Origin of the sequence: Neorhizobium sp. BT27B (genome assembly GCF_050455485.1) — a bacterium.
GTDB lineage: Bacteria > Pseudomonadota > Alphaproteobacteria > Rhizobiales > Rhizobiaceae > Neorhizobium.
The window spans coordinates 394,624-451,660 of record NZ_JBCIYT010000003.1 but is presented as its reverse complement, the minus strand read 5'-3'; the positions used below and the strand labels follow the sequence as shown (position 1 = coordinate 451,660).

The following is a 57,037-nucleotide window of genomic DNA, read 5'->3' as shown; positions in this document are numbered from 1 at the left end:
GGCGTCGCGACGACCACTGTAGACACGCTTGATCTTGGCGACCTGCTCGGCGAAACCGCGCGAGGCGACATGTTCGACGGCGATCTGGTTGATCGTCGAGGAATGCAGGTCGGCCGCCTGTTTCATCAGAACCAGCTTGCGGATGACCGGCATGGCAGCGACGACGAAACCGACGCGCAGACCCGGCGCCAGCGTTTTCGAAAAACTGCCGCTATAGATGGTGCGGGTGTTTTCAATGCCGCCGCTGCGCGCAATGTCGAGCGCCAGGATCGGCGCGATGGCTTCACCGTCGAAACGCAGGTTCTGATAGGCCGCGTCTTCGAGGATGGCGATATCCAGTTCGTCGGCCAGCGCCAGCAGCTTTTCACGGCCGGCAAGGTCGATCGTCTCACCTGTGGGGTTTGAGAAGTCGGCCGAGAGATAGGCGAACTTCACCGCGCCGCCAGCCTTGGATGCCGTCTCGCGATAAGCTGCCGGCGTGCGGTTGCCGTTGAGAGACAGCTGATCGTAATGCGGTTCATAGGCATTAAAGGCCGAAAGCGCGCCAAGATAGGTCGGCCATGTGACCAGCGCCGTATCGTTCGGCGACAGAAACAGCTTGCCGAAATAGTCGAGCGCCTGCTGCGAGCCGGAGGTGATGAACACGTTGTCGGCCGAACAGTCGATGCCGATCTTGGCCATGTCCGCAACAATCCAGTCGCGCAGCGGCTTGTAGCCTTCGCTCACCGAATATTGCAGCGCCGAATTCACCTGCGCACCGGAAAAGATATCGGCATAGGCCGCCTTGAATTCTTCCGCCGGAAACAGCGCCGGATCCGGAATGCCGCCGGCAAACGAGATGATGTCCGGCTGTTCCAGCAATTTCAAAAGCTCGCGGATTTCCGAAGCCTTCATGCGGCCGGAACGCGTGGCGAAGATATGTTCCCAATCAAGCACGGGATGTTTCCTCTTATTTCAATTTTGTTGGCTTTAGCTTTACAGAAGTTCCGACAGGTCAGCAATGCTGACCTATCGATGTTTTGCGATTTTTTTGATTTTTTCAAATCGCCTTGGATACCCGTAGCTTCTCAGTCGGCGGCAAGTATGTCACCACGGTTCTCCTTATGATCAAGGAGGAAGATCATGCTGAAAAACCTGGACCCCGCGCTCAATGCCGACGTCCTTCATGCTCTCAGATCCATGGGCCATGGCGACGCACTCGTACTGGCCGATACCAATTTTCCATCCGATTCGATCGCACGGCAAACGACGCTGGGGCGCCTGCTGCGGATCGACAATGTTTCGGCCGAACGCGCCATGCAGGCCATCCTGTCGGTCCTGCCGCTCGACACTCCGTTGCAGCCATCGGTCGGGCGCATGGAGGTGATCGGCGAACCCGACACCATCCCGGAGATCCAGCGCGAAGTTCAGTCGCAAATCGATGCGGCGGAAGGTCACTCAGCACCGATGTACGGCATCGAGCGCTTCGCATTCTACGAAAAGGCCAAACAGGCCTATTGCGTCATCGCGACCGGGGAAACCCGTTTTTACGGCTGCTTTATTCTCACCAAGGGTGTTGTTCCACCCAAGGCCTGAAACGCAAGACGCCGCGCAAAGGTTTCCCTGCGCGGCATTTTCTGTCAGTCGATCACAACGGTCGACCAGGCATTAGCCGTTTAGTTGACGGCCTTGTCGACCAGCTTGTTCTTGCCGATCCAGGGCATCATGGCGCGCAGCTTGGTGCCGACTTCCTCGATCTGGTGGCTGTCGTTGAGGCGACGGATACCCTTGAAGCGGGCGCCGCCGGCACGGTATTCCTGCATCCAGTCCGAGGTGAACTTGCCGGTCTGGATATCGGTCAGAACGCGCTTCATTTCAGCCTTGGTTTCGGCAGTGATGATGCGCGGGCCGGTGACGTATTCGCCCCACTCGGCTGTGTTCGAGATCGAGTAGTTCATGTTGGCGATGCCGCCTTCATAGATCAGGTCGACGATCAGCTTCACTTCGTGCAGGCACTCGAAATAGGCCATTTCCGGGGCGTAACCGCCTTCGACCAGCGTTTCGAAGCCGGCGCGGATCAGCTCGACCAGACCGCCGCACAGAACGACCTGCTCGCCGAAAAGATCGGTTTCGCACTCTTCCTTGAACGTCGTCTCGATGATGCCCGAACGGCCGCCACCAACGCCGCAGGCGTAGGACAGAGCCAGTTCAAGCGCATTGCCCGAAGCGTTCTGGTGGATGGCAACGAGGCAAGGAACGCCGCCGCCCTTCTGGTATTCGCCGCGAACCGTGTGGCCCGGGCCCTTCGGTGCGATCATGACGACATCGATCGAAGCCTTCGGCTCGATCAGGCCGAAATGCACGTTGAGGCCGTGCGCGAATGCGATGGTGGCACCGTCGCGGATATTGGCGGCAATTTCGTCGCGGTAGATGTCGGCCTGCAGTTCGTCAGGCGTTGCCATCATCATAAGGTCGGCCCAACCGGCCGCTTCAGCAACCGTCATGACCTTGAAGCCATCGGCTTCAGCCTTCTTGGCGGTTGCCGAACCGGCCTTCAGAGCGATCGCCATGTTCTGGGCGCCGGAATCCTTCAGGTTCAGCGCGTGCGCGCGACCCTGGGAACCGTAGCCGATGATGGCGACCTTCTTGGACTTGATGAGGTTGATGTCGGCATCACGATCGTAATAAACGCGCATCCTAAAATTCCTTCCCTATGCGAGCGGTTTGTTCTGCCGGTCCATCAGGCATCCGGCGTGTGACTAAGGTTGTTATCGCGCCGAGGAGGCACGAACGGCCTCCACGGTATCCTTGTTGGTTCCGTGCAGGAGGAGAAAGGCCTCGACAGCCTTTTGCGCCTGCCGGCCATTGTCCTTGAGGCCTGACTCGCCGAGCAGCATGCGCACATGCAGGTCGGAAACGACCAGACCGTAAAATGTATGGTAAGCCTCGTCGGCATCGTGAAAACGCAGCAGGCCGGAGCGCTTTCCGGTGTCGATCAGCGCCCTCGCCCGACGGTCGATTTCACGACGACCATGCTCGAGCAACATCTTTCCAAGCTTGGAGCCATCGCGGCTCGACTGCCCGATCGCCAGCCGGTTCAGCGCCAGCGAAACATCGCCGGCCAGAACTTCCAGCAGATCACGCGCAAAAATCTCGAGATGTTCGCGCAGAGCGTCCGTGCTCAGGCGCTCGCCGCTGCGATCCGCCGTGCGCACCTTGCTCTGCTGGAACGAAATCATTGCTGCCAGCAGACCGTCGCGGTCACCGAACCATTTGTACAGGCTTTCCTTGGAACAGTTGGCAGCCCGCGCCAGACCGGAGGTCGTCAGCGCCTTGTCTCCACCTTCGACGAGAAGACGCAGTGCCTCGGCCAGAACGGCGCTCTGGCGCGGCGTAAACTTTGCCGATGTGGCGGTGTCAGCGGGCACGATGTTTTCCTCAAAACGGCGACGTACGGAATAGGTACCGTACGGTACGGTTCTTCGTACTTGCGGCTTATTGCGTCGTCAAGAGGATGTGCGCAACAAATTCCCTGAAAATTGACTGTAGCCAGTTCGGCAGCATTCAAATGCCGGCGACCTATAGCTCGGAATCGAACTTCACCCGTGCCGCCTTCACTGCCGTATGATTGGCCTGCGCCCAATCGAGCACCAGCGACAGCGGCCGAAATAGCGACATGCCGAGCTCCGTCATCCGGTATTCGACACTTGGCGGCTTGGTGGGAAAGACCTCGCGGTCGATATAGCCGTCCCGCTGCAATTCACGCAGCGTCTGGGTCAGCATGCGCTGCGAAATATCCGGCACCAGCCGCCGCAACTCGCCAAACCGATAGGGCCGCTCCGCCAGGGCCTGCAGCAGAAGCGTCGACCACTTTCCGGAAATCTGGTTGATGACATCACGCACCGGGCAATTGCCGGCATCCCAGTTGGACATGTCGCATTCCTTGCCGGCAAATTGTGGAACGCGGACATTGGTATTCATGAGGTGGTTCCCTTTAGGTAACGATCTCCCCAAAAACTGCCTTCTTTACAGAAGCACGTCAATTCCTATTCTATCCCTGGTCTCTTTTTGAGAGCGACATATCTTCCATTCAGGAAGACATCAGGGATAAGGAAACATTCATGGCAAAGCTTCTCGTCACCGGCGCCAATGGCCAACTCGGCCGCGCCGTCATCCGCCACCTTCTGGAGACTGTGCAAGTTCCGGCAGCAGACATTGTCGCAGCCAGCCGCGACACCTCCAAGCTGGCCGATCTGGCCGCACTCGGCATCGAGGCCCGCAAGGCGGATTTCACCGATGAAGCGGGGCTGGAAGCCGCCTTTACCGGCGTTGAGCGCGTGCTGATCATTTCCACCGACGAACTGGCCGTTCCCGGGGCGCGTCTGCAACAGCACAGCAATGCCGTCAACGCGGCCAAAAAGGCAGGCGTGAGCCATGTGCTTTACACGTCGATGCCGAACCCGGACAAATCGCTGGTGAGCTTCGCGCCCGACCATCTCGGCACCGAAGAAGCCATCAAGGCAAGCGGCCTCAGCTACACCATCCTGCGCAATGCCTGGTATCACGACAATTACCTGATGAGCATGCCGCACAATCTTGAGGGCGGAAAATGGTTCACCGCGACCGGCGAAGGCAAGGTTGCCAATATCTCCCGTGACGACTGCGCCCGCGCCGCCGCCGCCGCACTCGCCAACCCGCCTGCCGGTAACCAGACGCTCACCCTTACCGGCTCGCAATCACTCAACGCCGATCAGATCGCAGCCATCGTTTCCAAGGCTGCAGGAAAACCTCTGGACGTGGTACAGGTGAATGGCGAGCAGCTCGCCGCCGGCATGGCAGCCGCAGGCCTGCCGGATTTTGTGGTGCGCATGCTGGCCTCGGCAGACGCCAACGTCGCCGCCGGCAATTTCGACCTCGTCACCGGCGATTTCAAGGCGCTGACCGGCCGCGACCCGCAATCGCTGCAGGCATTCTTTGAGGAAAGCCGCGCCGCGCTGGTTGGCTAAGCCGCGATTGCCAGAATGTGGAAGTGAGACTAGAGCGTGTCGCAGCTAATCTCACTTTTCACGGAGACATGAATGCGCACCATCGGCCTGATCGGCGGCATGAGCTTTGAAAGCACGGAAGTCTATTACCGGCTGATCAATGAGATGGTGCGCGACCGCATGGGCGGCTTTGCTTCGGCAGACCTGATGATGCATTCGGTAAATTTCGCAGACATCGTCGATATGCAGAAAAGCGGCCGCTGGGATCTGGCCGCCGATGCGCTATCGACAAGCGCCAGACGACTTCAGGCGGCGGGTGCCGCCTGCGTGCTGATCTGTACCAACACCACGCATCTCGTCGCCCCGCAGGTGGCTGCGGCCGTCGATATCCCGCTCATTCATATCATCGATGAAACTGCCGAAGCGCTTGCCGCACAAGGCCTGCGCCGTCCGCTTCTGCTCGCCACCCGTTACACGATGGAGCATGGCTTTTATACTGATCGCATGACGTCCCTCGGCATCGACGTCATGACACCTGAACCGGACGACCGCACCGCAATCCACGACATCATCTTCAACGAACTGTGTGCCGGCACGGTCAGGGAAAGCTCACGCGAAACAGCCCTCGGCATGATCGACAAGGCAAAGGCGTCCGGAGCCGACAGCGTCATACTCGGCTGCACGGAGATCTGCCTTCTGCTCGACCCCAAGCAACTGCCGCTTCCCGGAATAGATTCGGCCGCCGTGCATGCACAGGCGGCCGTGGATTTTTCGCTCACGTAAACGCGTAAACCGCCTCAGGATTCATCTTTCAGCGTTTCCTTCTGGGTGATCAGCCGGGCGCTGTGCAGGCCCGACATATGCGTCCACATCCAGCTCCATGCGACCGCAAGGCGAGAGCGATTGCCGATCAGGAAGTAGATGTGGGCAAGCCCCCAGATCCACCAGGCAAGCCCACCCTTCAGCTTGAACTTGCCGAAATCGATCACGGCGGCACGGCGGCCGATGGTCGCCAGACTTCCCTGATGGCGATAGCGGAACGGTCCCGGCACCGGCTTGCCGGCAAGACGCGCGTGAAGAAGTTTGGCGACATAAGCGCCCTGCTGCTTTGCCGCCGGCGCAATGCCCGGCACCGGCTTGCCGTCCTGCAGGACAAGCGCTGTGTCGCCGAGAACAAAAATGTTCGCATCGTCGGCAATGGCGAGATCGGGACCAACGACTGCACGCCCTGCCCGGTCGGCCTCGATATCCAGCCATTTTGCCGCCGGAGACGCCTGAACGCCGGCCGCCCACATCACGGTGCGGGCCGGAACGAACGTGTCGCCGATCGTCACGCCATCCTCGGTGATCGCCGTCACCGGCTTGCCGGTCAGCACTTCGACGCCGAGCTTTTCCAGCGCCGACTTAGCATAGGCCGAAAGATCCTCGGAAAACGCCGGAAGCACACGCGGGCCGGCCTCGACCAGAAGCACGCGGGTACGCTTGGTATCGATCTTGCGGAATTCCGACGGCAGGACCTGATGCGCCAGTTCGGCGATCATGCCGGCCATTTCAACTCCGGTCGGGCCGGCGCCGATAATGGCGAAGGTCAGTTGCGCATCCAGTTCGGCGGTGCGGTTGGTCAGTTCGGCACGCTCGAACGCCAGAAGCACGCGGCGACGCAGTGTGGTCGCATCCTCCAGCGTCTTCAGACCGGGCGCCACGCTTTCCCAGTCGTCGCGACCGAAATAGGCGTGGCGGGCACCGGTGGCCAGAACCAGCGTATCGTATTCCAGCACTTCGCCGGATTTCAGCTGCACCGTCCGGCTGGCGCGGTCGACACCAAGCACTTCGTCCAGCAGTGTCGTCACATCCGGGCGATCGCGATAAAGGCGGCGGATTGGCCATGCGATTTCAGAAGTCGCTAGAACCGTCGTCGCGACCTGATAGAGCAGCGGCTGGAAAAGGTGATGATTGCGTCGGTCGACGAGGGTGATCTTGACCGGAGCACCTTTGAGAGAATGCACAAGCTGCAGGCCTGCAAAGCCACCGCCGACGACGACAACACGATGTTCAGTCACAACCATTCCTTCCGGGAAACGCATCGACAATATGGATGCTGCGACGCAATATGGTTATTTACTGATAATCGTCAATTTGAAAACTGCGTCAGATTGTCTGCCCGCAGGCGCGCCGGAAGCGCCGCACGGTTTCCGCCATGCCGAACTCCAGCGCATCCGACGTCAGGCCATGGCCGATCGAGACTTCCGCCAGTTTCGGAATGCGCTTCACCAGTGCCGGAAGGTTCGCCACGGTCAGGTCATGCCCTGCATTGACGGAAAGCCCCTCGGCGATTGCGGCATCCGCCGTCTGCCCAAGCTTTTCCAGAATGGCAGCGCCGGCAGCCGCGTCTTCGTAACAGCCGCCATAAGGACCGGTGTAAAGCTCGATACGGTCAGCGCCTGTCGATTTGGCCAGCCGCACCGCCTCGACATCGCCGTCACCATCCGCGAACAACGATACCCGCATGCCCTTGCTCTTTAGCCGGCCAACCACCCGCTTCAACATCTCCTGATCGGCACGAAAGTCGAAACCGTGATCCGAAGTGGCCTGTGCCGGGTCGTCAGGCACCAACGTCACCTGCTCCGGCTCGGTACGCTCGCACAGCGCCAGAAAATCCTCGCTGGGATAACCTTCGATATTGAATTCCGCCTGCGGAAACTCGTCATCGATCAAGGCGCGGAGAACCGGCAGGTCGGAAAAGCGGATATGCCGCTGGTCGGGACGCGGATGCACGGTCAGTCCGCTCGCACCCGCCTGCAACGCGATCCGACCGAGATGTTCCAGGCTCGGCCACGGCAGATCGCGGCGATTGCGTAGCATGGCAATGGCATTGACGTTCACGGAAAGCGTAGTCGGCATGAGCAGGCGTCCCCACGGGATGGTCACAAAGGCATTTAACGTTTGCGAGCTTTAAGCCATCCGTCGTCACACACAACGTTTTTTGACAAAAACGCGCGTGCAGCACGATTGATGCCTGCGCGAAGAATACAGAAAATACAACTTATTATGGATGGAGAGTGAGGATTCACTACGGATGGTGAAAATGTCACCATCTGCTCATAAAAGCTGCGCCTCGGTGATTCGAGGGAAGCAGGGAGGGATTGAATGGTGACCGTGCAAAGCCGGCACCAGTCTCGCGCGACAAAGGAGCATCATGCGAGAAAGTCTCGATCTTTTTGGCACCCTGCAGGTGCCAGCCCATCTGTCGGCCTTCCCGGCCGGTTTCCTGCCGCATCTGGCGGGTATCGATGCCCTGCCGGCTCAACCGCTACCGATTGCCGAAATGGCGGATCTGTTCGGCGTCACCCATCGCACGCTGCATTTCTACGAGGAAAAGAACCTTCTTATCCCCGAACGCACAGGCACGATGCGGATCTATGACACCGGCTGCGTGATGCGCATGATGGTCATCAATACGTGTCGCGAAATCGGCATGACGCTCGCCGATATTCAAGACCTGATGGAACGGTTGAGCCTGACGCAATCGCAGTTGGAGGCCGATGAACTGTTTCGGGATTGCCTATCCACCCATCGCAGACGGCTGGTCACCGAAATATCGCTGATCACTCGAAAAATTACCCGGATTCGCACGATCATGAGCAGCGAGGAGGAGCCTATGCCTGCGCTATCGACAGCAGAGCCGCCGGCTCGGCTCTCCGACATGGAAAAACGCTGCCTTGGCCTGATGACCGAAGGCTACAAGGGCGGCAGCCTCGCATTGGCGCTCGGCATCTGCAGCGGTGAACTGCAGAGGCTGGAAGACACGATCATGACCAAGCTTGATGCGGCAAACCGCTATCAGGCGGCGGCAAAGGCAATCCTGTCCGGCATGTTGCCGAACTGAGTTTATCGCACGATGGTCAGCGTTTCGGCTGCACGCGTCACGGCCGTGTAGAGCCAGCGCTCACGGGTATCGCGAAAAGCCCAGCTTTCGTCGAACAAAACGACATTGTTCCACTGCGAACCCTGCGCCTTATGTACCGTCAGGGCATAACCGTAATCGAACTCGTCGTAACGCTTGCGCGTCGACCACGGGATTTCCTCTTCGGTCTCGAAAGACTGCTTGAGCAGTTTGATCTTGGCTGCGCCGCGGTCCATATCGTCGTCTTCCGGCCGGATCATCAGATTGATGCCGGGCTTGACGGTTTCGCGGGACGAACTCATGACCTGCCACAACGAGCCGTTGAGCAGGCCCTTGACCTGATCGTTGCGCAGGCAGACCAGCTTGTCACCCGATTGCGGATAGTCGGCGGTAAAACCCTTCAACTCCCGAAGGCGCTGATTATAGCGCTTGCGGGTCTTGTTGGTGCCGACCAGAACCTGATCCGCCTCCAGCACCAGTTCCTGATTGACCTCGTTTCGGGAAATCACCTTGGCGGTACCGTAATCGCCATGCATGATTTCCTTGCCCTCGCGGATCTGCATGGCAAGCTGGATGACCGGGTTGTCGCGTGCCTGACGGTGAATGTCGGTCAGCAGGTAATCGGGGTCCTGTTCGGTAAAATAACCGCCGCCCGAGACCGGCGGCAGCTGGCCAGGATCGCCAAGCACGAGAATGGGCGTGCCAAAACTCATCAGGTCACGGCCAAGCGCCTCGTCCACCATCGAGCATTCGTCGATGACGATCAGTGCCGCCTTGGCAACCGGGCTCTGACGATTGATGGAGAACATCGGCGCGATCGAGGTCTTGCCGGTATCTTCATCCTCGACCGCTTCCTCGCCGCGCGGGCGATAGATCAGCGAATGGATCGTCTTGGCATTGCTGGCACCGCGCGAGCGCAGAACCTGCGCCGCCTTGCCGGTGAAAGCCGCAAACAGCACATCGCCATCGACATGCTCGGCAAAGTGTTTTGCAAGCGTGGTCTTGCCGGTGCCGGCATAACCAAACAACCGGAAAACCGGCGTGCGACCGGCTTTCAGCCAGTCGGAAACGGCCTTCAGGGCCTCGTCCTGTTGCGGAGCAAATTGCATGCCGCGACTTGGCAGGATTCGGACAGCCAAAGCAACAGAAAAGAACGAAAGAGGATCAAATGGGCGGGGCTAAAAACCTTGGGACAGCCCCTGACCGATGTTTGAAGCGCCTGATCAGGCCGGCAGTTCGACCGTGAAGGCGAACCTCGCTTTTGCTCCGGGCGCCAGAGTGGTGGTCGACGGGCGGGCCGAGAGTTCCAGACCGGCACCGGCCTTGGCGGCCATGCCATGCCATGGCTCGATGCAGAGGAAGGGCGCGCCGACCTTCTGCCACAAAGCCAGATTGGGCAAGTTCTCGAATGTAAAATGCAATTGCGGACCGCCTTCAACGCCGTAGGTCAGGCCGTTGCCTGCGCCTTGCGGAAAGATCATCGCATCGGCCTCGAACATCGAGTGCTGAACCGTCAGGCGCCCTGCCTTGAACGGCGAATCGAGCAGCGTGCGAGGAACAAGGCCACCCTCAAGCCGTGACAGCGCCGGTTCACCACCATTGTCCAGCACGAGCTCGTGAGGCTTGCCTTCAGCCCCCGGCAGCGGCCAGAGAAACGCCGGATGGAAGCCGAGGCCGAAGGGCATATCGGCTTCGCCGCGGTTCTCCACCTCCGCGGCCACGGTCAGCTTTCGGCCTTCGACCGAATGCTCGATCGCCAGCAGAAAATCGAACGGATAGACGGCATGCGTAACATCCGATGCCACCAGTTCGAAACGACACATCGAAGGCGTCGAAGCGGTCAGATCGAAAGTGGTGCGGCGCGCAAAGCCATGCTGCGCCATCGGATAGACATGGCCGTCGATCTCGACATGATCATCCGGCGCCTTGCCGACAATCGGAAACAGAATTGGCGAGCGGCCGGTCCAATACTCGGAATCACCATCCCAGAGCCAGTCGCGACCGTCCTTCGTTTTCATGCTCTGCATCTCGGCGCCAAGCGGCGAAACCTCGACGGTAAGATATTCATTCCCGATCCGCACCGGCTGGGTCATCGCGCTTCCTTCAAGATCTGCTCTCTCGATTCGTTCCTGTGGAACTTAGTCGCCCCACGCGCTGTTGCCAGCCGCATCTCGTCTTAAAATATTTTCTTTGACGGGAATAAACGCGCCCCTACCGGTGTCTTGTCTATCGGACGGCAGAGGAAACCGCCCTTAACCCGAGGAGAGAACCGATGAAGACACCGACATTCCTGTCCAGCCTGACGATCGCTACCATCTTCGCCACCGCGGCATTCGCCGCCAGCCCGGTCAAAACCGTCAAGACGGCCAAAGGCGAAGTGCTTGCCGGCGAGAAGGGCATGACGCTCTATACATTCAAGAACGACAAGTCCGGTACCTCCAACTGCTACGACAAATGCGCCACCAACTGGCCGCCGCTTCTGGCCGCTTCCGATGCCAAGGCCGAAGGTGCATACTCGCTCGTCACCCGCAAGGACGGGCAGAAACAATGGGCCAAGGACGGCATGCCGCTTTACTACTGGGTCAAGGACACCAAGGAAGGCGACACCACCGGTGATGGCGTGAATGGCGTGTGGGATGTCGCGAAACCCTGACGACACCAAAGGCGATTGCGGATCGGCGGCGGGGAAAGCCTTCTCCGCCGTCGATCAGGCATCGACATCCGTGGAGACCGACATGCTGGCCCTTCTGCCGGCATTGCGTCGTTATTCCCGCAGCCTTACACGCTCGGACATCGAGGGCGAAGATCTTCTGCAGGACTGCGTCGAAAAGGTGCTTGTCCATGGCAACCAGTGGCGTGGCGGCAGTTTCAAATCCTGGACATACCGGATCATGACCAATCTTCACCTCAACCGCCGCCGCACGCAGCAACGTCATCCGACGGTGCCGATCGACGAGGCGGCGGCAACCGCCGAACCCGAAATGGCCACAGACCCCCTCGAAAATCGCAGACTGATGGCAGCACTGGAAACGCTCGCGCCGGAATTCCGGGCGGTGCTGATGCTCGTCGTGGTCGAGGGGCACAGCTATCAGGAGGTTGCCGACATGCTGGACATCCCACTCGGTACGGTGATGTCACGCCTGTCGCGGGCGCGCCATGCGCTGCGTGAAAAACTGCGGCAGGAAAACGTCATTCAAATGCGGAGACCGCAATGAGCGCCACCAAGCCTGTTACCGATGCGGATCTCAATGCTTATGTCGACGGCTTTCTCGATGCCGAGGACAGACTGCGTGTCGAACAGTTCCTGGCGGACAACCCCGATGCCGCCACCATGCTCGCCGACTGGCAGAGCGATAATGAAGCCTTGCGTGCAGCCTTTGCCAGCAAAGCCGTTTCCCGACCGGGAGATCAGGCGCTCGTGACCTACGCCGGCAGACCGGTATTCAGTACCCGCCGCCGATTGCCGGCGATGGTTGCCGCCGTCCTGTTGATATTTGCCGCTGGCGCAGCCGTCGGCCATCTGGGTCCGCGTCTGCTGAATACCCACGAGATCGAACTGACCGATAGCGAGATCCTGCCACAGGAGTCCAAGAACGCTTTTCTCGTTTACGCCAGCGAAGTCCGGCATCCTGTCGAGGTTTTTGCAGACGAGGAAACACATCTGGCGACATGGCTGGGCAAACGACTGGCGATCGACAAACTGAAGGTCCCGGATCTGAAACCGCTCGGTTTCAAGCTGGTCGGCGGCCGGCTTTTGCCTGTGGATGGCCGCGCGGGTGCAATGTTCATGTACGAGGACGGCTTCGGTCAGCGCATAACGGTGCTTGTTGGTCGCAACGCGGACAACCGCAATACGAGTTTCCGCTTCGCTTCTGCCGACAGGCTCGAAACGTTTTACTGGATCGATAACGCGTTAGGGTATGCCGTGACCGGCGAGATTTCGCGGGATCTGCTGCGCCGGGTCGCCGAGGAATGTTACCGGCAATTTCCCTCGTGAGCGCAATTCCGGCAATAACGATGGCGTTGTTTTGATCTGTATCGCCGCGCAGCATTCGCTGGCTCTGTAACATCCGGCTACCCGCCGTAGACATACGTTATTGTGCAGCCCAAAAGTTCTGGAAATCTCGGCGACAGGCCTTATGTTGATGAAATAACAGCAGCGGAAGCCCCATGTCTGACGCCCCGAAAATCCTCAACCCAACCGTTTCACTTCCCGATGGCACCGGTGTACCGACGCTCGGCGCGGGCACCTGGAACATGGGCGAAAACGCCCGACACAAGGCGGCAGAGATCGACGCCCTTCGCCATGCCATGGACCTCGGCATGACGCTCATCGACACGGCGGAAATGTACGGCGAAGGCGGTGCGGAAGAGATTGTCGGCGAAGCGATCAAGGGGCGTCGCCACGAGGTCTTCCTTGTGTCGAAAGTCTACCCCCAGAATGCCAGCCGCGACGGCGTGATCGCCGCCTGCGAGCGCAGCCTGCGACGCATGCGCACCGACCGCATCGACCTTTACCTGCTGCACTGGCGCGGCAGCCACCCGCTGGCGGAAACGGTGGAAGGTTTCAAGACACTCGTCAAACAGGGAAAGATCGGCAACTGGGGCGTTTCGAATTTCGACACCGCCGACATGAAGGAACTGTTTTCAGTGCCGCATGGCGATCGCTGCGCCGTCAATCAGGTTCTTTACAATATCGGCCGTCGCGGCATCGAATATGATCTGATGCCATGGTGCGTCGGCAATGGCATTCCGATCATGGCCTATTCGCCGATCGAGCAGGGCCGCCTCGCCCACCATCCCGACCTGATCGATATTGCCCGCGCTCACAACGCCACGCCGGCACAGGTGGCGCTTGCCTTCGTGCTTCAGCATTTTGGCGTGATCGCCATTCCAAAGGCGTCGAACAAGGCGCATGTCGAGGAAAATGTCAGGGCGCTTGCACTGCGGCTGCTGGACGACGAATGGCAGAAGCTCAACGCTATCTTCCCAGCCCCGACCAAGGCACGACCGCTGGAAATGCTGTAACCCAAAAGAAAGTGGGGCGATCCAAGGACCGCCCCAAAAAAGATTACATGCCCTGCGGCCCGCGGTTCATCGCTGCGATGCCGGTGCGGCAGACTTCGATGAGGCCGAGCGGTTTCACCACCGCCACGAACTGGTCGATCTTCGACGATTTTCCGGTGATCTCGAAGATGAAGTGTTCGACCGTTGCATCCACCACCTTGGCCTGGAAGGCATCTGCCAGCCGCAATGCCTCGGCGCGGCTTTCACCCGAACCGGCCACCTTGATCAGCGCCACTTCGCGCTCGATCGGGCGTTCCTGGCCAAGCTGGCCGGCGCGCACCGTCAGGTCGACGACGCGGTGAACCGGCACGATGCGCTCCAGCTGCGCCTTGATCTGCTCCAGCACCAGCGGCGTACCGTTGGTGACGATGGTGATGCGCGACAGATGCGACTCGTGTTCTGTCTCCGAAACGGTGAGACTTTCGATATTGTAGCCACGGCCGGAAAAAAGGCCGATGACGCGGGCGAGAACGCCCGGTTCGTTGGTGACGAGAACCGATAGCGTGTGGCTCTCGACTTTGGCGGTCTCCGGGCTGATGAAATAGGCCGAGCCGGTCGGTTGCTGATGTGCGTTCATGATCTGGGTTCGCTCCCTCAAAACTTCGTCTGGAATGCCGGCTCGTATCAAACGAGCTGGCGATCCTTCGCATCGATCGCCTGAGCAACCGCTTCGTCCGTGGCTTCGTCTGGCAGCAGCATCTCGTTGTGCGCCTTGCCCGACGGGATCATCGGGAAGCAGTTGGCGAGATTGGCAACCCGGCAATCGAAGATGACCGGAGCCTTCACGGCAATCATCTCGGCAATCTTCTCGTCCAGTTCCTTCGGATCGTCGCAATACATGCCGACCGCGCCATAGGCTTCCGCCAGCTTGACGAAATCAGGCATGGCTTCCGTGTAGGAATTCGACAGACGGTTGCCATGCAGCAGCTGCTGCCACTGGCGCACCATGCCCATGTACTGGTTGTTCAGGATGAAGATCTTGACCGGCAGGTTATGCTGGATGGCGCAAGACATTTCCTGGATGCACATCTGGATAGAGGCATCGCCGGCGATGTCGATGACCAGAGCATCGGGATGTGCCACCTGCACGCCAAGTGCTGCCGGCAGACCGTAACCCATCGTGCCGAGACCACCCGAGGTCATCCAGCGGTTCGGCTCCTCGAAGCCAAAGAACTGGGCGGCCCACATCTGGTGCTGACCAACTTCCGTGGTGATGAAGGTGGAATGCCCCTTGGTCGCCTCGTAAAGACGCTCCAGCGCATATTGCGGCATGATGACGTCGTTCGAGTTCTTGTAGGAGAACGACTTTCTGGCGCGCCAGGTTTCTATCGAAGACCACCATTCGGCCGTCTGCGCCTTTTCCGGCTTTTTGGGCAGCGCCCGCCACAGGCGAACCATGTCTTCGAGAACATGGCCGACATCGCCGATGATCGGAATGTCGACACGGACGTTCTTGTTGATCGACGAAGGGTCGATATCGATGTGGATCTTGCGCGAGTTCGGCGAGAATGCATTCAGGCGACCGGTAATCCGGTCGTCGAAACGCGCACCGACGCAAACCATGACATCGCAGTCATGCATGGTCAGATTGGCCTCGTAGGAACCGTGCATGCCGAGCATGCCGAGCCAGTTCTTGCCGGATGCCGGATAGGCACCCAGGCCCATCAGCGTCGAAGTGATCGGGAAATTGGTGAGTTCGACCAGTTCGCGCAGCAGTTTCGAAGCTTCCGGGCCGGCATTGATGACACCACCGCCGGTATAGAGAACCGGACGACGCGCCGTCGCCATCAGTTCGACAGCAGCCTGAATGGCATTGAGATCGCCATTGACCTTGGGCTGGTAGCTTTTCGAAGACGCCATTTCGGATGGCGACGTATAGGTGCCGGTCGCAAACTGGATATCCTTCGGGATATCGACCACGACCGGACCCGGACGGCCACTCTGGGCGATACGGAAGGCTTCATGGATGATGCCGGCCAGTTCGTCGACATTCTTCACCAGCCAGTTGTGCTTGGTGCAGGGCCGAGTAATGCCGACGGTATCGGCTTCCTGAAACGCATCGGAACCGATCAGCGTGGTCGGCACCTGGCCGGTCAGGCAGACGAGCGGGATCGAATCCATCAGCGCATCCTGCAGCGGCGTCACCGCATTGGTGGCGCCGGGACCGGACGTGACGAGCATGACGCCGACCTTGCCGGTGGAGCGGGCATAACCTTCGGCCGCGTGGCCGGCACCCTGTTCATGACGGACGAGAATGTGCTGGATGTCTTCCTGCTGAAAGATCTCGTCATAGATCGGAAGCACGGCGCCACCGGGATAGCCGAAAATATGCTCGACGCCATTGTCCTTCAAAGCGCGAAGCACGATTTCGGCGCCTGTCATTCGGTTGCCGTTATCCGCCGTATCCGTCATGTCATATCCTCCTGGGGTCTGGCCTTTTATATCTGCAATGGCCGGGATTGCTGCTGGAGTTTTTTTGCTTCCGATCCGTTGTGCATTGTGTTTGCCGACCGGGAACAAGGCATAAAAAAAGGCCCCTTGAGGAGCCTGTCTTTCCGCGCATGGGTGGCTAACGCCGGATGGTTACACCATCCTGCCCATGCGCGTTCCCACCACAATAAGAGCGATCGAATTTTTCATGGGCCGAGTGTTAGCGGCAAACATATTGCCCGTCAACGCGAAAGCGCTGAAAAATTGCCGTCGGCCCCTGCCCGGCAAGATGAAACAGACTTGTCGCATGCGACAACTTATTGAAACCCCTTATTAAGCTGCCTGCGCTAATGTCCCCCAAGATTAAAGGGGCAGGCCCCATAAGTAATTGCTAGTTCGTTTCAGCCCGACCCAGAGAATAGGGGCCATTTAGTGCGTAACAGTGACTTTCAGAAAGCAATGACGGCCGGCGAACAGGAACGGCGCGATGGCGACAGGCCCGGCAACCGGCTGCTTGGACGAGTCGTTGCCTGTAATGGCGCCCACGCAACCATTGCTGCAGTCGCTGAAGACGGCGAAACAGGACTGACGGAACTGTGGTCGGTCGGGCGTCTGATTTCGATCAGCGTTGGCACCAACCGCGTCGTCGCCATTTCCTATTCCATGTCGACCGAGAAGAACGAATGGATCGACGGTGGCGACAACGAATTCCGCATCGAGGTCGAACTGCTGGGCGAAGTCCGCGTCAGCCCGGACGGCCGTGAGGAATTTTCACGCGGAATTTCCCGCTATCCCTATCTCGGCGCTATCGCCCACCGCATCCGCGCGGCAGACCTCGTGCGCATTTACGATACCGGACAGAGCGAAAGCTGCGTTGTCGGCAAGCTGACGCAGGACGAAGCGATCGACGCGACAATTCATATTCCGTCGATGCTGTCGAAACACTTCGCTGTCGTCGGCTCCACCGGCGTCGGCAAGTCGACGGCGGTGTCGTTGCTGCTGAACAAGGCTATCGAAGCCGATCCTAAGCTTCGCGTACTCATCCTCGATCCGCACAACGAATTCGCGGCAGCCTTCCCGGAAAAAGCGGTCGTCATTGATACCGACACGCTCGACCTGCCGTTCTGGCTGATGCGGCTGGAAGAGTTTGCCGAGGTGGTTTTCCGTGGGCGCCCGCCGGTCGCCGACGAACTCGACATTCTGCGAGACGTCATTCCGGAGGCAAAACGCGCTTTCCGCGGCAGCGACTCCTCGCTGATGCGCCGCACCACCGAAAAAAGCTCGGTCACCGCCGACACGCCCGTCCCTTATCGCATGGCCGACCTTCTCGCCCTGATCGACGAGCGTATCGGCCGCCTTGAGGGCCGCAGCGAAAAGCCGGTGCTGCGCTCGCTGAAAATGCGCGTCACCTCTGCGATCAACGATCCGCGCTACCACTTCATGTTCTCCAACAACACGATCCAAGACACGATCATGGAGACCATTGCGCACATTTTCCGCATTCCCGGCGACGATCGGCCGATCTCAACGTTCCAGCTGGCCGGCATTCCGTCGGAAGTCGTCAATTCTGTCGTCTCCATCCTCTGCCGCATGTCGTTCGAACTGGCGCTATGGAGCAATGGCGCCATTCACATGCTGGTCGTCTGCGAGGAAGCCCACCGTTACGTGCCGGCCGACCGCGAACTCGGCTTCGTGCCGACCCGGCAGGCCATCGCCCGCATCGCCAAGGAAGGTCGTAAATACGGCGTTTCCCTCGGTGTTATCACCCAGCGTCCGGGCGAGCTCGACCAGACCATCCTGTCACAGTGCTCGACGGTTTTTGCGATGCGACTGGCCAATGACAAGGACCAGGACATCATCCGCTCGGCCATTCCCAACTCGTCGATCTCGACGACAAGTTTTCTATCGTCGATCGGCAACGGCGAAGCCATTGCCTTCGGCGAGGCCATCTCGGTGCCTATGCGCATGCGCTTCACCCGTGTCGACCAGAGCCATCTGCCGAAAGCCAATGGCGCAAGCGCTGCCCATTACGGGGATGACGAAACACCCGACACCGTGGATCTGCGTTCCGTCGTCTCGCGCATGCGCTCCGTCGCCGGCCCCGACATCAGCAATTTTCAGCGCAGCGTCAGCAGCCAGAGTTTTTCGCTCTCGCAGACGGATAACTACATCGATGATGCAGACGACGATGGCGCAAGCGATGCCGAACTGGCACGCTGGAACAACGAAATGCGCACCGAAGACATTCCACCGCTTGCACCCGGCCAGACCGCCCAGCCGCAATCGACGGAAGGTCTGGAGCCGTACCGCCCGGATATGCTGCCACGCCTTTCCCGCGATGCCGAGCCATCCCGGCCGACACGCTTTACGGAAGTCCGCCGCGACGCCGCATCCGATTTCACCGGACTTGGCCGCACAGACGCCTCGCGCCCCGCTTTCGGTCGTTCCGAAGGCAGCGGATCGCTGCGCGACAGCCTGCTGAAAAAGCCGCTCAGCAGCCTTTACGACAAGGACTGACCCGAAAAAGTTCAGTGGGCGTTGGCTGGTCCGTCAGGTCCCGGCCAGCGCTCCCAGCTGTCATCCATCTGATTGCGAAACCAGGTCATCTGGCGCTTGGCATATTGCCGGGTGAGCGCTGAGCCACGCTCAATCACCATCTCGCGACGCATCCGCCCGGCATCCATCTCGGCAATCTCGTTGACACCGATCGCCTTCATCACCGGCATGTCCGGCGCCGGCTGCAAGGCCATCAGCGCGCCAACCTCTTCGATGGCTCCGGTCTGGAGCATGATCTCGAAACGACGGTTTATCCGGTCATGCAATATCGGTCGTTCCGGCAGGACGACGATCTTTTTCGCCCGCGACGGATCGATGATCATCGGCCCCCGCGTTTCCTGAAAAGATGAAATGGAACGGCCGGTATGGATATGGGTTTCCAGCGCCCGCAAAATACGCTGCCCATCCTTCACCTGAAGTCGCGCCGCCGTCTCTGCATCGCGTGAAGCCAGTTCCGCGTGCAGAACTTCCGGCCCTTCCAGCGCCATCCGCTGGCGCAGCGATTCGCGCAGATCATCCGGTATCGCCGGCATATCCGACAGGCCGCCGGTCAGCGCCTTGAAATAAAGGCCGGTGCCGCCGACCAGAACCGGCAGACGCCCTTCGCGTTTCAGATCGGCCAGCAGCCGCTGTACATCACGCAGCCACTCACCTGTAGAATAGGCCGTTGTGGCCGGCACATGCCCGTAAAGCAGGTGCGGCACGCCTTCCATGTCTTCTTCCGCCGGACGAGCCGTCAGCACGCGCAAAGTGTCGTAAACCTGCATGCTGTCGGCATTGATCACCACGCCGTCATGGCGTTTGGCAAAATCAACCGCCAGCGCCGACTTGCCGCTGGCAGTCGGCCCGGTTATCAGGATCGCGTCGAAATCGTCCACAAGGTCGCTCATCATGGCTTTCGTTGCCACGCTCATTGCCCATCCGTCAAATCCCGTTCTGACCGCAGGGCTGGGAGAACAGGCAGCCGAAGCCGCAAACGCCTCCGGTCTTTACTGGCTGGCCGATGGTATCGCCTGCGATATCGCCCTGCGCGACGGTGCCGATCTCGTAGCGATCGAAGCCGCCATCCGGGCTGTCATTGCCGACAAGCCGATCGACCTTGTCATCCAGAACACCGAAACACGTCGCAAGAAACTCCTGCTCGCCGACATGGATTCGACCATGATCGGTCAGGAATGCATCGACGAACTGGCCGCCGAAGTCGACCTCAAGGACAAGGTCGCAAACATCACCGCCCGCGCCATGAACGGCGAGATCGAATTCGAGCCGGCTTTGCGCGAACGCGTGGCGCTGCTGAAAGGCCTGCCGATCACCGTCGTTGACGAGGTCATCGCCAAGCGCATCACGCTGACCTCGGGCGGCCCCGAATTGATTGCCACGATGAAGGCCAAGGGATTTTACACTGCACTCGTTTCCGGCGGTTTCACGGTTTTCACCAGCCGCATCGCGGCAACGCTTGGCTTTGACGAGGACCGCGCCAACATTCTTATCGAAAAGGACGGCGTGCTGACCGGTGAGGTTGCCGAACCGATCCTCGGCAAGCAGGCCAAGATCGACGCTCTGATGGACCTTGCGGAAAAGCTCGGGATTTCGCCGGAAGACGCCATGGCCGTCGGTGATGGCGCCAATGATCTCGGCATGCTTGGCGTAGCAGGTTCGGGCGTGGCGCTGCACGCCAAGCCCACCGTGGCGGCACAGGCCAGGATGCGCATCGACCATGGCGACCTGACAGCCCTTCTCTACATCCAGGGTTATCGCAAGACCGACTTCGCTCCCCTCGCCTGAAACACCGGATACAAGCCAGGGAGGCGAATGTGATCATTCTCGAGACCGAACGCCTCATTCTCCGCAACTGGCGGCCATCCGACCGCGACCTCTTTCGCGAGATCAATGCCGATCCGAAAGTGATGGAATTTTTTCCCTTCCGTCGCAGCTACGAGGAATCGGATTCTGTTCTGGAGAAGCTGAACGGCATGATCACCGAGACCGGCCTCGGTTTCTACGCGATGGCCCTCAAGGAAACCGATGAACCAATGGGCTTCTGCGGTCTGTCACCGACCAACCTGCCCGGCATTTTCCCTGAAGGCATGGTCGAGATCGGCTGGCGGCTCGCCACGCGTTTCTGGGGCAATGGATATGTGACGGAATCAGCGCTGGCCTTGCTGGACGACGCCTTGGTGAAACGCGGCATGAAGGCGGTCCTCTCCTTCGCCGTTGCCGAAAACCAGCGGTCCACGGCGGTCATGCAGCGCATCGGCATGCAGCGCCAACCATGGCTCGATTTCGAGCATCCGCGCGTGCCCGACACACACCCGCATTTGAAACATCATTTGGTGTATGCGGCGGCGACAGAATTGTGGCCCTCCAGACACGAAAAAGCCCGCTGACGAGATCACCAGCGGGCCAATATCTTTATCGGAAATCAGACTACTCCAGCGGCACCGCGACAATGCGCAATTCGCCATTGGCACCTGATACCATCATGTGCGCGAACCGGCGGCCTTCGCTTTTCAGCACCTGCACGCGCTTGGTCACATCCTCCGGGCTTTTCACCGCGTCCTGACCGACTTCAACGATCACATCGCCGGCCTTCAGGCCTTTTTCGGCAGCCGCGGTGTTGGGCTCGACGGCAGTGATCACGACACCGTTGACGGCAGCACCGATACCAAAACTCTTGCGCTGGTCTTCACCGAGAGACGACAGCGCCAGACCGAGGCTGCTGGGCGCAACCTTGTCCGCATCTGCCGGCGGCTTTACGTCCGGTGCCTGTTTTTCGGCCATATCGTTGTCCGGCTCCATGTCCTCGCCCTCGCCTTCCGGCAGGACCGGCTGGCCAGCGTTCTCCTCGGGCTCGGCACTGTCTTCCAGCTGACCGAGCGTCACCTTAACCGTCTGCTCCTTGCCATCGCGCATGACGACGACATCGACTTCCTTGCCGACCGGGCTTTCGGCCACCGCCAGCGGCAGATCACGCATTTCTTTCACCGGCTTGCCGTCGAAAGAGAGAATGACGTCGCCGGCACGGATCGTGCCGTTATCGACCGGGCCGCCCTTGATGACACCGGACACGAGTGCGCCCTGCGCCGCCTTCAGGCCAAGGCTTGCCGACACATCATCCGTTACCGGCTGAATGCGCACGCCGAGCCAGCCGCGACGGGTCTCGCCGAATTCGATCAGCTGCTTGACGATGTTTTCCGCAAGTTCGGTCGGCACCGCGAAACCGATACCAATGGAGCCACCGCTTGGCGAAATGATCGCCGTGTTGATGCCGATGACCTCACCCTTGGTGTTGAACAGCGGCCCGCCGGAATTGCCCTTGTTGATCGAGGCATCCGTCTGGATGAAATTGTCGTAAGGGCCGGCATTGATGTTACGGCCGCGCGCCGAAATGATGCCGAGCGTCACCGAGCCGCCAAGGCCGAACGGGTTACCGATCGCCATCACCCAGTCGCCGATCCGCATTTTGCGCGAATCACCGAACCGCACCGATTTCAGCGGCGCTTTCGGCTCCACTTTCAGAACCGAGAGGTCGGTCTTGGTGTCGGTACCGATCAGTTTTGCCTTCAGCTTGTCGCCGTTCGGAAAAACTACCTCGATATCATCGGCGCCTTCGATGACGTGGTTGTTGGTCACCACGAAACCGGCAGGATCGATGACAAAGCCGGAGCCGAGCGAATTGACCTTGCGGTTGCCCTCACCCTTGCCGTCACCATCGAAGAAGTCGTTGAAGAATTCCTGGAAGGGCGAGCCTTCCGGCACGACAGGCTTTTGCGGCCCCTCGCCCTCGTTCTTGACGCTTTGCGAGGTGGAGATGTTGACCACGGCATCCAGCAGGCCTTCTGCGAGATCGGCAACCGAGGCGGGGCCACCGCCGGGCGGCGGTGCGAGAGGCGAATTTGCCTGTGCCGCCTGGGCTTGCGCCCATGCCGCTGATGGCGTGACGAGAGCGCCCGAAAGCATGACGAATGCGGCACCTGCCGCAGCGGACCGTTTCAAGGACGACCGAAAGGAACGAGCCATCTATATCCTCGCTGAGAACCCGACTTATCTGGAACAGAAGCATAAGGCGGAATGAAGACCTGGGAAATTACCTTTTCGTGAGATAGCGCCGACAATCCCCACGAACAGTAGCGAATACGAAAGGGGCGGCCCGAAAGCCGCCCCTTCAATTGTCATGCCCGTGCCATCAGTTGTTGGCAGGCGCCGGCGTCTGGCCACCGGCGGCCGGGGCTGCAGGCGCGGTGCGAACCGGCCCCTGACCACCATTGCCGTCCGGGTTTGCGAAGAACCGGAAGAACTGTGAATCGGGCGACAGGACCATGGTCGTGCCGGCACCGCCAAGCGACGTGCCATAGGCCTGCATCGAACGATAGAATTCAAAGAACTGCTGATCGCGCGAGAACGCTTCGCCAAAGATGCGGTTCCGCTCGGCATCGCCCTGACCTCGGATGATTTCCGAATCACGGCTGGCCTGCGAAACAAGCTCAACCACCTGACGATCGGCGATAGCGCGACGGCGCTGTGCCTCTTCGTTACCGCGAGCACGGATCAGTTCGGCTTCCGCCAGACGTTCCGATTCCATCAGATTAAACGTCGTCTGCGAAAGCTCGGGCGTCAGGTCGGTACGGCGAATGCGAACGTCCTCGATCTTTACACCCAATGACTCGGCTGCGACGTTCAGGTCGCGGTGAATCTCGGTCATCATCGAAACGCGCTCTTCAGACAGAGCCGCCTCGAAGCCGCGAAGACCATAAACGCGGCGAAGACCGGAATCGAGACGTGTCCTCAGGCGCGACTCGGCCGACGCGCGGTCACCGGAAACCGTTTCCCGGAAACGACGTGGATCGGAGATCCGGTACACGACGAAAGCGTCGACATCGTAAAACTTACCGTCGCTGACCTGTACCCGGATGTTATCCAGATCAAGCCGCAAGGCACGTTTTTCGATATACTGGACGCGGTCGGCATCCATGAAGGCGAAAGGCAACTTCATGTAGAGGCCCGGCTCGCTCTTGACCGACTGGATCTCACCGAAACGGATGACGATGGCCTGCTCGCGTTCGCTTACCACGAACACGGACGAATAGACGATGAAAAGCAAAACGCCGAGGGCGATCAAGAAAGCGGGCAACTTGTTCGATACCATTAGTTTGCCCCCTGCTGCGTCGCTGCCGCCGCGCCAGCCGGCTGTTTCATGAGTTCATTGATCGGCAGGTAAGGCACAACACCCTTGCCGTCTTCAATGATCACCTTGTTGGAGTTTTTCAGAACGCCCTCCATGGTTTCCAGGAACAGACGCTGGCGAGTAACCTCGGGTGCATTCTTGTACTGGTCGTAAATCGCCACGAAACGCTGGGCTTCACCCTCTGCCTCGTTGACGACGCGGTCGCGATAGGCGGAAGCCTCTTCGCGGATCTGCGCGGCCTGACCACGGGCGCCACCAAGCTTCTGGTTGGCGTAGCGGTTCGCCTCTTCCTTCACCTGGTCCTCGGCCTGCGTTGCCTTCTGCACTTCTTCAAACGCGCCCGCGACTTCCTGCGGCGGAGATGCGCCTTCGATAGACACGGCATTGATGGAAATGCCGGAGCCATATCGATCCATCGTGCCCTGAATGATGTCACGCACCTGCGTCGAGATCGACTCGCGACCGGCACGGAAAATGTCCTGCGCGGGGCGGCGTCCGACGACTTCGCGCATCGCGCTGTCGCCAACCTGCTGCAGCGTTGCCGCCGGAGTTTCGATGTTGAACAGATAGGCTTTTGGATCATTGACCGTGAACAGAACGGAATACTGCACGTTGACGATATTCTGGTCGCCCGTCAGCATCCAGCCAGCGTTCGTGTTGGAACCACGTGGCGCGCCAATGTTCTGCTGCTGCTCGGTAACCTTGACGATCTCGACGGTCTCGAACGGCCACAGATGGAAATGAAGGCCAGGCATGGCGACTTCTTCCTTGGGCTTGCCGAATCGCAGCTCAACGCCGCGCTCATCAGGCTGCACCGTGTAGACCGACTGGAATGCCGCGAATGCAAGCACGACCAGCGCCAGAATGACGAAAATGCCGCCATTGAAGCCGCCGGGCATGACGCCGCGCAGACGATCCTGGCTGCGCCGGATCAGGTCTTCGAGATCGGGTGGGCCGCCATTGCCGCCGTTTCCACCGCCGCCGCCACCGCTGCGCGGTTTGTTCGGACCCTGCCCCCAAGGCCCGCCTTGATTATTGCCGTTGTTATTACCGCCGCCGCCCCCCCAGGGGCCGCCGCCATTCTGATTGCTCCAGGGCATCAAAACCTCTTTGTTGGTGTCACTCCCATGCCGGTGGCGCGCGAATTCCCCCGCACATTTCCCGATCTAGCCCGTTATAGGGTTCGCAACACGTGGTTTCAACGCGCGTTCAATAACTTCCCGGTGTTCAAGGGCTGTTTCGCAGGTCTTTGAAGCGATTTCGAAAATGAAACCTTTCAAAACACAACTTATCGGCGATGATAGGTGACGAAGCGAGTAGGGTAATTGTCTTTTTCACCGGCAGGCACAAAGAGCTCTTCGCCCCTCTCGAACACGGCCGGATCGATCGCCGGGAAAAAAGTATCGCCATCTGCGATCTCGGCCTCGACATGGGTGATGTAGAGAATGTCGGCGACATCCATCGCCTGCCGATAGATTTCTCCGCCGCCGATCACCGCCACCTGCGCGGCACCGGTCTGCGTCGCGATCTCGTCGGCGCGCTTCAAAGCAGCCTCAAGCGAGCAGGCGGTGTCAGCACCATCTACCGCCAGATCCGGATTGCGGGTCACGACCACATGCGGCCGACCCGGCAGCGGTTTTCCGCCGAATGATTCGAGCGTCTTGCGGCCAACCACAACCGGATTGCCCAGCGTGATCGCCTTGAAGCGCTTAAGGTCGGTGGACAGCTTCCACGGCATGTCGCCGTCCCTGCCGATGACACCATTGCTGGCAACCGCGACGACGATGGAAACCGGATGTTTTTTCAAACCGCCACCTGCGCCTTGATATGCGCATCCGCCTCATAATTCTCGAGCGTGAAATCCTCGAACTTGAAGCTGAAAATGTCCTTCACGTCGGGATTGATGCGCATGGTCGGCAGCGCCTTCGGCGCCCGCGTCATCTGCAATTCGGCCTGTTCGAAGTGATTGGCGTAGATATGCGCGTCACCCAGCGTGTGGATGAAATCGCCGGGTTTGAGGCCGACCACCTGCGCCACCATCAGCGTCAGCAGGGCATAGGATGCGATATTGAAGGGCACGCCCAAAAAAATGTCCGCCGAACGCTGATAAAGCTGGCAGGAAAGCTTGCCGTCGGAAACGTAGAACTGGAACAGGCAATGGCACGGCGGCAGGGCCATCTCGTCCACCAGCGCCGGGTTCCAGGCCGACACGATATGCCGGCGCGAATTCGGATTGGTCTTCAAACCCTCGATCAGATTGACGATCTGGTCGACATGGCCGCCATCCGGCTTTGGCCAGGAGCGCCACTGATAACCGTAGACAGGACCGAGATCGCCGTTCTCATCGGCCCATTCATCCCAGATGCGCACGCCGTTTTCCTTGAGGTAAGCGATATTGGTATCGCCCTGCAGGAACCAAAGCAGCTCGTGGATGATCGACCTCAGGTGCAGTTTCTTGGTGGTCAGAACCGGAAAACCGTCCGACAGGTCGAAACGCATCTGGTAACCGAAAACCGAACGCGTGCCGGTGCCGGTGCGATCACCACGGTCGCTGCCGGTTTCCATCACATGGCTGAGAAGGTCGAGATATTGTTTCATGGGTCGTGGTCGCCGATTCCTGAATTTCAGGCATACATAATAGCACGGCCGCCCCGCACCAATCACCTCCCGGTGAGCAAAAGGCGCTTTTCCCATCTTTTCATGATCATCACAACAAGATGACAAGACCTCTTTTCAACGGGCACGCAAACACCTATATCAGCCGTGCCGGACTTCGGTCCGGATATGGCGATAAATGGTCGGTGTAATAAACCTATTGGACCCGGGGGCGGTACCCGGCGCCTCCACCAAAAACCGGTCGGTCGAAATGGCCGGCTTTTGATGGGGGCGAAATAGGATCGACAAGGGCGTAAAGATCGTACTTTTGCTCGGCATGATACCGCCGTTATCGGGTCACAAGTGTAGTTGCAAATGACAACAACGCTAAGGAATACGCTCTCGCTGCCTAATGGCGGTGCGGGAATTCCGCTTTAAGTCCTTACGGTTAGCCCCGTAAGGCGGGGTTCGGAGGTACCTGGCAACAGAAACCTCCACCTTCTCCTTACCCCTGAAATTTTGTAGGATGCTCGGAATCGGGCGTGGACGGGGGCTTTTCCATAACCTTGCCCTGCCCTATAACGAGCAAACGCAACCGATCGAGAAAAGACGACAACGAATGGAAGACAGGCCGATGGGGCAGGATCATATCCGCTACGATATTCTGGCGCAGGACGCTCTGCGTGGCGTTATCCGCAAGGTTCTGTCCGAGGTCGCCACGACCGGCCGGCTTCCCGGTGAGCATCATTTTTTCATCACCTTCCTGACCGGTGCGCCGGGTGTTCGCATTTCGCAGCACCTCAAGCAGAAATATGCCGAGCAAATGACCATCGTCGTCCAGCATCAGTTCTGGGACCTGAAGGTGACTGAAACCCAGTTCGAGATCGGCTTGTCCTTCTCCGATACGCCGGAGCGACTCGTCATCCCGTTCAACGCCATCCGCGGTTTCTACGATCCGTCGGTGAATTTCGAACTCGAATTCGAAGTTCCGATGGCCGACGAGGACGAAAACGAGACCTCTGCCGAAATCACCGCATATCCCGTCGATGCCGTTTCCAAGCCTGCGGAAGGCGGCGAGACGGAGGAAAAATCCGACGAGCCGAAAAAGGAAGGGTCCGTCGTCTCGCTGGATTCGTTCCGCAAGAAGCACTGATCCAACCCACCGGCCGCATGGTCGATCCGGAGAGCACGCATATGGCCGACATCGTCAATCTGCGTCAGTTCCGCAAGACCAAGGCCCGGTCTGAGAAAGAAAAGCAGGCGGAGCAGAACCGCCTGACTTTCGGCCGGACAAAACCGGAAAAGTCTCTGACGCAGGCACTGAACGACAAGGCCGAGCGATCACTCGACCAGAAAAAGCTCGATAAGCCGGAAAACGACGCCTGATCCCGGCGTCACTGACCTTACGTTACCTCACCGCATGAACATCCCGATACGATCAGTCTCGTGTGCGAGTACGAAGCAATGATCCGCAAACATTCCGCGACCCTGCATGGGCACCGCACCAGTTTCACGCTGGAAGACGAGTTCTGGAGCGAACTCAAGACCATTGCCGTCGCGCGCCAGAAAAGCGTCGCCGGCCTGATCGCCGAGATCGACGACGGCCGCGATGCCGAAAGCAACCTGTCGTCGGCGCTTCGGGTGCATGTGCTGCGGCACCTGAAGGGTGAACACGCCTCCTGACCCGGCGACAATTACCGCTGGACGCCGGGCAGGTTCTGAAAATCGCCGTTGTTGAAATCGAGCGCTGGCGCACCGATCGCGTTGCCTGCAGGCGGCACGGTCAGGCGCGGTTCGGCCTCCTCGCGGCGACGGCGTTCTTCCGCTGCCTTTTCCTCGGCAAGACGTCGCTGCTCCTGTTCGGCGGCAAGCCGGGCCTCTTCCTCAAGACGCGCCTTTTCCTCCGCCTCGGCCTTTTCGCGAGCGATGCGGCGTTCGTTGTCGCGGAAGGCATAAAGGGCTGCCTCGCGGCGCAGGCGCTGCTTTTCAAGAACGCTCGCCTGCAAGGTCTCGACGCGGCGGCGTTCCTTCTCAAAGGCGCGCATGGAGAGGAAATTGGTCATGTCGCCAACATCAAGCGCTTCATCAGGCGCCGCCAGATCGCCGGAATAGATCAGCCTCAACGCCGAATCGCCACCGGCCAGTGATTCGTCGCCGGCATCGAAACCGAGACCGATGTCGCCGGCCACCGTCCCGTCGGCGAAATTCAGCCGCAGCGCGCCATTGAGTTTTGTCGAACCATCGACCGCGGCAATGTTTTGCGCACGCGCTTCGCCATCGGTCATGGTGAAGGGAATGGCGACATCACCGATACGGGTCTGGCCGGCATGCACGAGACCCGCCACCAGCGGCTGAACCTTTGCCGCCGTCACCTCGCCCTTGATGCCATCCGCCTTTTCGAGCAGAGGCGACAGCAGGGCTGGGTTGAGCCCGTTGATGGTGAGGTTGGAGAGGCGCACCTGTCCCGAACCGCTGGCAGAGCCGAGGAGATCGGCTACACTTTTGGCGGTCGCCTCCGCCACCAGATCGAAACCGATACCGCCGGTCGCAACCGGCGCACCATTGCCTGATTGCCAGACGACGGGCGCAAGATCGCCGCCTTCAAGCGTCAGGCGCGTCTGAAAGATGCCGACGCCCTGCCCGTTCGACATCATCAGACGGCCGCCGAGCTTGCCGCCGTTCCATGTGCCGCCAAGATTTTCGACGGTCAGATTGCCGCCACGATGGGTGATGCGACCGGCAAAATCAGTTACGGGTGCCGTGAAGTCGGTTCGCAGTGTCCCGGCCGTCACGTCAAGGGTCGCGTCCGTGCTGCCAAAAATCGGCAGGGCAAAATCCTTGCTCGACAGTTCGCCGGTGTCCGCATCGGTGAGCGGGCCATAGATCGCCTCGCCGAGCCATGCCAGATCGAGCGTATCCATGGAAAGCCTGCCGCTGGCCGCCCATGCCGGCGTGCTGCGGTCGAGACGGATTTCGCCCTTCAGCGTATTGCCTGCCAGCGTGCCGTCGAGGCCGGCAACGGTGATCGCCTCAGGCGTCAGCGCAACGTCGGCGACGAGCTTTGCCGGAAGGCCGGTGCCGAATTGCGGCAGGCCGATACCGGTCATAAGCAGATAGGGTTCGAGATCCGGGCTTGTCACCGAAATACGTGCCTTGCCGTTGCCGAAGCCGGGATCGAGAAGGTTGAGCTCTCCCTTGGCGGACATCAGCGTCTCGCCAGCCGCATAAGCGAGGTCGATCGTGGCAGGCTTGTCGCCACTGCCGGAGGCGGCAAGCGTCAACAGTCCATCACCTTCGACATCGAAGGGCAGCGGGTCGAGGCCGGCCTGGCCGAACAGCGTCGAGGCATTGGGGTTTTCAAGCGTGGCCTTCACATCGAATGTGTCGCTACCGGTGAGATCGAGCAGGTTCGGCAGGCGGATATCGCCGGCAACACGGCTGCCATTGCTGACGCCGGTGAGATCGGCGGCAAGGCCGTTGACGTTACCACCCACCGTGATCTCGGCCTTGAGGTCGGTCTGCGCATACCAGCCGGCGCTCTCCGCCAATCGCGCCAGTGCCGGGTTACGCGGCAGGTGGTCGCGCAACATCGCGAGAAACGGTGTCGGATCGGCGGATTTCAGCGAAACCGTGCCACCACCGGAATAGGCGAGCAACGAACCTTCCAGCTTGCCGCTGGCGGCGATTTCCGCACCGGCGAGATCGCCGACCGTCAGTTTTTCCAGCGACAGCGCGCCATCGGCAAAGGAAAAGGTCGTATCGACCTTGTCGGCGGCAACACCAAAGGCGTTGAAACGGTCGGCGCGCAGCGTACCGGCAAGCTTGTGGTCGAGAACGTCGCGGCCGGCATCGTCGCCGGTCAGCAGCGAGCCGAGCGCGCGCATGGCATCGATATCGATTTCGTTGCCGGACAGATCGATTGTCAGGCTGGGCGTCTGATCGGGGATGGACTGGCGTTCGATGCTGCCGGTCAGCGTGGCATTGCCGATCGCCAGTTCCAGCCCCTCGAAACGCTGGCGCTCGGTGGTGAGATCGACCTTGGCCGAAAAGCCTGCGGAACTCAGCCGGCGGATGGCCGGATCGACCTTGCCGGACAGCCAGTCGGCCAGGCCGGAAGGCTGGTTGGAGGCGAGCAGCATGCTGCCGGAAAAGGCGGCGTTGCCGACCAGTTGCAGACTACCCTTGGCCTCGACACGGGTCCGGCCTGGCAGTGTCGCCACGACATTATCGACCGCCCAGCCTTGGCCGGCCGGGCGCAAATCGAGGCGGATGTCGCGCAGCGTCGTGTCGTTGAGCACGATGGCCGGCAGGCGCAAGCTGGCCTTGCCCGGCACCTGCGGGATAGGGATCGCAGCCGCCATGCGGATCAGCGCATTCAGGCGACGTTGCGCCGACACGGCCGGATTGCGCGCCGTCTTGCCGCCCGCTTCCTCCTGCGTCAGGCGGTTGACGTCGATCTGCTGGCCATCGCCGGTGAGCAGGAATTCCGGCTTGTCGCCGGTATCGAGCGTCGCTTCGCCTGTCGTGACGTAAGGATTGTCGCCAGCGCCAAGCTCCAGCCGGTATTCGGGAATGCGGATGCGGTCATTGGTGAGTTCGAAACGGCCGCGCACGCGTGGCCCCGGCGGCGGCGGGGTGACAGGTTCCTCTTCCGTCTCTTCCGCCAGCGTCACCAGATTGAAGGCGCCCTGATAACCGGCACGACCTTCCTTGACGGCCAGCGCCCCATCGAGCTGCAATTCCACCGGCTGCTGATCGGGCCACAGACGCAGACGCAAGGGCACGCTGCCTGTCGCCGCATCCGGCTCTGCGCTCGAAAAATTGAATCGGGCATCATAGCCGTCGAGATTGGCGGTGCCATCGGCCCGCCATGGGCCGGCCAGCGATGCGGCGGCCATATCGGCATTGAACTCCGTCAGGCGACGGGTGCGGCCGGTTTGCTCGTCGATGAATTCGATCTCGGCATCGGTGATATGCACGTCTTCCAGCACGACATTGCGCGCCGGAATATCGACGCGGCCGGAACGGGTCCAGTCGAGCGTGCCGTCGCTCAGGACGCGGATGCGCGCCTTGGGGCGAACGATGCGCATGTCGAAAATGCGCGCCTCGCCGGACATGAAGGGTGCCAGTTCCATATCCATGGAAAATTCGGCGGCCTGCACCTGCGGCGTGCCATCGGTATCGCGGCCGATGCGCACGTCATGCATGGTGACCGACGGGAACGGCAGGATGCGGGCATCGACATTGCCGTGCACGGTGACCTTCTTGCCGAGGATACGGCTGGCCTGATTTTCGAACTCGGTGCGGAAACTCGACCAGTCGAGGAAGAACGGCGCAAACAGGGCCGTGAACAACGCCACGACCACGAGGCCACCGAGGAAGAGCATGATCCGTCCGAGCACTGCCTGTCGTCTCCCCTGTTACCGCTGTTGTGCCTGATCAGTCTGCCGGATGCCAGATTTTTCCCGGATTGAAAATATTGTCCGGGTCGAGGCTTTTCTTCACAGCCTGCATCAGACCCAGAGCCGGGCCGATTTCTTCGGCAAGCAGGCTCAATTTGCCCTGCCCCACACCGTGTTCGCCGGTGCAGGTGCCATCCATGGCCAACGCCCGCTGGCCGAGACGATGGGTGAAGGCTTCAACCTTGGCAACCGATGCCGGATCCTTGTCGTCGAACATCACCAGCACGTGGAAATTGCCATCCCCGGCATGGCCGACGATCGGCGCCAGCAGACCGGCTTGCTCGATATCGGCTTGGGTTTCCGCCACGCATTCGGCCAGTCGCGAGATCGGCACGCAGACATCGGTGGAAAAACCGCTGAGCGAGGGATCAAGCGCGCGGCCGGCCCAATAGGCATTGTGGCGGGCCTTCCAGAGTTTGGCGCGTTCTTCCGCATTGGCGGTCCAGACGAATTCATCACCGCCGAATTCGGCGGCGATTTCGGCGAACTGCGCCGATTGCAGTGCGACGGTTTCCTCGGTGCCGTGGAATTCGAGAAACAGCGTCGGTTTCTCCGGGTAGCTGAGATCGGAATAGGCGTTACAGGCACGGATCTGCATGGCATCCAGCAGTTCGATACGGGCGACCGGAATGCCCATCTGGATGGTCATGATGACGGCGTTACAGGCTGCCTCGACGCTTTCAAACGCACAGACACCGCCGCCGATCTTTTCGGGAATGCCCTGCAGGCGCAGCGTGACCGAGGTGATGATTCCGAGTGTGCCTTCCGAACCGACGTACAGGCGGGTCAGGTCATAACCGGCCGAGGATTTGCGGGCACGGGTGCCGACATGGATTTCTTCGCCATCGGCGGTGACGACGGTGAGCGCCAGAACATTGTCCTTCATCGTGCCGTAACGCACCGCATTGGTGCCCGAGGCGCGTGTCGCCGTCATGCCGCCGATGGAGGCGTTGGCGCCCGGATCGATCGGGAAAAACAGCCCGGTATCGCGCAGATGGACGTTGAGTTCCTCGCGGGTAATGCCGGGTTCGACGGTGACGTCGAGATCTTCCGGCGAAACGCGTAGAACCTTGTTCATGCGGGAAAAATCGATCGAAATGCCGCCATTGGCTGCATTGATCTGGCCTTCCAGCGACGAACCGGTGCCGAAGGCGATAACCGGCACCTTCTGGGCGGCGCAGGTTTTGACGACAGACTTCACGTCTTCGCTGGTTTCGACGAAAACGACACCATCTGGCAATTGCGCCGGCAGATAGGTGGTGGTGTGGGCATGCTGTTCGCGAAACGACTGGCCGGTCTGGAAACGCTCGCCAAACGCCTGCTTGAGAATGCCGAGAACGGCGGCGATGCCGTCTTCGTTGCGTTTGCCCTGCCGAACGTCCTTGATTGCCATGACCCAAAATTCCCGTTTCATCCGGGCGAACAATGCCCTCGCCCTTGTGGTATGGGAGCGGTCGGGCTTTGTCCAGTTTGAAGGCATTCAGGATGCGGCATATCCCTTCTCCCTGTCAAAACAGGGAGAAGCTGGCGGAGCGACGGCAAGCTCAAAACTCACACCCGCAAATCACACCCGCCGGCCGCAAACGACAAGCACCGCCGCCCCCAGCAGACCCGATGCAAGAGACCCCATCAGGATACCGATCTTCACATGATCCTGTACGGCCGGATTATTGAAGGCGAGCAGGCCGATGAACAGCGACATGGTGAAGCCGATGCCGCAGAGAAGCGCGGTGCCTGTCATCTGCGCCCATGTCGCCTTGGCGGGCAGTTGCGCCAGACCGAGCTTCACCAGCAGCGCCACCGTGCCGAGCACGCCGACCAGTTTTCCGGCCAGAAGACCGGCGGCGACGCCCATCGTCAGCGGTTCGGAAAACACAGCGGTGGAGAGGCCGGCCAGTGACACGCCGGCATTGGCAAAACCAAAGATCGGCACGATGACGAAGGCGACCGGCTTGTGCAGCAGGTGTTCCAGCCGGTGCAATGGCGATTCGGCGCGAGAGGCTTCCGGCGTGCCGGGTGTCAGCTTCAGCGGGATTGTCAGCGCCAGCAGCACGCCGGCCAGCGTCGCATGAATGCCGGAGGCGAAGACCAGCAACCACAGAACCACTCCAAGTGCGAGATAGACGGCAAGCGCCCTCACCTTCAGACGGTTTGCGGCAAACAGGGCGACCATCACGACGGCAGCGCCACCGAGCGCCAGAAGATCGAGATCGGCGGTATAGAATAGCGCGATGACGATGACGGCGCCGAGGTCATCGATGATGGCGAGTGCCGCCAGAAAGATTTTGAGCGAGGCCGGAACGCGTGAACCCAGCAACGAGATGACGCCGAGGGCAAAGGCGATGTCGGTGGCGGTGGGGATGGCCCAGCCGCGCAGGGCGGATGGATCGTGCCGGTTGAAGGCCACGTAAAACAGCGCCGGAAACAGCATGCCGCCGGCCGCGGCCGCACCGGGCAGAATACGCCGGCTCCATGTCGACAACTGGCCGTCGAGCATTTCGCGTTTGATCTCCAGCCCGACCAGCAGGAAGAACGCCGCCATCAGCGCGTCGTTGATCCAGTGCTGCAGGCTGAGCGGCCCGAGATAGACATGCAGGAGATGAAAATAGGTTTCAGCCAGCGGTGAATTGGCGATGACGATGGCGAGCGCCGCCACCACCATCAGCACGATGCCGCCGGAGGCTTCGTTGTCGAGAAAATGGCGCAGCGTCGAGCGGATCTTGCCTGTGGAGCCGGATGAAGACATCAGGTCGCACTCCCTTGGTGGAAGGTTGATCAAAGTCTCCGTCGGTTCCGGAAAATCCGTGGCGCACGCAGCACACGCCTTGATGAAACAGATACAGCAGACGGCGTGGGACTTCTATGAAAATCGGCGTTATCGGTGGATGTTCCATGCGAGTTGCGGCCATATATCCGTCGAACCATCGGGGCAGGATCGCCCCTCATATGGAGATTGCCTTGTTACCTTCATTCGAAACAGACCGACTTCTATTGCGTCCGCGCAAGATGGCGGATTTTCAGGCATGCCTGGCGATGGACCGCGACCCGGAAGTGACGCGGTTCGTGCCGGGACCGTGGCAAAACCCGGCTGAACATGAGGTATTTCTCCGTGGACGGATAGAGACGGACCACGGCAATGGCTTGGGTTACTGGTCGATTTTCGCAAAAAATGCGCCAGAAGACTTTCTCGGCTGGGTTTTGCTCATTCCGCGTGATGGCGTCGGCCCGGAGATCGAGATCGGCTGGCGTCTGAACAGGCTGGCCTGGGGAAAGGGATTTGCCTCAGAGGCAGCGCTGACGGTGGCGGCGCATGCCTTCCACACGCTCCGGCTTGACATGATCGTCGCGGATGTCATGCCGGGTAATGCTGCCTCGTTGCGGGTCGCTGAAAAACTCGGCATGTTACATATCGGCGAAGGGCATGACGACAATGCCGTCTTCGCATGTTATGCCGTCACGCGGGATGCATTTGTCGGCTGAAATTGCCAGACACCAAATTCAGCGCCGTTCCGCCAGAAAACCTTCGGCCATCAGGCGAAATGCTTCGATCGCCTTCGGTAGCACCGTTTTCGGATCATCGCTGGCCGCCACCCAGAGGGCAGCGTTGAGCGCCGCACCACAGAGAAGACGGCCGGCGGCTTCGGTGTCGCAGGGTTTCAGCCGGCCCGCTGCGTGGAGTTTTCGCACCGCCTGCATGGTTTCCTGAAGGCAGCTGTTCTGGCTGGGCCAGAGCGACGGATCGCCAAGCACGGCCGGGCCGTCAAGCAGCACGATGCGTTGCACTTCCGGGTCGAGCGCCATCTCGATATAGGCGGCCGCCTGTTGTTGCAGGCCCTCCCACAGATCCGCTGACTGCGCACCGATCGCCTCGGCGCGCGTCGCCATCTCGCCGTCGATCTGGTTGACCACAGCGGCAAGCAGGCCGCGCTTGTCGCCGAAATTGGAATAGAGCGCGCCGCGTGTCAGGCCCGCATCGGCTGTCAACTCATCCATCGAGGCGGCGGAAAACCCCTTTTCCGCAAAGGCTTTGCGTCCCGCCGCGATCAGTTTCGCGCGGTTTTCTTCCATTGTTTCGGCACGGGTTCTTGCCATCACAGACCTCGAGTTTCACATACGGTACGTATTTAAATTTGACATACGGCGAGTATGTCACTAGATAAATATACGCACCGTATATGAAATTGCAAACGCGACGTGACGTGCCGGCAGCACGAAGCGTGCGGTGCCCCGCAAAACCAAGCGAAACCAACACAAGGTGAAACTGATGACAAAACGCGAAGCAGTCTTTCCCGAGGGCCGGCATGCCCTTTATGAGAAACACGAATATTCGGCAGCGGTGCGCTCTGGCGAGCTTCTGTTCGTCTCCGGACAGGTGGGCAGCCGCACCGATGGCACGCCGGAACCGGATTTCGAGGCGCAGGTACGGCTCGCCTTCCAGAACCTGATCGCGGTGCTGAAGGCCGCCGGCGCGACGCTGGATGACGTGATCGACGTCACCTCGTTCCACACCGATCCGCAGGCGCAACTCGATACCGTCTTGAAGGTCAAATCAGAGATGTTCGACGAAAAGCCCTACCCGACATGGACGGCGATCGGCGTCAATTGGCTGGCCGGTTTCGATTTCGAAATCAAGGTGATTGCCCGAATTCCGTAACGGAAGGTGATCGAGACCAATCCGGCCGCGTGCGGACGCGGCCGGGATGATGATTGTCAATGACTGGCGCCGGCCATGGCCTGCAAGGTGCGTGTCACCTGAGCGTGGTCATAAGGTTTTGAGAAGAATTTTCCGTCGACCGGCATTTCGACCTCGCTGACATGGACATGGCCCGATGTCAGGATGATCTTGATCGGCGGCCAGCGGTCGCGCACGGCGGCGGCGAGCAGCAGACCGTCCATACTGCCCGGCATGTCGATATCGGTAAAAATCACCCTTATGTCGCTGCGACATTCGAGGATCTTGATCGCCTCGTCGGCATTGGCAGCCTCGACCGCCTCGAAACCGGCATCTTCCACCAGATCCACCGCCATCATGCGCAGGAGTGGTTCGTCTTCCACGACAAGGATCGTGGTTTTTGCGAACATCTGTGATTGGCCCATTATCAGCCTGCTTCCTGCAAATGCGACAGTGACGCGCGCATGATTACCATGATTCCCGGTGGCTCATAACGGATGTCGACGCCACCGGTTCCCAACAATCCCATGCGAATAAGACGCGATCCGAAACCGCGGCGCTCCGGCTCAACGACCGGAGGGCCTCCCGTTTCCTGCCAGGTAAAGGTCAGCTGTGTGTTTTCGGCTGGCCCGCTGATCTCCCAACGCGCAGTCACCTGCCCTGTTCCATTCGACAGACCGCCATATTTTACCGCATTGGTGGCAAGCTCGTGCAGGAGCAGCATGACCGACTGCGTCGCCTTCGGCCCGAGAAAGATGTTTGGGCCGGAAAGTTCCGAGCGCTCCAGCATGCCGAGCCGCTCCAGCGTGTCGGACACGAGGTGGCGGATCGAAGCCCCCGTCCAGTTCTGGTGGATGAGCACGTCATGGGCGGAACTGAGCGCCTGCAGGCGTTTTTCAAAGGATTCTATCGGGCCGCGATCGCCGATCGTTTTCAGCGTCTGGGTGGCGATGGCCTGCACCACGGATAGCGTATTCTTCAGACGATGGCTGAGTTCGCGGTTGAGGATATCCTGATCCTCCTCGGCAAACACACGGCCGATCGCCGCCTGCAGCCGGTCGCCGACACTGCGGACGAAATCGATCTCCTCGCGCCGCCAGGTATGCGGCTGATCGTAATGCACGAAAACGACGAGGTTGAAGCGTCCCTTGTCGAAAATCGGCACGTTGACCAACACGCGGATGCCGATATCGAGCAGGCTTTGGAAATGATCGCGGGTGCGCCGATCGGTGGTCACGTCGCCGATCAGCACGGTTTCGCCGCGCAAAAGATCCTCGATGAAGGAGCCGTAATCCCGAAAATGATGCAGGCCCTCCAGCGTTGCGACGCCGGGGGCGCGCCAGTCGCGATGCATCATCACCGTTTCCGCCTCGGCATCGACCATGCCGAAACCGGCGCGGGTGGCGCCCAGCGCCTGCGCCATCAGCTCGGCCGCATCGAAGGCTGCCTGCTGCACGTCGACAGTATCGCGCAACGCATCGCCAAGCCGGATCAGCGCCTGCATGCGGGCTTGGGCATTGCGCTGCTCGGTGACGTCCTGCAACGTGCCGACCATGCGCACGGCACGACCTTCGGCATCGCGGTGAAAGGCCGCGCGGCGGGAAATCCAGCGGATGCCCTCGTCCGGCGTGCGGATACGGTAGGAGGCTTCCAGCGAAGCGGTGCCATCCGTACGCGAGCTGTCGGCGGACGGAAGATGACGGTCCTCGGGCAGAATGAAATCGTAGATGATATTGGCCGGATATTCGTCCTGCACCGGCAGGCGAAAAATGCGGCAGCCTTCGGCCGAGATTTTCATCGTGCCGGTCGTCACATCGATATCGAACGTGCCGATGCCACCGGCTTCCTGCGCCGCAATGCTGCTGGCGGCAATGGCGCGCACTTCCGAACTGATGCGTTTCTGACGGCGAAAAAGATCGTCCTTGCGGCTGGAATTGCGGCGCATTTCGAGAAGCGCCACCACCTGCCGGGCCAGCGCCGAAAGCGACCGCTTCTGCGTCAGGCTGAGGCCCTGCGGCCGCGGCTCGGTATCGATGACGCAGAGCGTGCCGATCGTCACACCATCGGGCGAGATCAGCGGTGCACCGGCATAAAAGCGGATATGCGGCGGCTGGGTAACAAGCGTGTTTTCGCTTGTGCGCGGATCGATAGTCAGGTCGGGAATGATCAGCAGATCCGGGCTCTGCAGCGCGTGCGAGCAGACCGACTGGCTTATGGGCGTTTCGGGCAGATCGAAACCGATACGCGCCTTGAACCATTGCCGTTCGGTTTCCACCAGGCTGACCAGTGAAACCGGCGTCTGACATATTTCCGAGGCAAGCAGGACGACGTCGTCGAACTCCGGCTCAGGCGGCGTATCCATGATGTCGTAGACGGCGAGCGCTTCCAGGCGTCGGGTATCGTCACGCTCAGATGTCACCGTTTACTCAACCTTTTGTCGGACTGTCTGCCAGTCGCCAACATGGCGCAAACTGCTAAAAAAGCAATATGCGCCATGTCGAACCGACACTTACTCGGCTGCCTGAAGCGGACGTTCCTTCGGGGCATTGGCGGCGCGGCCATGGGCGAGCGCCAGCTCGTCATGCAGGCGCTGCGCTTCCTGCGCATGCGGCTTGCCGAAGCGGGCGAGCAGCAGGTAGGCGACCGGGGTGATATAGAGGGTGACCAAGGTCGCCATGCCGAGACCACCGACGATGACCCAGCCGAGCGCGATACGGGCTTCAGCACCCGCACCTTGCGCCAGCACCAGCGGCACACCACCGAGGACGGCGGCAATCATCGTCATCATCACCGGGCGCAGACGAATGCTGCAGGCCTTTTCGATCGCCTCGCGGCAGGAGGCGCCGGCATCGCGCAGATGGTTGGCGAACTCGACGATCAGAATGCCGTTCTTGGCCATCACCCCGATCAGAAGCACGAGGCCGATCTGGCTGTAGACATTGAGGCTGGAACCGGTCAGCACCAGCGCGAAGACGGCGCAGGCCAAACCGAGCGGTACGGTCGACATGATGATGATCGACGACAATACGCTCTCGAACTGCGCCGCCAGAACCAGAAAGATGATCGCGATAGCAAAGCCGAAAGTGAGCGCCATGCCGGACGAATTTTCCTGCAGGGTGGCGGCTTCGGCAAGCGGGATCAGGCGCGAACCCTGCGGCATCAGCGGTTCGGCCAGCTGGGTGGCGACCTGAACGGCCTGACCGAGCGAGACGCCATCTTTCAGACCAGCGGAGAAGGACACGGCGGCCAGCTGCTGTTCGCGGCGCAGCGATGGCGACACGGCCCGCTCTTCCAGCGTGGCGACCGTGGACATCGGCACCATGCGGCCGTCCTTGGTCTTCAGAAAGATGTTTTCCAGATCGGTCGGATCGTCGATCGGTCGCGTGGTCGACTTCAGCTTGACCGGGATCGCCTCGCCATCGACGAACACATCCACCACCGAGCGGCCTTCGAGCAGCGACTGGATGGAGGTGCCGAGCGCCTTGATGTCGATACCGAGGTCGGATGCACGCTCGCGATTGACGGTAACGAAAATCTGCGCCTGATTGGGTTCATCATTGAGGCGCGGCGTGTCGAAGAGATTGGTCTGGCGCAGCGCCTCGACCAGCTTGATCGACGCTTCCGTCAGCTGTTCGTGATTGGTGCCGACCATCGCCATCTGCAGGCCGTTGCCGGCCCCGCGGATGCGCAGGCTGTTCTGCTGGATGGCATTACCGCGCAGCGCCGGAACCGAGGAAACGGCAGCGTTGATGTCCTTGACGATATCCGACTGCGTACGGTGACGCTCACTCCATGGCGCCAAAGTCAGCACCATAAAACCGCTATTGGATGCGCCGCCCTGCCCCGAGATGGAAAAAATGTTCTGGATCTCGCCACTGTCACGCAGCGGCTGCAGCTTTTCTTCGATCAGTTGCAGCTTGTCGCGTGTGTATTCGAGGCTGACGCCTTCCGGTGCAGTGGCGCGCAGCATGACCATGGCGCGGTCTTCCTGCGGCGTCAATTCGCTCTGCACCCGGCCGAACATCGTATAGGCGGCACCGGCGATGATCAGGCCGACGATGATGACCGCAAGCGGTGCGTTGAGGCAGGCCCGCAGCGTGGTGGCATACAGTTTCGCCAGCGCTGCCCCGAACCGTCCGAGCATGCCGTGATCCTCGCGCATCGGCTTGGTCAGCATGCGCGACGCCATCATCGGGCACAGCGTCAGCGCCGTCACCGAGGACAGACCGACGGCAAAGGCCAGCACGAAACCGAATTCGCGGAACAGACCGCCCATCTGGCCGGGCAGGAAGGACAGCGGAATAAATACGGCGGCAAGCGTGGCGGTCGTCGCCAGAACGGCAAAGAAGACTTCCTGCGTGCCTAGAACGGCCGCAGCGCGCGGCCCCATGCCTTCGGCGCGCCGACGCACGATGTTTTCCAGAACCACGATTGCATCGTCCACCACCAGACCGGTGGCGAGAACGATGGCGAGCAGCGTCAGGATGTTGATGGAAAAACCGACCATGTAGATCGCCACCAGCGTGCCGATCAGGGCGACCGGGATGGTCAGCGCCGGGATCAGCGTCGCCTTCCAGTCGCGCAGGAAGATGAAGATGACGATCACGACAATCAGGCTGGAGAGGCCGAGCGCGATCTCCACCTCGTGCAGCGCGCCCTCAATGAACACGGCGTCATCGCTGGTAATGGCGATACGCGTGCCTTCCGGCAGGTTCGGCTGCAGCGCCGCGACGGCCGCCTTGACGCCTTCGGAAATGCTGAGCGTGTTCGACTGCGCCTGACGCAGCACACCGAGACCGATGCCCGGCACGCCGTTGGAGCGCAGCGCCGTGGTGCCGTCATCCGGGCCGAGCATGACTGTTGCAACATCACGCAGGCGCACATTGTCGCCGATCAGGATGTTTTCAAAGTCTTCCGGCTTGGTGAGATTGGCGGTGGCACGGACGATGATGTCCTGCGTCGAGGATTCCAGCGATCCTGCCGGCACATCCATGGCGGCGGTCGAAAGTGCTGCGGACAGATCGGCGATTGTCAGACCACGGCCGGCAAGCGCCTCCTGATCGACGTCAACGCGAAAAACCTTCTCCTGATCGCCGTAAAGTTCGACGTCAGCGACGCCATCGACGGCGGCCAGACGGTCGGAAATCTCGTTTTCGACCAGCAGCGTCAGGTCTTCCATCGACAGCGTCGTAGAGGTGACGGCAAGGCGCATGATCGGCTGGCTGTCACTGTCTGCCTTGATGATGCGCGGCTCGTCGGCATCCTCAGGCAGCTGGTTGGTGACGCGGCCGAGCGCATCGCGCACATCGTTGGCGGCAACCGCGAGATCGGCGGTGTCGCTGAATTCGAGCGTCACCCGGCTCTGGCCGAAATCGGAGATCGAGGAAATGGATTTGAGACCGCTGACGCGGGCAACCGCGCCTTCGATAATGTCGGTTACTTCCTGATCCATCGTCTGGGCAGACGCACCGTCATAGGTGGTGCGCACGCTGATGACCGGCTGATCGACATCCGGCAGTTCGCGCACTTCGATGCCGACAAGGGCGGCAAGGCCGGCAACCACCAGCAGCGTGTTCAGGACCGCGGCAAGAACCGGGCGGCGCACGAACAATGCGGTAAAGGTCTTTTGGCTATCGGCGCTCTTGTCGTGGCCGGACTTGTTTTCCGTCTCGTCGTGATTGCTCATCGGCTGGCGACCTCCGGCGGCTTTTCACCGGCAATGCGGACATTGCCGTTTTCGCGGACACGCTGCAGGCCTTCGGTGGCGACGAGATCGCCTTCCTTCACGTCACCGGCAATCAGAATGGCATCAGGATTGCGCTGGATGATGCGCACACGTGCCTTGACCGACTTCTTTTCGACAATCTGCCAGACGAACGAACCCTTGCTGTCCCACTGGACGGCGAGCGGATCGACCGTCGCATAGGTCTCGCCGGGGAAGCGCATGGTGACACCAAACGACATGCCGGCGCGCAGCAGATCGTCTTCATTTTCGATCTTGGCGCGGATGCGGATCGTACGGCTGGCGGGATCGACGCGGTTATCGACCGCCTCGACCGAGCCCTCGAAGACGCGGCCCGGACGCGAGGCGGACGTCGCCTCGACCGGCATGCCAACCTTGACCTGCACGGCAAAACGTTCCGGCGCCCAGAAATCCACCAGCAGCTGCTGACGGTTATCCAGCTGCACGACATTGCTGGCAGTGGTGACGTTATCGCCGATATTGACCGCGACGATGCCGACAATGCCGTCGATCGGGGCGAGGACGGAACGGCGTTTCAGCGCCAGCTCGGCATTGGTGACGGCCAGCTGGGCAGTCTCCTTGGCGATCTGCGCATCGAGAACGTCTAAGCGGGAAAAGCTTTTCAGGGCCGAATAGCTCTCGGCCTTTTCGCGGGCGCTGCGCAGCAGGACCTGTGCCTGATCGCGCAAAATGATCTGTTCGTCGTCGTCAAGCTGGGCAAGCACCTGGCCCTTCTTGACCATGTCGCCGGACTTGACGTGGATCTCGTTGATCGTGCCGGATGCCTGCGGCATGACGATGACCGACTGGATGGCCTCGCCGCTGCCGATCGCCGAAAGCTGATCGTTGACAATACCCTTGCCGACCGGGCGGGTGGCGACGAGAACGGCCTGCTGGCCGCCGCCGGCACGCGGTGTTGCGGATCCAGCGGCACCACCGGCCGATGGTTCTGCGGAAACCGGTTCTATGGCGGCGGGGTTGATCTTTGCCACCACGCTTTCGGGAACGCCCATCGAGACCAGCGTACGGCCGGCATCTGCCGACAACCAGGCCCACAGACAGAGGCCCGCAAGCAACAGTGCCACCGAGGTCAGGAGCTGGTTTCCGATCCGCATGCATTCCTCCGGCATTCAACTTGATTGGGTGAAGTATCTTCGTTTCGGCCTATTTGCGCAATGCTTGGCGAGACACCTTACCGATTTGTAACCTACGGGAATTTCACGCATATGTCAGATGCGAATGCCTTGGGCAGTTGCGATGATTTGCTGTGCATAGTGCCCGCCATAGGGCTGCCCGTTTCCGCCTTTACTGTGGCTACACCTGAAAAAGTCCACAGCGGACATGCGCAAATGGAATGAAACCAGAACATCTTTTCTGGCCTTTCGGTTCCGAATCACTACATTGGCCCCCATGAGCAACAGTTTCGATGATATTCCGTTCTTCGACGAAGAGCCGGAACCCCGCCGCCCCCAGAGCCGCGGCGCTTCAGCGCCTGTGCCGGCCGAACCGGCCCCGGCAGGCGGCGGACTTGGCCCAAGCGGTCTGGGCCCAAGCGGTCTGGGCATTGCTGCGCGTGCGATGGCAGCGCGCGGCCAGAGCCGTCCTGCCCCGGATTATCTCTCCGGCCTCAACCCGGAACAGCGCGAAGCGGTGGAAACAACCGATGGTCCGGTTCTGGTTCTTGCCGGCGCCGGCACCGGCAAGACCCGCGTGCTGACCACCCGCATCGCCCACATTCTCGAAACGGGCAAAGCCTGGCCCAGCCAGATCCTTGCGGTGACCTTCACCAACAAGGCGGCGCGCGAGATGAAGGAACGTATCGGCGTTCTGGTCGGCGGTGCCGTCGAGGGCATGCCTTGGCTCGGCACGTTTCACTCGATCGGCGTGAAACTTTTGCGCCGTCATGCGGAACTGGTGGGCCTGCGCTCAGATTTCACCATTCTCGATACGGACGACGTGGTACGGCTGATCAAGCAGCTGATCCAGGCCGAGGGTCTGGACGACAAGCGCTGGCCGGCCAAACAGTTTGCCGGCATGATCGACGGCTGGAAGAACAAGGGCTTGTTGCCGCCGGATATCCCGGAAGGTGATGCCCGCGCTTTTGCCAATGGCAAGGGCCGCGAACTCTATGCCGCTTATCAGGCGCGGCTGCGCACGCTCAACGCCTGCGATTTCGGCGACCTTCTGCTACATCCGATCGCGCTGTTTCGCAAGGCGCCGGATCTCCTGAAGGAATATCACGAGCGGTTCCGCTATATTCTGGTGGACGAGTATCAGGACACCAACACCGCCCAGTATATGTGGCTGCGGCTGCTCGCGCAGCGCCCCAAGGGCGTGCCGCAGAATGTCTGCTGCGTCGGTGACGACGACCAGTCGATCTATGGCTGGCGCGGTGCCGAAGTGGACAACATCCTCCGCTTCGAAAAGGATTTTCTCGGCGCCAAGGTGATCAAGCTGGAGCGCAATTATCGCTCCACAGAGCATATTCTGGGTGCCGCCGGCCATCTGATCGCCCACAATGAGGGGCGACTGGGCAAAACCCTGTTCACCGACCGCAGCGACCCGAACGATGAAAAGGTTCAGGTGCATGCCGCCTGGGACAGTGAGGAAGAAGCCCGCGCCGTCGGCGAGGAAATCGAGCGCCTTCAACGCGGCGACGGCCATGACGGCAAGAAACATGCGCTGAACGACATGGCGATCCTCGTGCGCGCCTCCTTCCAGATGCGCGAGTTCGAAGACCGGTTTGTCACGCTCGGCCTGAATTACCGCGTCATCGGCGGCCCGCGATTCTACGAGCGTCTCGAAGTGCGCGATGCGATGGCTTACTTTCGCCTCGTCTGCCAGCCGGCCGACGATCTCGCCTTCGAGCGGATCGTCAACACGCCGAAACGCGGCCTTGGCGACACCACCATCCGCAACCTGCATGATTATGCCCGCGCCCGCGACATTCCGATGCTGGCAGCCGCCACCGACATGATCGAGACGGATGAGCTGAAGCCGAAAGCCCGCAAGGCGCTGTTCGACGTCATCCAGAGTTTCAAGAACTGGCAGGAGCGGCTGGAAAACGCGCCGCATACCGAACTTGCCGAACAGATTTTGGAAGAGTCGGGTTACACCGACATGTGGAAAAACGACAAATCGGCGGAAGCGCCAGGGCGTCTGGAAAACCTGAAGGAACTGGTCCGCTCGATGGAGCAGTTCGAGAGCATGCGCGGTTTCCTCGAACACGTGTCGCTGGTGATGGACGCCGAAACCAACGAAAACCTCGATGCCGTGTCGATCATGACCCTGCACTCGGCAAAGGGTCTGGAATTCGACACCGTGTTCCTGCCCGGCTGGGAAGAAGGCCTGTTTCCGCACCAGCGCGCGCTGGACGAAGGAGGCCGCTCGGGGCTGGAGGAAGAACGCCGCCTCGCCTATGTAGGCCTGACGCGCGCCAAACACCGCTGCCATCTGTGGTTCGTCTCAAACCGACGCATCCACGGCCTGTGGCAATCGACGCTACCGTCGCGTTTCCTCGACGAACTGCCGCCGGCGCATGTCGACGTCGCCGAACCTTCGGATTCGAGTTACGGCGGCTATGGCGGGCGTGGCGGATACGGCCAGTCGCGCTTCGACAAGGCCGAACCGTTCGCCAATTCCTATTCGACGCCCGGCTGGAAACGCGCGCAGGCCAACAAGACCGACGCCACCCGCGACAACTGGGGCTCGCGCTCCGGTCACGCGGTGGAACGCATCGGTTACGGCGAAAGTGGCCCGCGCGGCCGCACGATCGACGGCGAACTGGTGGCGAAATCTGTCTCCGCCACGCCATCGAAATTTTTCGTCGGCGACCGGGTTTTCCATATCAAGTTCGGCAATGGCAATGTGTCGGCCGTGGAAGGCAACAAGCTGACGATCGAGTTCGACCGCGCCGGTGAAAAGCGTGTGCTGGACGGGTTTGTCGAGCGGGTGAAAACCTGATCTGAAAAGGGAAGTCGGGCATGCGTCTCTGGGTGATGTCCGACCTGCATCTCGAATTTTCCGCGCTACCGCTGCCGCTGACGATACCGGAGGCGGATGTCTGCGTGGTGGCTGGCGATGTGCTGACCAAGGGCGTGGTGCCTAGCCTTGAATGGATCACCCAAAATATAGCACCGCACATGCCGGTGGTGTTCGTGGCCGGCAATCATGAATTTTACGACGCCACCTTCGGCGAAAGCATTCTGGCTGGCAAGGCATATGCCGCCACCGTCGAGAACCTGTTTTATCTCGATGGCGAAACGATCGAGATCAGCGGTGTGCTGTTTGTTGGCGGCACTTTGTGGACGGATTTCAACCTGAACGGCTGGCAGGACAGCGCCATAGAAGACGCCAAAAGCCGCATGAACGATTATCGCAGGATCAGGCTGTCGAAAAAACCATTCAGCAAATTCCTGCCCTTTCAGAGCGTGCACAAGCACCGCCTTGACCGCACCGCCATCGAAGCAGCAACGACCGCCGAACGGAACGCCCCGCTGGCCGTCGTTACCCACCACGCACCCAGCGAACGATCACTACCGACAGCGGACCGCGGCACGCTGAGTGCCGCCGCCTATGCTTCAGATCTCACCGACCTGATTGCAGTCGGAAAGCCGGATCTGTGGATCCACGGCCACATCCATCACCACAGCGACTACATGATCGGCGACACCCGCGTGCTGGCCTACCCGCGCGGTTATCCGGGCGAAGAGACATTTGCCAATTTCGATCCGGCCTTTGTGGTGGAGGTGTAAAACCTCTACCTCACCCCCTGCCGGCGCAGAAACGCATCAACATCGGCGGTATAGATACCCGGCGTGCCAAGCCGTGCATTGATATCGCCGTGCCGCAGCGCCACAGGCAGGACTTCCGCCTTCGGGCCGGCCTTCTGCGCAAAGGCGCGGGCCTGATCGCAGGAGACGCGGCGCAGGCTGGAGCAGACAAGCAGAACCGGTGGTATGCTCCCGGCCTTATTCATCTGGGCCAGCGGTGAGGTCTTCTCCCAGAAAGCGGGGTCCTTGCCGAAAGCGCGGTCGAACAGGCGGGCGTGGCCGGCACGCATCAACGCTGTCACATCATAGGCGCCGCTGTCGAGTGCCACCGTGGCACGCCACGGCTTTACCCCTGCCGCAGCCTGAAGGTCCGGATCGGCGGTGACCAGCATGGCGACATGGGCGCCGGCCGAATGCCCCATCAGGACGATTTTTCGGCGATCACCGCCCCATGACACGGCTTTGTCCTGCACGAAGGCAAGGGCTGCCGCCACATCCTGCGCCTGCTGCAGTGGATCGGCCTTCGGCAGGAGCCTCGTTTCGACGGAGATAAAAATCACGCCCTTGGGCAGCCAGTGCGCCACCTTGTTGTCGACTACATTGGCGGCCGATTTCGATCCGAGCGCCCAGGCGCCGCCATGCACCATGACGATGACCGGCGCATCGCTGGGCAATCTGTCCGGCCGGTAGAGATCAAGACGCTGCTCCGCCGCCGGGCCATAGGCGATATCATGCTGGATGCGCACGCCCTCCGGCAGCCGGGTCGCTTCACTGACCGGCCCACCGCGACGGCGATCGGCATTGGCGGCCTCGAGTGCCGTGGCGCAACCGGCAGACAGGGAAGCGTGGTGTTCCCGAAGACAAGCGGCGATAGCTCCGCCGCCGGGACGCATGCCACGGCAGAACTGTCGATAATCGGCACGGCAGGCGGACGCTACGCCGAACGATCTTTCTGCCTGCGCCGAGACGCCGCCCGCAGCAAACAGGCTGACTGTGACCGCAAGGGCGGCGGCGGAAATGATGCGGCGCCGGCCGGTCAGGGACAAACGGCGTAGCGCAGAGCGCCAAGCGGCGCGGTATTCGAGGAACGGCAGAAACGGCATTTATCAGGGCTTTCCGGTCGCATTCGAAGTGGCTTGATTTGGGCGTGACGGATAATCGCGACCATGCAAGGCAATCGTCAAGTGCGCTTTTCATCCTGTTACAAAATGCAAACATCTGCATGCCTGAAAACGCAAAACGCCACCCTCTCGGGCGGCGCTTTCATCTGTCGGCGCCTGGTTTCAGGCGTCGTTATTGCCGCGGAACAGGTCGACCAGCGTCTTGCCGGAGGACGTGCCGCGACCGGGGCGCTTGCCGTTCCATTCATCGACGATCACCATATGGGTGACTTCGCCGCGGCGGAAGGCGGCCAGGAATTTGTCGTACTGGGCAAAGGCAACGCAGCCATGGCTGTCGCCACGGGTACGAAGCAGGTAGCTGTGGGCGAGAAGACCTGTACGGTTGAGTGGGTTCTTGCCATCGACGGGGTTCAGACGGATGGCGGCAACGCCGTGGAAAAGCGATTCGCGCATCGACAGCCTGTAGGTTCCGGCGGGCGTCGGGCCCTTCATCTTCACATGCGTCATCTTGGGGTCGTCACGCAGCTTGCCGATGCCGGAATGGGCTTCGAGCTTGCTGCCATCCGGCATGTACACGGTGGCGTTGGTGATGTCGTAGACCGCAACCTTAGTGCCGATGCCCGGCCAGTTGGGCGCCGAACGCGACGGAGCAGACGGTGCCGTCTGACGCATCGGATTATCGGGCTTGGCGTAGGCGAGAACCGTGTCGGGCTTTTCGTCACGCGCCGGCTTCTGCGGCGAAACGCGAGCGATGGCATCGAGACCGCTGCGCGGTGTGGCATTCTCGGTCGTCGGCTTGGCAGCGGCAACCACTTTTGCTGTTTCCGGACGGCCAAACGGCATCGGGCCATTTTTCGGCAGGGCATCGGCTAGAGCAAGCTCAGTCGACTTGGCAGGCGCAACCGGTTCGGCGGAAGCAAGCTCGACGGCCTCGACTTCAACAGGTTCGATAGTGTTCAGCTCGGCAACGGTGGTGGCCGGCGTGACATCCTGAAAGACATCCGGCATTTCGCCGCGCGGCGCGACGGCAACGATATTTTCCATGGCCGGCATCAGCGCATTGCGAATTGCATCGGCATCCGGCCGGGCAGCCATCAAGGCGGCGAACTGGCGTTCGTCGTCGGCAGACTTCGCCTTCTGTGCCGCCTTCGCCAGTGCGGCATCGAGACCGCCACGCACAGCATCATCGTGCGGACGCAGAGCCGCCATCACCGAGGCTTCGGCGCCTTCGAGGCGGCCCGCCTTCGGATCGACCGTTGTCGGGATCCGCGAAAATTTGGAAACATTGATCAGGCGCTGCGGATCGGCCTGTGCGGACAGCAGATGGTTCTGCTCGACCGGCACCGGCGAGGCGACACGCATGGACAGAACTGTCTGGAATTTTGGCTGCGGGGTCAGACCCGTCGTGCCGGCCATCTTGCCGACCGACAGAACCGCCGCGCCGACCCAGACGCCGCCGAGCAGCGTTGCGCCGAGAATGACGGTACCGAGGAAAGCGGCTTTTGATTTGCCCTTGCCAGCCTTGGCCTTGTGGCCAGCTTTTTTGCCGGCGGGGCGCTCATAAGGATTTTCGAAACTGTCTATCGTCAGCGCCATACTGGTTACCCGAACACTCTACGCAAACCGGGGGCGCGACCGAACGCTGCGCCACCGAAATCGGGTGAAACGCATGGCTGGAGACTCAAAGCCCCAGAACCATCGATCACCGGTTGACGAAGAGAATGCCGAATTATGGTAACCAAAATGTTGACGCCGCCCCTGATTTCGATCCCCGACCCGTATTCGACCGCGCTAATACAGTCGATTACGGACGAAAATTTAGCCAAAATGCGGCGCTGGAGCGGCAGATCATGATTAACGAGCCGCTCCCCAGGCCCACTAACCGTCTGTCCGCAGAACGTTCCGCCGCTCCATGAAGAACCATGGGCGCAGACGCACGCCGATGACATTGCCCGCAAAGGCTGCCACGGCCCAAAGGTAGCCGTGAAGGCTGCCGGATGCAATGCCTGAAAAATAGGCGCCGATATTGCAGCCATACGCAATGCGCGCGCCATAACCGAGCAGCAGACCACCAGCGACGGCCGCAAAGATCGAGCGCAGTGGAATGTCCAGGCTCGGCGCAAATTTACCGGCAAGCGCCGCCGCCAGCATGGCGCCAGCGATGATGCCAAAGTCCATGACCGAGGTGACATCGGCGAACACGCTCTGCGCCAGCGCCTTGGCATTGCCCGGCTGCTGCCAGTGCGGCCACGAGGCCACGTCGATACCGATCAGCTGCGCGCCCTTGGCGCCCCAGAGCGCGAAGGCCGAGGTGACGCCCCATGGACGACCGGCGATGGCAAGCGTTGCGAAATTGAGGATGACAAGCGCAATCGCACCGAACACCAGCGGCCAGGGACCGCGCAGATAACGCGCAAAACCGTGCCGCGGCGAAGGCGGCGCCTGTTCGAGCGCGCCATTGCGCTTCTTTTCGACGAAGACGGTGATGGCCGCGATCGCGCCAAAAATGGCAAGCGAGACGGCAATGCCACCGGCAGCACCAAAAGTCTGGAACAAAGCCGTCGGTGGCAGCGACGGCAGGGAGGCCCACCAGCCGGTATGCATCGTGCCGATCAGCGAACCGACGATGAAGAAAAACAGCGTCACCAGCATGCGGGCATTGCCGCCGCCGGCGGTAAACAGCGTGCCGGAGGCACAACCGCCACCCAACTGCATGCCGATGCCGAACATGAAGGCGCCAGCGATGACGCCGAGACCGGCAGGAGAAATGTTCCCACGCACTTCATTGCCGAACAGCGTGCCGCTGGCAAGGAAGGGAAAAAACAGGATGACGGCGAGCGCCAGCAGGATCATCTGCACGCGCAGGCCGCGCCCCCTGCCCTCGGCGATGAACACGCGCCAGGCGGAGGTGAAGCCGAAAGCGGCATGATACAGCGAAATGCCGAGTGCGCCGCCGACGAGAAACAGCGCGCCCTGCGCCGGGCCGTAAGTGGCGCCGAGTGCCAGCGTGCCGGCAACGAGGACGAGAAGTGCGCCGATGCCGGGCGCGCCAAGTGGCAGACCCGCGCGCGGTTCGGCGGGGGAAACGGATAAGGACATATAAAAACTCCTGAAACTGGAGTGGTTATAGGGTGGACGGCAAACGCTTTCGAGGCAAGATTTTCGGCAAGATTGACGCGAATGGGATTCATCTTGCTTCGATCATTCACACGGGAGAATGCACGCCTATCCGAAACGCATTTTTGAGAATTATCAAGACATGATCACTTCACTACGGCCCACGCATCCACCATCCGAACAGCGAATACCGCCAGCGGCGGAAACGGTTCCCTTTGACACTGATCCGCTTTAGACTTCAGCAAGCTGAGTGCGTCGCCCCATGGACGATGGCGCCGCGAAAAGACGAGTGGCTTGAGGGAGAAACGTCATGAAGGCGCTGTTGCTGATCGATATCCAGAACGGTTTTTGCCCCGGCGGCAATCTGGCGGTTCCGGATGGCGATGCGGTGGTGCCGGTGGCCAACCGACTGATCCGCGAGGGCGGATATGACGTGATCGTCGCCTCGCAGGACTGGCACCCCGCCAACCACGGCAGCTTTGCCTCTCAGCATCCCGGCAAGAAGGCTTTCGAGATGGGCAAACTTTCCGGTGAGCCGCAGGTCATGTGGCCTGACCATTGCGTGCAGGAAACGGTCGATGCCGAATTCCACCCCGATCTTGAGATGGATGACGTCGATTACATCCAGCAGAAGGGTGAGAACCCTGCCGTCGACAGCTATTCGGCTTTCCGCGACAACGATCATGCCGCACTGACCGGCCTTGCGGGATATCTGAAGGCACAACTCGTCAATGAACTCGATGTCTGCGGGCTGGCCACCGACTATTGCGTGAAATTTTCGGCGCTGGACGCGCGCGACATGCTGCCGGATGTGAAAGTTCGCTTCGTCTCCGATGCCAGCCGCGGCATCGATCCGCAGGGCGTCAAGGATGCGATCGAGGAAATGCGGGCACGCGGCGTCGGTATCGTCACCAGCGACGAGATCCTGGCTGACTGAGACTGCTTTACGTTGCGGCATCACCTCACGTGAGCCGCCCTGCCCGACCGATCAACGAAATCGATGGATTGAATAAGCGCAATTCGATTGCCAGCGAATGGTGTGGCTTCTACACGCTAGTTTCCAAGAAAAACGCGGGAATCGCGGCGCAGGGGAACGGCATATGGACAGACATGAGCAGTTGACGAGCGGCCTCAAAAAGGGGGCTGTGGTGGCCATTTCCTCCGCCCCTTTCGGCGTCCTGTTCGGCGCCATTGCCGTCGATAACGGGTTCAGCATCGGCGAGGCAGCGCTGATGAGCGGCCTTGTTTATGGCGGCGCCAGCCAGCTGGTCGGTATCGAGCTGTTTGGTCATCAAGTCGCCGCATGGGTGATCGTGCTCTCCATTCTGGCGGTCAATTTTCGCCATATCCTCTATTCGGCAGCACTTGCCACCATCATCGGCCGTTATCCGCATATCCAGCGCTGGCTGTCCTTTTTCCTGCTGGTCGATCCGCAATTCGCCGAAACGGTGAAGCGCGAGGAAGCGGGCAAGGCGGCGACCTTCCGCTGGTATTTTGCCATGGGTGCAGTGATCTGGGTGTCGTGGGTGATAACAACCGTGATCGGCGCCTATTTCGGCCGGATGATCGGCGATCCGAAGGCGCTCGGCATCGATGTGCTTCTGCCGGTCTATTTTCTCGGCCTGACCATGGGTTTTCGCAGCCGTCACAACTTTGTGCCGGTGATGCTGGCGGGTGCGGTCGGCTCCGTCGTCGCCTTCCATTTTATCGGCTCGCCCTGGCATATCAGTGTCGGCGCGGTTCTGGGCATTATCGTCGCCACCATCCTGCCGCCACCGAAGACACATGCGCAGCCGGATGTGTCAGAGATGGAAAAGGAGGCCATGTGAGATGGAAAACCAGATGAGCGCCCTCTCCATCGATCCGAACACGGCCCTGCTGATCGTGGTCGCCGCGATCGCCACCTATTTCACCCGCATCGGCGGTTACATTCTGATGAGCAGCATGAAGCAGATTCCGCCACGGCTGGAATCGGCGCTGAACGCCGTGCCGGCTGCCGTTCTGACGACGCTGGTAGCGCCGCCCTTCGTATATGGTGGCTGGGATATCAAGATCGCCATGGTGGTGGCGCTGGTGGTGGGCCTGCGTTTTCCAGGCCTCACCCTGCTGGCCGTCGGATGGGCGGCCGTGATGGCCGCCCGTTATGGTCTGGGTCTCGGTCTCTGATCAGGCCGCGATCGGCGCCGTTGCCGTTTCCAGCCATGCCTGCACGGCAGTATCGGTGATCAAAGGCGACAGCTTTTCACGCACGGTGACGTGATAGGCGTTCAGCCATTCCAGCTCTTCCGATGTCAACAGCGATGCGACCACCAGACGGCGGTCGATCGGGCACCAGGTCAGCGTCTCGAAACCGCGCATGGCCATGTCGCCGCCGGCAATCTCTTCCGCTTCACGCACAAAAATCAGGTTCTCGATGCGGATGCCATAGTGGCCGGGGCGATAATAACCCGGCTCGTTCGACAGGATCATGCCGGGCAGCAGTTCCTGCGTCGCAAGCCGCGAGATGCGCTGCGGGCCTTCATGCACAGAGAGATACGATCCGACGCCGTGGCCGGTGCCGTGAGCGAAATCGCCGCCTGCCTTCCACAGCGCGATGCGCGCCAGCGGATCAAGGTCGCAGCCACGCGTGCCCTTGGGGAAACGCGCCGTGCTGATGGCGATCATGCCCTTCAGCACCACCGTGAAGAAACGTTTGCGGTCCTCCGGCACAGCACCGACTGCCACCGTACGGGTGATGTCGGTCGTGCCGTTGATGTACTGAGCGCCCGAATCGATCAGAAACAGTTCGCCGGCCTCGATCGTGCGGTCGCTTTCGCTGGTGACACGGTAATGCATGATGGCGGCATGTTCGCCGGCACCGGCAATGCTGTCGAAGGACACATCGCGCAGCGGGTTCTGCATCGACTGGCCGATGCGGGCACGCACCGCCTCCAGCGCCTTGACGGCCTGGATTTCGGTGAGCGAGCCGGGCTGCGCCTGATCGAGCCAATACAGGAACTCGACCATGGCGACGCCATCCTGCACATGCGCATCGGCCGAGCCTTTCAGCTCGACCTCGTTCTTGATGGCACGCGGCAGGCGAGCCGGATCGGTGCCGTCAACGACCGTGCCACCGGCCACCTCGATGGCGATGATCAGGGACAGCGCCGTCAGTTCGGGATCGACGAGAATACGGCCGCCATCGGCTGCATAGGCGCCGATACGGCCTGTGAGCGCTGCCGGGGCATGAAGCGCCGTCAAAGGCTGCAGGTGAGCGCGGGCTTCCGTGCCGAGCTTGCGCTCATCGATAAAGAGTTCGGCCTTGCCCTCGGCGGAGATCAGCGCACGCGACAGCGGGTGCGGCGTGTGCGGCACGTCGGCGCCACGCACGTTAAAAATCCAGGCGACGGAGGACGGATCGGCGATCAGCGCCGCAGCCAGCCCCTTGGCATTCAAGCTCGCGGCGATTTCGGCGATCTTTTGCGCAGCCGGTTTGCCGGCATGGGCTTCCTGCTGCACGGCAACGGCACCGAGCGGTTCGGCCGGACGATCCGTCCAAGCCGTATCGAGCGGGTTTTCATTGAGAAGCACGATCGTACCGCCGATTTCGGACACCGCCTTGGCAAGTTTTTTCACTTCCGCACCGCCATGCAGCCACGGATCGACACCGAGGCGAAAGCCTTTTGGCGCATGCGCCGGCAGCCACAGATGCGGCGGCTCGTTGACGAGATCACCGCCGGTAAAGACCGTGCCATCCACCTGTTCGGCCAGCTGGGTGACGTAACGACCGTCGACAAACACCACCGCCTGAGATCGAGTGACGAGCGCAATACCGGCCGAACCGGTAAAACCGGTCAGCCACGACAGGCGCTCGGCGGATTTCGGCACGTATTCGCCCTGATATTCATCGGCACGCGGCACGAGGAAACCATCGATGCCGAGATCGTCGAAACGGGCGCGGATGGCATTGACGCGTTCGCGACCGAACTGCGGCATGGACGTGCTGTCGAAGGATTGAAACATGGCAATATTCCAGGTGATGTGATTCACAAAAAACGGCTGGCCACACTTAATCAATTTCGCGCCGTGATCGCCAGTGAAAGCGAAATTTACCATCCTGCCATGGCGATATTGTTGCCGGAGCCGCAGAACGCAGCCGCGCGAATGCCAAGACATGCGCTCAGCGCATGACACAAATGAAATGAGCCTACTCACTAGGCAATCAGGATTGTCTTATATTCTCCCCAGACACAGCGGCGACACCCAGCCCAAGGACGAGATCGATGGCCATTTCCTATTTCCGCAACGCCTTCAACCGTGCAGCCGCAGCGCGCAAGCATCAGGCTGACATTTTCATCAATGACACACTGATGAAATTCGACGACCGCACACTGAAGAACTTTGGCACAAGCCGCGAAGAATTGCTGCGCGATCGCTCAAAGCTCTGAGCGCAGGTTTTTCGGCACCTCAACGAACAGAATTTCTCGCTTGAGCCTCCCCTCCCGGGTTCGCGAGACGCTGGCAGCAAACCAGCAAGAGGCGGCATGAAAGTGCCGCCTCTTTTTTATATCCGGTGAACGTTACGTCACGCCATCAGCGACTGGAGAGATGGATCGTCACCCAGCCATTGCGCCAGATGGTGCGCACATGCGCGAGACCCGCGCCGGAATAAGCCGAAATCACCTTCCAGCGCTGTTCGGCCAGAATGCCCGACAGGATGACCGAGCCGCCCGGCGACAGATGATTGACCAGTTGCGGCGCCATCTTGATCAGCGGACGCGCCAGAATGTTGGCGATGATCAGATCGAACGGTCCGTAACGATCGAAGGCCGGGGAATGAAATCCCGGTGCGGTTTCGAGCGCGATGCCGGAAGCAATGCCGTTGCGGCGAACGTTTTCACGCGCCACACGCACGGCGACGGGATCGATATCGGTCGCCAGAACCGGGATCATCGGCCGCAGTTTTCTGACCGCGATGGCAAGCACGCCTGAACCGGTGCCGAGATCGAGCGCATTCCTCGGGTTTTCGGCATTCAGCACGCGTTCGATGGTTTCGAGGCAGCCGGCGGTGGTGCCGTGATGGCCTGTGCCAAACGCCTGACCCGCATCGATCTCGATGGCGATATCGCCGGAGCGCACCTTGTCGCGGTCATGGCTGCCATGTACGAGAAAGCGCCCTGCCCTGACGGGTTTCAGACCTTCCAGCGACTTGGCGATCCAGTCGATATCCGGGATGATTTCGCGCTCGATGACGGCATCGGGAAATTCTTCCGACAATGCGTCCCTGATGCGTTCATGCACCTCGGCCTCATCCTCGGCCAACATATAGACCGAGGCTTCCCAGATATCTTTCTTCTCGTCGATTTCCGTCGTGCCGACGGCAAAATCCTCTTCGCCGAAGCAGAAGGACAGAATGTCGAGGATCTGCTCCGCCTTCTTTTCGGTGGTGGAGACATAGAGGCGGATTTCG

The 57,037-nt window shown here is 60.6% G+C and carries 51 protein-coding genes and 1 other RNA gene (2 of these 52 running past the window's edge); 23 read left to right on the top strand and 29 right to left on the bottom strand.

What is annotated here, in order from left to right; translation table 11 throughout:
* A protein-coding gene (locus AAIH70_RS10845; RefSeq protein ID WP_132272242.1) for a PLP-dependent aminotransferase family protein crosses the window boundary here: on the bottom strand, positions 1-936 show its 5' portion. Its footprint begins 309 nt before the window's first position; the window shows 936 of its 1,245 coding nt (coding positions 1-936); it begins with the start codon at positions 934-936; its stop codon lies off the left edge, out of view.
* Between the two features lie 186 nt (positions 937-1,122).
* Here AAIH70_RS10845 and AAIH70_RS10840 point away from each other — a divergent pair, with 186 nt between their 5' ends.
* Positions 1,123-1,575, top strand: a complete 453-nt coding sequence (locus AAIH70_RS10840) for an RbsD/FucU family protein (RefSeq protein WP_132272241.1) — start codon at positions 1,123-1,125, stop codon at positions 1,573-1,575.
* A gap of 80 nt (positions 1,576-1,655) precedes the next feature.
* Here AAIH70_RS10840 and ilvC read toward each other — a convergent pair whose 3' ends face one another.
* From ilvC to AAIH70_RS10825, 3 genes are all read right to left on the bottom strand, one after another.
* Complete coding sequence (ilvC, locus tag AAIH70_RS10835) at positions 1,656-2,675, bottom strand: ketol-acid reductoisomerase (protein ID WP_132272240.1); 1,020 nt, start codon at positions 2,673-2,675, stop codon at positions 1,656-1,658.
* A gap of 72 nt (positions 2,676-2,747) precedes the next feature.
* On the bottom strand, positions 2,748-3,407 hold the full coding sequence (locus tag AAIH70_RS10830) for a TetR/AcrR family transcriptional regulator (protein WP_132272239.1): 660 nt from the start codon (positions 3,405-3,407) through the stop codon (positions 2,748-2,750).
* A gap of 151 nt (positions 3,408-3,558) precedes the next feature.
* Positions 3,559-3,960 carry a winged helix-turn-helix transcriptional regulator gene (locus tag AAIH70_RS10825; RefSeq protein ID WP_132272238.1) on the bottom strand — a complete coding sequence of 134 codons (402 nt, stop codon included), beginning with the start codon at positions 3,958-3,960 and terminating at the stop codon, positions 3,559-3,561.
* Between the two features lie 140 nt (positions 3,961-4,100).
* Here AAIH70_RS10825 and AAIH70_RS10820 point away from each other — a divergent pair, with 140 nt between their 5' ends.
* The gene (locus AAIH70_RS10820; RefSeq protein WP_132272237.1) at positions 4,101-4,985 is read left to right on the top strand and encodes an SDR family oxidoreductase; all 885 of its coding nucleotides are present in this window, start codon (positions 4,101-4,103) and stop codon (positions 4,983-4,985) included.
* A gap of 72 nt (positions 4,986-5,057) precedes the next feature.
* Entirely contained in the window at positions 5,058-5,747 is a 690-nt protein-coding gene (locus AAIH70_RS10815) for an aspartate/glutamate racemase family protein (protein ID WP_430034022.1), read from the top strand.
* A 14-nt stretch (positions 5,748-5,761) separates the two neighbouring features.
* Here the strand turns inward: AAIH70_RS10815 and AAIH70_RS10810 are convergent, their stop codons facing one another.
* Positions 5,762-7,024, bottom strand: a complete 1,263-nt coding sequence (locus AAIH70_RS10810; RefSeq protein WP_132272235.1) for an NAD(P)/FAD-dependent oxidoreductase — start codon at positions 7,022-7,024, stop codon at positions 5,762-5,764.
* 88 nt (positions 7,025-7,112) lie between these two features.
* On the bottom strand, positions 7,113-7,865 hold the full coding sequence (locus AAIH70_RS10805) for a pyridoxine 5'-phosphate synthase (protein WP_132272234.1): 753 nt from the start codon (positions 7,863-7,865) through the stop codon (positions 7,113-7,115).
* A 295-nt stretch (positions 7,866-8,160) separates the two neighbouring features.
* On the opposite strand from AAIH70_RS10805, the gene AAIH70_RS10800 reads away from it, so the two are divergent.
* A complete protein-coding gene (locus tag AAIH70_RS10800) occupies positions 8,161-8,850 on the top strand; it encodes a MerR family transcriptional regulator (protein WP_132272233.1) in 690 nt (229 codons plus the stop codon).
* Positions 8,851-8,852: 2 nt separating this feature from the next.
* Here AAIH70_RS10800 and AAIH70_RS10795 read toward each other — a convergent pair whose 3' ends face one another.
* A complete protein-coding gene (locus AAIH70_RS10795) occupies positions 8,853-9,977 on the bottom strand; it encodes an ATP-dependent DNA helicase (RefSeq protein ID WP_430034019.1) in 1,125 nt (374 codons plus the stop codon).
* Between the two features lie 114 nt (positions 9,978-10,091).
* On the bottom strand, positions 10,092-10,961 hold the full coding sequence (locus tag AAIH70_RS10790) for an aldose 1-epimerase family protein (RefSeq protein WP_132272231.1): 870 nt from the start codon (positions 10,959-10,961) through the stop codon (positions 10,092-10,094).
* A 179-nt stretch (positions 10,962-11,140) separates the two neighbouring features.
* On the opposite strand from AAIH70_RS10790, the gene AAIH70_RS10785 reads away from it, so the two are divergent.
* From AAIH70_RS10785 to AAIH70_RS10770, 4 genes are all read left to right on the top strand, one after another.
* Positions 11,141-11,521 carry a COG4315 family predicted lipoprotein gene (locus AAIH70_RS10785; RefSeq protein ID WP_132272230.1) on the top strand — a complete coding sequence of 127 codons (381 nt, stop codon included), beginning with the start codon at positions 11,141-11,143 and terminating at the stop codon, positions 11,519-11,521.
* On the top strand, positions 11,505-12,083 hold the full coding sequence (locus tag AAIH70_RS10780) for an RNA polymerase sigma factor (RefSeq protein ID WP_132272229.1): 579 nt from the start codon (positions 11,505-11,507) through the stop codon (positions 12,081-12,083). The genes AAIH70_RS10785 and AAIH70_RS10780 overlap by 17 nt, the downstream gene beginning before the upstream one ends.
* Positions 12,080-12,865, top strand: coding sequence for an anti-sigma factor family protein (locus AAIH70_RS10775; RefSeq protein ID WP_132272228.1), 786 nt, complete (start codon positions 12,080-12,082; stop codon positions 12,863-12,865). The genes AAIH70_RS10780 and AAIH70_RS10775 overlap by 4 nt, the downstream gene beginning before the upstream one ends.
* Positions 12,866-13,038: 173 nt before the next feature.
* Positions 13,039-13,896 (top strand): aldo/keto reductase, encoded by an 858-nt coding sequence (locus AAIH70_RS10770; RefSeq protein WP_132272227.1) that lies wholly within the window; start codon positions 13,039-13,041, stop codon positions 13,894-13,896.
* Positions 13,897-13,939: 43 nt separating this feature from the next.
* On the opposite strand, the gene ilvN is transcribed toward AAIH70_RS10770, so the two are convergent.
* Both ilvN and AAIH70_RS10760 read right to left on the bottom strand, forming a co-directional pair.
* Positions 13,940-14,512, bottom strand: a complete 573-nt coding sequence (gene ilvN, locus AAIH70_RS10765) for an acetolactate synthase small subunit (protein WP_132272226.1) — start codon at positions 14,510-14,512, stop codon at positions 13,940-13,942.
* A gap of 47 nt (positions 14,513-14,559) precedes the next feature.
* Positions 14,560-16,347 carry an acetolactate synthase 3 large subunit gene (locus AAIH70_RS10760; protein WP_132272225.1) on the bottom strand — a complete coding sequence of 596 codons (1,788 nt, stop codon included), beginning with the start codon at positions 16,345-16,347 and terminating at the stop codon, positions 14,560-14,562.
* A gap of 477 nt (positions 16,348-16,824) precedes the next feature.
* Here AAIH70_RS10760 and AAIH70_RS10755 point away from each other — a divergent pair, with 477 nt between their 5' ends.
* Positions 16,825-18,882, top strand: a complete 2,058-nt coding sequence (locus AAIH70_RS10755) for an ATP-binding protein (protein ID WP_165931953.1) — start codon at positions 16,825-16,827, stop codon at positions 18,880-18,882.
* Between the two features lie 11 nt (positions 18,883-18,893).
* On the opposite strand, the gene miaA is transcribed toward AAIH70_RS10755, so the two are convergent.
* Positions 18,894-19,814 (bottom strand): tRNA (adenosine(37)-N6)-dimethylallyltransferase MiaA, encoded by a 921-nt coding sequence (gene miaA, locus AAIH70_RS10750; RefSeq protein WP_132272577.1) that lies wholly within the window; start codon positions 19,812-19,814, stop codon positions 18,894-18,896.
* On the opposite strand from miaA, the gene serB reads away from it, so the two are divergent.
* Together serB and AAIH70_RS10740 are read left to right on the top strand one after the other, a co-directional pair.
* Positions 19,813-20,706, top strand: a complete 894-nt coding sequence (serB, locus tag AAIH70_RS10745) for a phosphoserine phosphatase SerB (RefSeq protein WP_132272223.1) — start codon at positions 19,813-19,815, stop codon at positions 20,704-20,706. The two genes, miaA and serB, sit on opposite strands and share 2 nt — an antisense overlap.
* A 29-nt stretch (positions 20,707-20,735) precedes the next feature.
* Complete coding sequence (locus tag AAIH70_RS10740) at positions 20,736-21,308, top strand: GNAT family N-acetyltransferase (protein WP_132272222.1); 573 nt, start codon at positions 20,736-20,738, stop codon at positions 21,306-21,308.
* Between the two features lie 40 nt (positions 21,309-21,348).
* On the opposite strand, the gene AAIH70_RS10735 is transcribed toward AAIH70_RS10740, so the two are convergent.
* The 5 genes from AAIH70_RS10735 to AAIH70_RS10715 form a co-directional block, all read right to left on the bottom strand.
* Positions 21,349-22,941: a Do family serine endopeptidase gene (locus tag AAIH70_RS10735; protein ID WP_132272221.1), complete on the bottom strand. Its 1,593-nt coding sequence runs from the start codon at positions 22,939-22,941 to the stop codon at positions 21,349-21,351.
* 166 nt (positions 22,942-23,107) lie between these two features.
* Positions 23,108-24,067 carry a protease modulator HflC gene (gene hflC / locus AAIH70_RS10730; RefSeq protein WP_132272220.1) on the bottom strand — a complete coding sequence of 320 codons (960 nt, stop codon included), beginning with the start codon at positions 24,065-24,067 and terminating at the stop codon, positions 23,108-23,110.
* Complete coding sequence (hflK, locus tag AAIH70_RS10725; protein WP_132272219.1) at positions 24,067-25,206, bottom strand: FtsH protease activity modulator HflK; 1,140 nt, start codon at positions 25,204-25,206, stop codon at positions 24,067-24,069. The genes hflC and hflK overlap by 1 nt, the downstream gene beginning before the upstream one ends.
* 188 nt (positions 25,207-25,394) lie before the next feature.
* Positions 25,395-25,913 carry a dihydrofolate reductase gene (locus AAIH70_RS10720; RefSeq protein WP_132272218.1) on the bottom strand — a complete coding sequence of 173 codons (519 nt, stop codon included), beginning with the start codon at positions 25,911-25,913 and terminating at the stop codon, positions 25,395-25,397.
* Positions 25,910-26,704 carry a thymidylate synthase gene (locus AAIH70_RS10715; RefSeq protein WP_132272217.1) on the bottom strand — a complete coding sequence of 265 codons (795 nt, stop codon included), beginning with the start codon at positions 26,702-26,704 and terminating at the stop codon, positions 25,910-25,912. Before AAIH70_RS10715 ends, AAIH70_RS10720 begins: the two co-directional genes overlap by 4 nt.
* A 128-nt stretch (positions 26,705-26,832) precedes the next feature.
* Between AAIH70_RS10715 and ssrA the strand changes: the two genes are divergently transcribed.
* The 4 genes from ssrA (at position 26,833) to AAIH70_RS10695 (ending at position 28,384) form a co-directional block, all read left to right on the top strand.
* Positions 26,833-27,200, top strand: a transfer-messenger RNA (tmRNA) gene (gene ssrA, locus AAIH70_RS10710).
* Between the two features lie 135 nt (positions 27,201-27,335).
* Entirely contained in the window at positions 27,336-27,854 is a 519-nt protein-coding gene (locus AAIH70_RS10705) for an SspB family protein (RefSeq protein WP_132272576.1), read from the top strand.
* A 41-nt stretch (positions 27,855-27,895) separates the two neighbouring features.
* A complete protein-coding gene (locus tag AAIH70_RS10700) occupies positions 27,896-28,087 on the top strand; it encodes a DUF4169 family protein (protein WP_132272216.1) in 192 nt (63 codons plus the stop codon).
* A 78-nt stretch (positions 28,088-28,165) separates the two neighbouring features.
* Positions 28,166-28,384 carry a ribbon-helix-helix domain-containing protein gene (locus AAIH70_RS10695; protein ID WP_132272215.1) on the top strand — a complete coding sequence of 73 codons (219 nt, stop codon included), beginning with the start codon at positions 28,166-28,168 and terminating at the stop codon, positions 28,382-28,384.
* Positions 28,385-28,395: 11 nt separating this feature from the next.
* On the opposite strand, the gene AAIH70_RS10690 is transcribed toward AAIH70_RS10695, so the two are convergent.
* The 3 genes from AAIH70_RS10690 to nhaA form a co-directional block, all read right to left on the bottom strand.
* The gene (locus AAIH70_RS10690; RefSeq protein ID WP_132272214.1) at positions 28,396-32,088 is read right to left on the bottom strand and encodes an AsmA-like C-terminal region-containing protein; all 3,693 of its coding nucleotides are present in this window, start codon (positions 32,086-32,088) and stop codon (positions 28,396-28,398) included.
* 52 nt (positions 32,089-32,140) lie between these two features.
* A complete protein-coding gene (locus AAIH70_RS10685; RefSeq protein WP_132272213.1) occupies positions 32,141-33,556 on the bottom strand; it encodes an FAD-binding oxidoreductase in 1,416 nt (471 codons plus the stop codon).
* A gap of 171 nt (positions 33,557-33,727) precedes the next feature.
* Positions 33,728-34,909, bottom strand: a complete 1,182-nt coding sequence (gene nhaA, locus AAIH70_RS10680; protein ID WP_132272212.1) for a Na+/H+ antiporter NhaA — start codon at positions 34,907-34,909, stop codon at positions 33,728-33,730.
* Positions 34,910-35,121: 212 nt separating this feature from the next.
* On the opposite strand from nhaA, the gene AAIH70_RS10675 reads away from it, so the two are divergent.
* Complete coding sequence (locus tag AAIH70_RS10675) at positions 35,122-35,643, top strand: GNAT family N-acetyltransferase (protein WP_132272211.1); 522 nt, start codon at positions 35,122-35,124, stop codon at positions 35,641-35,643.
* A gap of 18 nt (positions 35,644-35,661) precedes the next feature.
* Here the strand turns inward: AAIH70_RS10675 and AAIH70_RS10670 are convergent, their stop codons facing one another.
* The gene (locus tag AAIH70_RS10670) at positions 35,662-36,255 is read right to left on the bottom strand and encodes a TetR/AcrR family transcriptional regulator (protein WP_132272210.1); all 594 of its coding nucleotides are present in this window, start codon (positions 36,253-36,255) and stop codon (positions 35,662-35,664) included.
* A 172-nt stretch (positions 36,256-36,427) separates the two neighbouring features.
* On the opposite strand from AAIH70_RS10670, the gene AAIH70_RS10665 reads away from it, so the two are divergent.
* A complete protein-coding gene (locus AAIH70_RS10665) occupies positions 36,428-36,817 on the top strand; it encodes a RidA family protein (protein ID WP_132272209.1) in 390 nt (129 codons plus the stop codon).
* A 56-nt stretch (positions 36,818-36,873) separates the two neighbouring features.
* On the opposite strand, the gene AAIH70_RS10660 is transcribed toward AAIH70_RS10665, so the two are convergent.
* From AAIH70_RS10660 to AAIH70_RS10645, 4 genes are all read right to left on the bottom strand, one after another.
* The gene (locus tag AAIH70_RS10660; RefSeq protein WP_245519041.1) at positions 36,874-37,260 is read right to left on the bottom strand and encodes a response regulator; all 387 of its coding nucleotides are present in this window, start codon (positions 37,258-37,260) and stop codon (positions 36,874-36,876) included.
* Positions 37,261-37,262: 2 nt separating this feature from the next.
* Entirely contained in the window at positions 37,263-39,254 is a 1,992-nt protein-coding gene (locus AAIH70_RS10655) for a GAF domain-containing protein (protein WP_430034009.1), read from the bottom strand.
* A 90-nt stretch (positions 39,255-39,344) separates the two neighbouring features.
* The gene (locus AAIH70_RS10650; protein ID WP_132272207.1) at positions 39,345-42,521 is read right to left on the bottom strand and encodes an efflux RND transporter permease subunit; all 3,177 of its coding nucleotides are present in this window, start codon (positions 42,519-42,521) and stop codon (positions 39,345-39,347) included.
* A complete protein-coding gene (locus AAIH70_RS10645; protein WP_430034007.1) occupies positions 42,518-43,693 on the bottom strand; it encodes an efflux RND transporter periplasmic adaptor subunit in 1,176 nt (391 codons plus the stop codon). Before AAIH70_RS10645 ends, AAIH70_RS10650 begins: the two co-directional genes overlap by 4 nt.
* A gap of 295 nt (positions 43,694-43,988) precedes the next feature.
* Between AAIH70_RS10645 and AAIH70_RS10640 the strand changes: the two genes are divergently transcribed.
* Positions 43,989-46,541, top strand: coding sequence for an ATP-dependent helicase (locus tag AAIH70_RS10640; RefSeq protein WP_132272205.1), 2,553 nt, complete (start codon positions 43,989-43,991; stop codon positions 46,539-46,541).
* A gap of 20 nt (positions 46,542-46,561) precedes the next feature.
* Positions 46,562-47,332: a metallophosphoesterase gene (locus AAIH70_RS10635; RefSeq protein WP_132272204.1), complete on the top strand. Its 771-nt coding sequence runs from the start codon at positions 46,562-46,564 to the stop codon at positions 47,330-47,332.
* A 5-nt stretch (positions 47,333-47,337) separates the two neighbouring features.
* Here AAIH70_RS10635 and AAIH70_RS10630 read toward each other — a convergent pair whose 3' ends face one another.
* The 3 genes from AAIH70_RS10630 to AAIH70_RS10620 form a co-directional block, all read right to left on the bottom strand.
* Positions 47,338-48,453, bottom strand: a complete 1,116-nt coding sequence (locus AAIH70_RS10630; RefSeq protein ID WP_207908219.1) for an alpha/beta hydrolase — start codon at positions 48,451-48,453, stop codon at positions 47,338-47,340.
* A gap of 180 nt (positions 48,454-48,633) precedes the next feature.
* Positions 48,634-50,067 (bottom strand): DUF2778 domain-containing protein, encoded by a 1,434-nt coding sequence (locus AAIH70_RS10625; RefSeq protein WP_132272203.1) that lies wholly within the window; start codon positions 50,065-50,067, stop codon positions 48,634-48,636.
* 282 nt (positions 50,068-50,349) lie between these two features.
* Positions 50,350-51,570 (bottom strand): YeeE/YedE family protein, encoded by a 1,221-nt coding sequence (locus tag AAIH70_RS10620; protein ID WP_132272202.1) that lies wholly within the window; start codon positions 51,568-51,570, stop codon positions 50,350-50,352.
* A gap of 328 nt (positions 51,571-51,898) precedes the next feature.
* On the opposite strand from AAIH70_RS10620, the gene pncA reads away from it, so the two are divergent.
* The 3 genes from pncA to AAIH70_RS10605 all read left to right on the top strand — a co-directional run bounded on the left by pncA (position 51,899) and on the right by AAIH70_RS10605 (position 53,754).
* Complete coding sequence (gene pncA / locus AAIH70_RS10615; protein ID WP_132272201.1) at positions 51,899-52,525, top strand: bifunctional nicotinamidase/pyrazinamidase; 627 nt, start codon at positions 51,899-51,901, stop codon at positions 52,523-52,525.
* A gap of 163 nt (positions 52,526-52,688) precedes the next feature.
* A complete protein-coding gene (locus tag AAIH70_RS10610) occupies positions 52,689-53,417 on the top strand; it encodes an AzlC family ABC transporter permease (RefSeq protein ID WP_132272200.1) in 729 nt (242 codons plus the stop codon).
* Between the two features lie 13 nt (positions 53,418-53,430).
* Positions 53,431-53,754 (top strand): AzlD family protein, encoded by a 324-nt coding sequence (locus AAIH70_RS10605; protein WP_132272199.1) that lies wholly within the window; start codon positions 53,431-53,433, stop codon positions 53,752-53,754.
* Here AAIH70_RS10605 and AAIH70_RS10600 read toward each other — a convergent pair whose 3' ends face one another.
* The gene (locus AAIH70_RS10600) at positions 53,755-55,590 is read right to left on the bottom strand and encodes an aminopeptidase P family protein (protein WP_132272198.1); all 1,836 of its coding nucleotides are present in this window, start codon (positions 55,588-55,590) and stop codon (positions 53,755-53,757) included. It lies immediately after the preceding gene.
* Positions 55,591-55,850: 260 nt separating this feature from the next.
* Between AAIH70_RS10600 and AAIH70_RS10595 the strand changes: the two genes are divergently transcribed.
* Positions 55,851-56,015 carry a hypothetical protein gene (locus tag AAIH70_RS10595; protein ID WP_165931937.1) on the top strand — a complete coding sequence of 55 codons (165 nt, stop codon included), beginning with the start codon at positions 55,851-55,853 and terminating at the stop codon, positions 56,013-56,015.
* A 145-nt stretch (positions 56,016-56,160) separates the two neighbouring features.
* Here AAIH70_RS10595 and AAIH70_RS10590 read toward each other — a convergent pair whose 3' ends face one another.
* Positions 56,161-57,037, bottom strand: the 3' portion of a protein-coding gene (locus AAIH70_RS10590; protein WP_132272197.1) for a 50S ribosomal protein L11 methyltransferase. It continues 5 nt past the right edge of the window; only the last 877 of its 882 coding nucleotides appear in the window; its start codon lies off the right edge, out of view; it ends in the stop codon at positions 56,161-56,163.

What these genes read in the sequence shown, in the direction of transcription:
- AAIH70_RS10840 (WP_132272241.1), top strand. Translation starts at nt 1,123, where the DNA reads ATGCTGAAAAACCTGGACCCCGCGCTCAATGCCGACGTCCTTCATGCT.
- ilvC (WP_132272240.1), bottom strand. Translation starts at nt 2,675, where the DNA reads ATGCGCGTTTATTACGATCGTGATGCCGACATCAACCTCATCAAGTCC.
- AAIH70_RS10825 (WP_132272238.1), bottom strand. Translation starts at nt 3,960, where the DNA reads ATGAATACCAATGTCCGCGTTCCACAATTTGCCGGCAAGGAATGCGAC.
- AAIH70_RS10820 (WP_132272237.1), top strand. Translation starts at nt 4,101, where the DNA reads ATGGCAAAGCTTCTCGTCACCGGCGCCAATGGCCAACTCGGCCGCGCC.
- AAIH70_RS10815 (WP_430034022.1), top strand. Translation starts at nt 5,058, where the DNA reads ATGCGCACCATCGGCCTGATCGGCGGCATGAGCTTTGAAAGCACGGAA.
- AAIH70_RS10805 (WP_132272234.1), bottom strand. Translation starts at nt 7,865, where the DNA reads ATGCCGACTACGCTTTCCGTGAACGTCAATGCCATTGCCATGCTACGC.
- AAIH70_RS10800 (WP_132272233.1), top strand. Translation starts at nt 8,161, where the DNA reads ATGCGAGAAAGTCTCGATCTTTTTGGCACCCTGCAGGTGCCAGCCCAT.
- AAIH70_RS10795 (WP_430034019.1), bottom strand. Translation starts at nt 9,977, where the DNA reads ATGCAATTTGCTCCGCAACAGGACGAGGCCCTGAAGGCCGTTTCCGAC.
- AAIH70_RS10790 (WP_132272231.1), bottom strand. Translation starts at nt 10,961, where the DNA reads ATGACCCAGCCGGTGCGGATCGGGAATGAATATCTTACCGTCGAGGTT.
- AAIH70_RS10785 (WP_132272230.1), top strand. Translation starts at nt 11,141, where the DNA reads ATGAAGACACCGACATTCCTGTCCAGCCTGACGATCGCTACCATCTTC.
- AAIH70_RS10780 (WP_132272229.1), top strand. Translation starts at nt 11,505, where the DNA reads ATGTCGCGAAACCCTGACGACACCAAAGGCGATTGCGGATCGGCGGCG.
- AAIH70_RS10775 (WP_132272228.1), top strand. Translation starts at nt 12,080, where the DNA reads ATGAGCGCCACCAAGCCTGTTACCGATGCGGATCTCAATGCTTATGTC.
- AAIH70_RS10770 (WP_132272227.1), top strand. Translation starts at nt 13,039, where the DNA reads ATGTCTGACGCCCCGAAAATCCTCAACCCAACCGTTTCACTTCCCGAT.
- ilvN (WP_132272226.1), bottom strand. Translation starts at nt 14,512, where the DNA reads ATGAACGCACATCAGCAACCGACCGGCTCGGCCTATTTCATCAGCCCG.
- AAIH70_RS10760 (WP_132272225.1), bottom strand. Translation starts at nt 16,347, where the DNA reads ATGACGGATACGGCGGATAACGGCAACCGAATGACAGGCGCCGAAATC.
- AAIH70_RS10755 (WP_165931953.1), top strand. Translation starts at nt 16,825, where the DNA reads ATGACGGCCGGCGAACAGGAACGGCGCGATGGCGACAGGCCCGGCAAC.
- serB (WP_132272223.1), top strand. Translation starts at nt 19,813, where the DNA reads ATGGCTTTCGTTGCCACGCTCATTGCCCATCCGTCAAATCCCGTTCTG.
- miaA (WP_132272577.1), bottom strand. Translation starts at nt 19,814, where the DNA reads ATGATGAGCGACCTTGTGGACGATTTCGACGCGATCCTGATAACCGGG.
- AAIH70_RS10735 (WP_132272221.1), bottom strand. Translation starts at nt 22,941, where the DNA reads ATGGCTCGTTCCTTTCGGTCGTCCTTGAAACGGTCCGCTGCGGCAGGT.
- hflC (WP_132272220.1), bottom strand. Translation starts at nt 24,067, where the DNA reads ATGGTATCGAACAAGTTGCCCGCTTTCTTGATCGCCCTCGGCGTTTTG.
- hflK (WP_132272219.1), bottom strand. Translation starts at nt 25,206, where the DNA reads ATGCCCTGGAGCAATCAGAATGGCGGCGGCCCCTGGGGGGGCGGCGGC.
- AAIH70_RS10715 (WP_132272217.1), bottom strand. Translation starts at nt 26,704, where the DNA reads ATGAAACAATATCTCGACCTTCTCAGCCATGTGATGGAAACCGGCAGC.
- AAIH70_RS10705 (WP_132272576.1), top strand. Translation starts at nt 27,336, where the DNA reads ATGGGGCAGGATCATATCCGCTACGATATTCTGGCGCAGGACGCTCTG.
- AAIH70_RS10700 (WP_132272216.1), top strand. Translation starts at nt 27,896, where the DNA reads ATGGCCGACATCGTCAATCTGCGTCAGTTCCGCAAGACCAAGGCCCGG.
- AAIH70_RS10695 (WP_132272215.1), top strand. Translation starts at nt 28,166, where the DNA reads ATGATCCGCAAACATTCCGCGACCCTGCATGGGCACCGCACCAGTTTC.
- AAIH70_RS10690 (WP_132272214.1), bottom strand. Translation starts at nt 32,088, where the DNA reads ATGCTCTTCCTCGGTGGCCTCGTGGTCGTGGCGTTGTTCACGGCCCTG.
- AAIH70_RS10685 (WP_132272213.1), bottom strand. Translation starts at nt 33,556, where the DNA reads ATGGCAATCAAGGACGTTCGGCAGGGCAAACGCAACGAAGACGGCATC.
- nhaA (WP_132272212.1), bottom strand. Translation starts at nt 34,909, where the DNA reads ATGTCTTCATCCGGCTCCACAGGCAAGATCCGCTCGACGCTGCGCCAT.
- AAIH70_RS10670 (WP_132272210.1), bottom strand. Translation starts at nt 36,255, where the DNA reads ATGGCAAGAACCCGTGCCGAAACAATGGAAGAAAACCGCGCGAAACTG.
- AAIH70_RS10665 (WP_132272209.1), top strand. Translation starts at nt 36,428, where the DNA reads ATGACAAAACGCGAAGCAGTCTTTCCCGAGGGCCGGCATGCCCTTTAT.
- AAIH70_RS10660 (WP_245519041.1), bottom strand. Translation starts at nt 37,260, where the DNA reads ATGGGCCAATCACAGATGTTCGCAAAAACCACGATCCTTGTCGTGGAA.
- AAIH70_RS10650 (WP_132272207.1), bottom strand. Translation starts at nt 42,521, where the DNA reads ATGAGCAATCACGACGAGACGGAAAACAAGTCCGGCCACGACAAGAGC.
- AAIH70_RS10645 (WP_430034007.1), bottom strand. Translation starts at nt 43,693, where the DNA reads ATGCGGATCGGAAACCAGCTCCTGACCTCGGTGGCACTGTTGCTTGCG.
- AAIH70_RS10640 (WP_132272205.1), top strand. Translation starts at nt 43,989, where the DNA reads ATGAGCAACAGTTTCGATGATATTCCGTTCTTCGACGAAGAGCCGGAA.
- AAIH70_RS10635 (WP_132272204.1), top strand. Translation starts at nt 46,562, where the DNA reads ATGCGTCTCTGGGTGATGTCCGACCTGCATCTCGAATTTTCCGCGCTA.
- AAIH70_RS10630 (WP_207908219.1), bottom strand. Translation starts at nt 48,453, where the DNA reads ATGCCGTTTCTGCCGTTCCTCGAATACCGCGCCGCTTGGCGCTCTGCG.
- AAIH70_RS10625 (WP_132272203.1), bottom strand. Translation starts at nt 50,067, where the DNA reads ATGGCGCTGACGATAGACAGTTTCGAAAATCCTTATGAGCGCCCCGCC.
- AAIH70_RS10620 (WP_132272202.1), bottom strand. Translation starts at nt 51,570, where the DNA reads ATGTCCTTATCCGTTTCCCCCGCCGAACCGCGCGCGGGTCTGCCACTT.
- pncA (WP_132272201.1), top strand. Translation starts at nt 51,899, where the DNA reads ATGAAGGCGCTGTTGCTGATCGATATCCAGAACGGTTTTTGCCCCGGC.
- AAIH70_RS10610 (WP_132272200.1), top strand. Translation starts at nt 52,689, where the DNA reads ATGGACAGACATGAGCAGTTGACGAGCGGCCTCAAAAAGGGGGCTGTG.
- AAIH70_RS10605 (WP_132272199.1), top strand. Translation starts at nt 53,431, where the DNA reads ATGAGCGCCCTCTCCATCGATCCGAACACGGCCCTGCTGATCGTGGTC.
- AAIH70_RS10600 (WP_132272198.1), bottom strand. Translation starts at nt 55,590, where the DNA reads ATGTTTCAATCCTTCGACAGCACGTCCATGCCGCAGTTCGGTCGCGAA.
- AAIH70_RS10595 (WP_165931937.1), top strand. Translation starts at nt 55,851, where the DNA reads ATGGCCATTTCCTATTTCCGCAACGCCTTCAACCGTGCAGCCGCAGCG.